The sequence below is a fragment of the Streptomyces albus subsp. albus genome (assembly GCF_000719865.1).
Classification (GTDB): Bacteria; Actinomycetota; Actinomycetes; order Streptomycetales; family Streptomycetaceae; genus Streptomyces; species Streptomyces albus_E.
Genome location: NZ_JOID01000018.1, coordinates 1 through 55,257, shown reverse-complemented (window position 1 = coordinate 55,257; position 55,257 = coordinate 1). Strand labels below are relative to the sequence as shown.

Below are 55,257 nucleotides of genomic sequence, written 5' to 3'. Positions count from 1 at the left end.
GTCGACTCCGGGCTCCGCGCGCCCGACGACCTGCTGCCGCTGCTGCTGCCCGACCCGCGCGCCGCCCGCATGACGGGCCAGGTGGACTTCCTGTGGATACGGCTGCTGGACATCCCGCGCGCCCTGGAGGCCCGCACCTACGCGGACTCCGGCACGCTCGTCCTCGATGTGCGCGACGAGACGGGGATCGCGGCGGAGACCGGCCTCACCGGCGGCCGCTTCCGGCTGGACGCCGCGCCGGACGGCGCCTCCTGCGCCCCCACCACGGCGGAACCGGACCTCACCCTCTCCGTGGCGGACCTGGCCGCGCTGTACCTCGGCGACGAGTCGGCGGTCCGGCTGACGGCGCTGGGCCGGGCCGAGGAGGCCCGGGAGGGTGCCGCGGCCCTGACGGACCGCCTGCTGCGCACCTCCCGCAGGCCCTGGTGCCCGGACATCTTCTAGAAGCAACGCCGTTCAGGGCGTGGTAGATCGAGCCGGGCTTGGCGTTGGACCACTCGTGCGCGCCCCAGAACTCCAGATCGTTGCGCACCTGGTAACCACGGGCCCGCCCGTGCTGGCGGACCGCGCCGAGCACCAGGAGACCGATCGCTGACATGGGGCCGGCGTAGAACCGGGGAGGTCAGCCCCAGCTGCCGCCCTGTTCTTTCGCCACCAGTTCGAAGGCGGTCGCACCGTCCAGCGACTCGCGGACGATGTCGGCGTGGCCCGCGTGCCGGGCCGTCTCGCGGATCAGGTGCGGACAGCCAGCGCATCGAGAGCTGCTCGTCCTTCGGGTTCCAGGGCGTCTTCGGCAACAGGAAGGTGTCGTCGAGGCTGGGCACCGAGCGGATGAACGCCTCCGTGTCGGCGGCCACCTTCTCGTAGTACGCCAGGCACGAGTCCACGGTCTCGTCGCCGACCAGCCGGAAGCACTCGTGCCAGTTCGACTCGTCCCGGTGGACGGCCGGCGGCTCGCCCTTGGCGCGTGCGATCCAGCCCTGCTCGACCTCGGCGACGTGCTTGAGCAGCCCGGCGAGCGACAGCTCACTGGCGCTCGGAGTGCTCACGGCCTGCTCGTCCGTCAGCCCGAGCAGGGCCCGGCGGATGCCGCCGCGCTGCTCGGCGAGGAAGGAGAGCAGTGCTCCGCGCTCGTCGCCGTGTGCCTCCGCGGGAACGTGCTTGACCATGACCGCCGCCTTTCGCCCACTCGGCCCCCGCGTCGGGGGCCCTGCTGTCTGACACCGACCACGCTACGGACCCTCGCGGACAGTTTCTGTCCGCAAGGGTTCTGCGCAACGGGCCTGTGGCGACGGCCTGGGCGGGACTCCTCTACCGGTCGAGGTACAGACTCAGGTGCTGACCGGTGTGCGAGTGGACGGCCAGTGCCAGTTCGGCCGGGGTCCCCGTGAAGACGATCTCGCCGCCGGTGTTGCCGCCCTCGGGCCCGAGGTCGATGACCCAGTCGGCCTGGGAGATCACGGCCAGGTCATGCTCGATGACGATGACGGTGTTGCCCCGGTCGACGATCCGGTTCAGCAGGCCGACGAGGTTGTCGATGTCGGACAGGTGGAGGCCGGTGGTCGGCTCGTCGAGGATGTAGACCGTCCCCGAGCCGGAGAGCCGGTCCGCGAGCTTGAGCCGCTGCCGTTCACCGCCGGACAGGGTGGCCAGCGACTGGCCGAGTCCGAGGTAGCCGATGCCGGTCTCGATCAGGGCGTTGGCCTTGGCGCGCAGCGGCCCCGAGAGGAAGAAGTCCCCCGCCTCCTCGGCGGACATCGCCAGGACGTCCGCGATGTTCTTGCCGCGCACCCGGTGCTGGAGCACCGACTCCTTGAAGCGGCGGCCCTCGCAGACCTCGCAGTGCGTGGTGACCGGGTCCATGTAGGCGACCTCGGTGATGAGCAGGCCGCGGCCTTCGCACTCCTCGCAGGCGCCCTTGGAGTTGAAGCTGAAGAGACTGGCGTCCTCGCCACTGGCCTTGGCGAAGAGCTTGCGGATCGGGTCCATCAGCTTGAGGTAGCTCGCCGGGGTGGACCGCGAGGACCGCGGGATGGGCGACTGGTCGACGAAGACGGACCCCGGGTACTGGGCGCGGAAGGCCTGGGCGATCAGGGAGCTCTTGCCCGCGCCGGCCACGCCGGTGACGGCCGTGAGGACCCCGGTCGGAATCTCGGTGGAGACGTCCTTCAGGTTGTTCACCGTCGCGTTCCGGATCGGGAGGGTCCGGCCCCACGCACGGGGTGTCTCCTTGATCCCGCCGGTGCGCCGCAGCCCCTGTCCGGTCAGCGTGTCGGTGACGCGGAGCTCCTCGTAGGCACCCTCGAAGACGATGGTCCCGCCGTGCACGCCGGCCCGCGGCCCGATCTCCACGACGTGGTCGGCGACCGCCATGACGTCGGGATCGTGCTCCACGACGAGGACCGTGTTGCCCTTGTCGCGCAGTGCGCGCAGCAGGTTGTTGAGCCGGCTGACGTCCCGGGGGTGCAGGCCGACGCTGGGCTCGTCGAAGATATAGGTCAGGCCGGTCAGTTCGCTGCCGAGGTGGTTGACGAGCTTGAGCCGCTGGCCCTCGCCGCCCGAGAGCGTGGAGGTGGCCCGGTCGAGCGTGAGGTAGCCGAGGCCGATGGCCTGGATCTGCTCCAGGGTCTCGATGATGGTGGTGACGAGCGGCGTGTCGAGCCGCTCCCGGAGCGCGGCGACCACCCCGATGAGGTCGCTGACCTGCATCTGGCACCAGTCGGCGATGTTGTGGCCGTCGATACGGGTAGCGAGCGCCTTCTGGTTGAGCCGGGCGCCCTCGCACGTGGGGCAGACGCCCTCGGTGAAGAACTCGGCCACCTTGTCGCGGGCGGCCTTGCTCATGCCCCCCGTGTCCCGCTTGAGGTGGCGGCGGACAAAACTGTCCACCAGGCCCTCGTAGCGCAGGGCCAGCACGTTGCCGTTGGGGTAGGTCACCTCGACCGTGCCGCTGCTGCCGTGCAGCAGGGTGTGCATCTCCTCGTCCGTGTAGTCGGCCAGCTTCTTGTCGACGTCGAGGCGCTCATAGTTGGCGTAGAACTGCCAGTTCGCGCTGCCGACGGTGTAACCGGGGAGGAGGATGGCGCCCTCGGCGATCGACTTGCCGAGGTCGGTCATGAGTTCCGGATTGGGGCGCCGGGCGCGGCCGAGGCCCTCGCACTCCGGGCACATGCCCTTGGGGTCGTTGAAGGAGTAGAGCCAGGTCTGGCCGAGGCCGTCGTTGCCGTGGTTGGCGAACAGCACACGCATCACGGTGTAGACGTCGGTGACGGTGCCGACGGTGGAACGGGCGTTGCCGCCCAGGGGCCGCTGGTCGACGACCACCGGGGTGGTCAGCCTGGTGACCGCGTCCACGTGCGGGCGTTCGAACTTGGGCAGGTCGTGCCGGATGTTCCAGGGGAAGGTGGCATTGAGCTGCCGCTGGGCCTCCACGGCGACGGTGTCGAAGACCAGGGAGGACTTTCCGGAGCCGGAGACGCCGACGAAGACTGTGATCCGGTTCTTGGGGATGACGAGGGAGACATCCTTCAGGTTGTTCTCTCGGGCACCGACGACCTGAATGCCCTTGTCGGTTGTGGTAACCGGCGTCTGGTTCACAAATCATCCTCTCTGCATCGTGTGAGTCGTCGAGGAGCTGAGACTCGACAGACTCAGTGCAACTGCGCGCGTACGGCGCGCAGGAGTTCGGGGTCCTGCGGGTCGACCGTGGGGCCGAAGCGCCCCACGCATGCGCCGGCGGACGAGACGAGGAACTTCTCGAAGTTCCAGCGCACGTCTCCGGTGTGGCCCTCCGCGTCGGCGAAGGAGGTCAGGGCTGCGTAGAGGGGGTGCCGGTCCGCTCCGTTGACGTCGGTCTTCTCGGTGAGCGGGAACGAGATCTGCTGGACGGAGCAGAAGTCGGCGATCTCCTCCGGGGTGCCCGGCTCCTGCTCGCCGAACTGGTTGCAGGGCACTCCGATGACGCTCAGCCCGTCCTCGCGGTGACGGCGGGCGAGCGTCTCCAGTCCGGCGTACTGGCCGGCCAGGGCGCAGCGGGAGGCGACGTTGACGATGACCAGGGTTCGGCCGCGGTGCCGGGACAACAGGTCGGCCGGGCCGTTCAGTTCCGCGATGTCGATGTCGAAGAGGGTCATGCGATGCACGCTAGGTTCGGCCGCTCCGGACGTGGTCGACATCGCTTCGCGGGAACCTCGCGCGCCGCTCGACGAGTCGCCCGCCGGGTGGCGGGCGGGCTGGGGGGTGTGAGCCGGCCCGGGGGATGTAACCGGCTCACACCCCGGCACGGGGCCGTCCCTACCGGCTCAGGGCGCGGTACTTGCGGACGGCCAGCGGGAAGAACACCAGGAAGATCGCGAGCGGCCAGACGAACGACATGAACATCGCGTGTTCGGCGATCCACGAGGTGCCCCCCACACCCGGGTTGCCGAACAACTCACGGGTGGCGTGGGCGGTCGACGACAGCGGGTTCCACTCGGCGATCGTCGCCAGCCAGCCCGGCATCATCTCCGGGGAGGCGAAGGTGTTGGCGACGATGCCGAGCGGGAAGAGCAGGGTGTAGACGGCGGAGGCCGCCTCCGGGGTGCTGATGATCAGCCCGAGGTAGATGCCGACCCACAGCAGGGCGAACCGGAGCAGCAGCAGCAGCGCGAAGGCGCCCAGCGCCTGCCCGATCCCGTCGTTCCAGCCCCACCCGGCGATGACCCCGCAGCCCATGAGGATCATCAGGACCACGGTGCTGTACAGCATGTTGACGATGCTCTGCCCGATGACCACCGATGCGGCGGACATGGGCATGGAGCGGAACCGGTCGGTGACGCCCTTGGAGGCGTCGGCGGTGACGCCGGCCATGGTCTCGCCGATACCGAAGGCCATCGACATGACGAACATGCCGGGCATCAGGAACTCCATGTAGTCCCCGCCGCCCTCGACCTGCATGCCGCTGCCGAAGATGCCGCCGAACAGCAGCACCATCAGGATCGGGAACGCGAGGCCGGCCAGGATCTGGGTGGGGTTGCGGGCCCAGTGGGACAGTCCGCGGAGGGTGAGCGTCCAGGAGTCCGCGAGGACCCAGCCCAGTTTGGCCAGTGGGTTCCTGGGCGGTTCGGGCGCGATGATCGCGGTCATGACTGGGCGACCTCCTTGAGGCTCGGCTCGGCGGACGTGGCCGCCCCGTTTCCGGTCAGGTTCAGGAACACCTCGTCGAGTGTCGGCCTGCGCAGGGCGATGTCCTCGGCCTCGATGCCGGCGTCGTCAAGCTCGCGGGTCACGGCGGTGAGGGCGGCGACCCGGTTGGCGACGACGACGCTGACGCGCCGGTTGTCGGCGTCCGTCTCGGGCTCGGAGCGCAGCAGGGCGCCGATCACGCGGGCGGCGCGCTCGATGTCGTGGGACCGGCGGAGCACGACATCGATCCGGTCGCCGCCGATCTTGTTCTTGAGCTGGTCGGGAGTGCCGGACTCGACGACCCTGCCGTTGTCGATGAGGGCGATCCGGTCGGCCAGTTGGTCGGCCTCCTCGAGGTACTGGGTGGTCAGCAGGACGGTGCGGCCCTCGGCGACCAGGCCGCGGACGGACTCCCAGACATCGTTGCGGCCCCGCGGGTCGAGCCCGGTGGTGGGCTCGTCGAGGAACAGCACGGACGGGGCCAGGATGAGGCTGGCGGCGAGGTCGAGCCGCCGCCGCATACCGCCGGAGTACTGCTTGGCCGGCTTGCCGGCGGCGTCGGCCAGGCCGAAGCGCTCCAGCAGCTCGTCGGCCCGGCTCTGCGCGTTGCGCTTGCCGATATGGTATAAGCGCCCGAACATCACAAGGTTCTGACGTCCACTCAGATCCTCGTCCACCGCCGCGTGCTGACCGAGGAGTCCGATGCTGTAGCGGACCTGGGCCGACTGGGTGGCGACGTCGTAGCCTGCGACCCGGGCCATTCCCTCGTCGCACTTCAGCAGGGTGGAGAGGATGCGGACCGCGGTTGTCTTTCCGGCGCCGTTCGGGCCGAGAAGCCCGTAGACGACGCCTCGGGGTACCTCCAGGTCGAGTCCCGCGAGGGCCTCCTTGTCGCCGTATTTCTTCTTCAGAGCTTCGGTCTGGATCACCAGGTCGGCGCCGCCCATGCCCACCCCTTCTTTCGGGTGCTCAAATTTGGGTACCCGGCGAGCATAGTGAGGGGGGGCCGGATATTCAAGTTTTAGCACCCCCGTCGGCATCCTCCCCTCGGGCGTCCCAGTGGGCACGGTGAGCGGCGTACCACTCGACCGTCTCGCGCAGCCCGTCCGCCAGCGACCAGCGCGGCTCGTAACCCAGTTCGCGGCGGATCTTCGTGTCGTCCACGGCGTACCGGAAGTCGTGTCCCTTGCGGTCCTGGACCCGCTGCACGAGGTCCCAGTCGCGACCGCACAGCGCGAGGAGGCGGCCGGTCATCTCCTTGTTGGTCAGGTGGGTGCCGCCGCCGATGTTGTAGACCTCCCCCGGCCGGCCCCCGTCCAGCACCAGTCGCACCGCACGGCAGTGGTCGTCGACGTGCAGCCACTCCCGCAGGTTCGAGCCGTCCCCGTACAGCGGGACCGGCCGTCCGTCGAGGAGCCGGGTGACGAACAGCGGGACCAGTTTCTCGGGGTGCTGGCCGGGGCCGTAGTTGTTGGCACAGCGGGTGATGCGCACGTCGAGACCGTGGGTGCGCCAGTACGACCGGGCGATCAGGTCGGCCGCCGCCTTCGACGCCGCGTACGGCGAGTTGGGGAGCAGCGGCTCGTCCTCCGTCCAGCGCCCCTCGGCGATGGAGCCGTACGTCTCGTCCGTGGAGATGTGGACGAAAACGCCTGTTCCGTGCCGCAGCGCCGCTTCGAGCAGGGTCTGCGTGCCGAGCACGTTCGTGCGGATAAAGGCTTCGGCCCCCTCCACCGAACGGTCCACATGCGACTCGGCGGCGAAGTGCACCACCGCGTCGTGGCCCGGGAACACCTTGTCCAGCAGTGTGGTGTCGCAGATGTCGCCGTGCGCGAAGTTCAGCCGCGGGTGGTGCGAGGGCAGGTTGTTCAGCGTTCCCGCGTAGGTGAGCTTGTCCACGACGGTCACCCGGTCCCCCTCGCGACCGGGGTATCCGCCGCCGAGCAGTGTTCTGACGAAGTGCGAGCCGATGAAGCCGGCCGCGCCGGTCACCAGGATGTTCACGCTTCTCCCGTCCTCGTCACGTCAGCGCGCCGCGGCCGGCAATCGATGACGTGCCGTCAGTTTTTCCAGAGTGGGCACCACTTCGTTGGGACTCGGCGCCGACAGCATGGCCAGACGCAACCGCCGCGCCCCTGCCGTGAACGAGGGGTCGTCGAGCACCCGCATGAGCTTGTCGCGCAGGATGTCGACGGTCAGGCCCTCGGAGTGCAGGTGCAGCCCCGCGCCCAGCTCCTCCACCCGCTGGGCCCGGTAGATCGCGTCCCACATCCAGCCGAGCGCCACCTGCGGCACCCCGTGCGCGGCGGCGGTCGCCCAGGTGCCCGCGCCGCCGTGGTGCACGATCGCCGAGCAGGTGGGCAACAGGGCCAGCAGAGCCACGTGGTCCACTACCCGGGTGTTGTCCGGCACCCGCGACACTTGGGCGAGTTCCTGCTCGCTCAGCGTCGCCACCACCTCGACGTCCAGGTCGGCCAGCGAGGCGAAGACGTCGTTGACGTCGACGGCGTTGGGGAACTCCGTGTCCCGGATGGTGAGCCCGAGAGTGAGGCAGACGCGGCGGCGCTCCGGCGGCCGGCGCAGCCAGTCCGGTACGACGGCCGGGCCCGGCCCGTTGTACGGCACGTAGCGCGTGGGCACCGTCGGCAGACCGAGCTCCATCCGCACACCGGGGGGCATCTGGTCGACCGACCACTGTCCCGTGATCACGTCGGGATCGAACGTCGCGCCGTGCCGGTCGAGGGTGTACGCCAGCCATTCCTCCAACGGGTCGTCGCGAAGCTCCCCGGGCAGTTCCGCCTGACGGCGGCGCAGCGTCAGATAGGTGTGGGCGAAGAGGTCGGGGAACGCCAGCAGCCGGGCGTGGGCGGCTCCCGTCGCCTTGGCGGCGACGGCCCCGGCGAAGGTGAAAGGTTCCCAGAGCACCAGGTCCGGCTGCCAGAACCGGGCGTAGTCGACGAGCGCGTCGATCATCGTGTCGTTGTTGATCTGCGCGTAGAAGGTCGCCGTCAGTATCGCGTTCGACACCCGCAGGTAGTCGAGGCTCAGCCGCTCCGGACGGTTCTCGAGGTAGTCGCGGTCCATGTGGTGCATGAGCATCCCGGGACCGACGGTGGGGATGACGGCGTCCATCCGGTGGTTCTCGCCCACCGGAACGGCCGTCAGACCGGCCCGGGTGATGCTCTCGACCGCGGCCGGCTGGCTGGCCACCCGGACCTCGTGCCCGGCGGTCCGCAGCGCCCAGGCGAGCGGGACGATGCCGTTGAGATGGGCGTCCTGTGCGAAGGCTGTCAGCAGTACACGCACCGAGGTGCTCCTCCCCTGGTGATGTTCGGTCCGGTCATGCGACCGGGAAGCGCAGGACACCGCGCAGCACCGCCGAGCGCATGCGGTGCAACACCTCGGCACCCGTGCGCAGGCCGGGCCGGAGCTCGGCGAGAACGCGGACCGCTGCTTCCGTCTGGACCCGGACCAGCGCCTCGGTGACCGGCGCCGCGGGACCGCCGAGGAGAGTGAGTGAACGGTCCCCGTCGGCGCGGTCGGGGACAAAGGCGTCCGGGTCGGCGAAGGACTCCGGGTCGCGGTTGGCCGCGTCGACAAGCACCACCACGCGCCGGCCCTCTTCGACGGTCTTGCCGTCGAACTCGATCCGCTCGCGCGCGATACGGCTCTCGAACCTGAGCGGCGGAGCCAGTCGCAGGGCCTCCCGGACCGCAGCCCCGGCCAGTTCCGGGCTCTGCCCGATCCGCTCCCACTGCCCGGGGTGGTCCAGGAGGACTTGCACCGCGTTGCACACGGCGGTGGCGGTGACCTCGACGCCCACCACCACGGCGAGCGCCCCGATCGCGACCGCGTCCTGCGGCGAGGCGCCGGAGAGAGCGGCGAGGCCGGTGGCGCGGCCGGCGTCGACCAGGCCGGTCAGCTCGGCGGACAGGTCCGTCACGGCTGTGAGCAGCGCCCGGGCGGTCGCCAGCTGCTGCGGGCAGTGCCCGGCGTCCAGGGCGGTGGCGAGGCCGGCGTGCAGGTCGGCGAGGCGCTCGCGGGTTTCCTCGGGCAGGCCGAGCACGTCGGCCACCGCACGCAGGGCGGCGGGGACGGCGAAGTCCCGGTACAGGTCGAACCGTTCGCCCCTCGCGGCCAGCGTCTCGCGGTAGACCGCCTCGATCTCCGGCAGCCGGGCCTCGAGCGCCTCGGCCGACAGCAGCGGAGCCGCCGCCTCGGCCAGCTTCCGGTATGCGGACGGGTCGAGGTTGAGGTGGGCGTCATCGAGGGGGACGACGTGGCACAGCAGCGGGTTCTCCCAGACGTCGACGCCCGGGTGGTGCTGGGACCCCTCCTCGGCATGGCGCGGGGAGAACCGCGCATCGCCGAGGATGCGAGCACCGAGTTCGCGGCCGCCGGTGACCCACGCGCCGATGCTGCTCTCGTGCAGGCCGAGTTCACGGGCACGCGCCCCGTGGCCGAGCGGCTCGTCGTCACCGGCGCGAAGGATCATGGCGAAGGGATCGCCCTGGGCGCCGAAGATGAACTGGACGCCTCGGATGGTCAGCAGATGCCGGCCCAACTCGCTGTTGGTCTGCTCAGTCAGCATGACACCGTCCTCGGGAGAAGAATCCTGACAGGTGAGAAGAGGTCCGCCGGTTCGGACGAGAGGTCCGCGGATCCGACGGACGGAAGAAGGGGCAAAGCGCCAGGGGCGACGCTAGGCCGCGTGCCTACAAAGGCACTCGACACGCGCTACACCGCCCGTGCGGCCGGTAGCGGAGCGAGCTGCCGCAATGCCTCGGCGGCGGCGCGCACCGCGGCCACGTCGTCCTCGGCCGTTCCCGGCCGGGCGGGCAGCAGCGGGACGATGGCCGAGCCGCCGGACCGCACGGCCGGGTGGCGGCGGGCCAGCTGGGACAGCCCCTGCCCCGGACCGGCCTCGACCAGCACCAGGTCACCCTTCGCGAGGAGCGCGTCGAGGGCGGGCCAGAAGAGCACCGGCGCGACCGGCTGACGGGACCAGAAGGCCGGGTCCTTCGCCTCGGCGGGCGTCAGGAACCGTGCCGTGTACCCGGACATGACCGGGATGCGGGGCTCACCGACGGGGAGGGTGGCGATCCGCTCTCCGGCGCCGCTCATGGCCGGGGCCAGGGCCGGACTGTGGAACGCCGTGGAGGCCGGTACGCGCTGGAGCACGAACCCGGCTTCGGCCAGTGCCGCCGTGACGGTGCCCAGCGGGTCGTCGAGTCCGGCGAGGACCGTCTGGCGTGCCGCGTTGACGGCGCCGACGACCACGCCGTCCGTGAGGAAGGGCTCCGTCTCCTCCGGGGTGGCGGCGACGGCGACCATCCCGCCGGGCGGCGCGTCCGCCAGCCGCGAGACGCGGTCGTGCACCATGGCCGCGGCGTCCCGCAGCGTGAAGACGCCGGAGAGGACCGCGGCCGCCACCTCGCCGATGCTGTGGCCGAGCAGAGCGACGGGCCTCACGCCCCAACTGAGCACGAGCCGCCCGAGGGCGTAGTCCACCGCGAACAGCAGCGGCTGGGACCGGGTGACGTGGTCCATCACCGTGGGGTCGTCGGTCCCCAGCCAGTCCTCGCGCAGGCCGGTGCCGGCCTCGCCCGGCCCGCCGAGGCCCGTCAGCGCGGTCAGCGCCTCGTCCATCGCCCCGGCGAAGACGGGCTCGGCGGCTACGAGTCCCGCGGCCATGCGCAGGTGCTGGGACCCCTGGCCGGGCAGCAGCAGGGCGACCGGGCGGGCCGCGGCCTCGTCCTTCCCGTCCGCGGTCGGACGCACGCCGTTCATCGGTTCCTCCAGGAAGGTGCTTTCAGGATCTCGACCACGGCGCAGGACCAGCTGAAGCCGGCGCCGACGCCGAAGAGCAGGCACGTGTCACCGGGTCCGAGCGACCCGCTGGTGACCAGGTGGTCGAGTCCGGCGAAGGGGTCTCCGGCGCCCAAGTGCCCGATCGTCCGGCTCCAGGACCAGGTGCTGCGCGCGGGGTCGATCCCGAACTTGGCGAAGTAGGCGACGTGGAGCCTGCGGTGGCCCAGGTGCGGCAGGACGAACCGGTCGATGTCCGCGAGGCCGATCCCCGCGTCGGCGAGCGCCTGCTTGACGACGGCCTCCTGCGCGGCGGCGACCCGGGCGACGGTCGGGGTCACGCCGTGGTGGGCCAGGAAGTCCCGCTTGTGCGCCTCGAGATCGACGACCTCGCGGTGGCTGAACGGGGCGGGCCCGAACGGGTCGTCGCCGCGGTGCATGCCCTCCAGGTCGGGCGCGGAGACGGTCGCGATGCTGCGGACCCGGGCGAAACCGGAGTGCCGTGAGACCACGAGGGCGGTGCCGCCGTCGCCGTAGACGGTTCCCGGGTCACTGCGCCATCGGTCGAACCCGGGCAGGCAGAACCGGTCCCCGGTGGTCAGCAGGGCCGCCACCCGGGCCGGGTCGGCGGCCAGGTAGGCCCAGGCCAGGTCGAGTGCCGCCATGCCGCCGTTGGAGACCTGCCGGATCTCCATCGCGGGGCACTGGTTGCCGACGGCGGTGCGCTGAACGTACGAGGCGGGAGCCCACAGGTCGAAGCCCTGGTAGTAGAAGCTGGCGTGCAGCACCAGGTCGATGTCGCCCGGTTCGGCGGCGGCCCGCTCCAGTGCGGTCCGGGCGGCCCGGGCCGCCATCTCGGGGGCCGGATCGTCCGCGGAGACGGTCACCGACTCCATCCGGGTGGAGCGGGCGACGACCGCGTCGCAGCGGCCGTCCGCGACCGCGTCCGCGACCTGCTCGACGGGAGGCAGCCACGTCCCGGTCGCTCTGATGTACAGCTCGCCGCCGTTCACGCCGCCGCCCTCCCCCCGGACCGGGCAGCGACCGCGTCGGCGGGCGCGGGGGCCCGTACGACCATGGCGCTGTTGAAGCCGTGGTGGCCGCGGGCCAGGACCAGTGCCGCGGTGCCGGAGACGGGCCGGGGCCTGCCGACGACGAGGTCGAGACCGTAGACGTCGGGAACCCGCGTGACGTTGACCGTCGGCGGGGCGAGCTGTTCGCGCAGGGTCATCAGGGCGGCGACCACGTCGAGCGGACCGGCACCGGAGTAGAGCCGGCCGGTGGCTGTCTTGGGCACGGTGACCGGGACTCCTCCCGCGCCGAAGACCTCGGTCAGCGCGGTGGCCTCGGCCGCGTCGAGTTCGGGCACACCCGCACCGTCGGCGAAGACGACGGCGATCTCCTCCGGCCCCGTTCCGGCGTCGGCGAGCGCCTGCTCGACGGCCCGGCGCAGAGCCGAGGGCCGCCCGGATCCGGGGCGGGGGTCGAAGGTGGCGCCGAACCCGGCGATCTCGCCGTAGTGACCGCGTCCCCGCTCACGGGCCCGATCGCCGCTCTCCAGGGTCAGGAGAGCGCCGCCCTCGCCGGGCAGATGACCGGAGGCCCGGTCGTCGAAGGGCCGGTAGGTGTCGGCGGTGAGCCGTCCACCGGCCAGTTGGGCGGCCATGCCGTACGGGCACAGCGAGCAGTCCATACCGCCGGAGATCATCAGCTGCGCACCGGCCCGGATCTGGCGTCGGGCGTGGGCGAGGGCGTCCAGACCGCCGGCCTGCTCACCGACGAAGACGCCGGTCGGCCCGTTCATGCCGTGCCGGATGGAGATCTGGCCGGTGTTGACGGCGTAGAACCAGGCGAACGACATGTAGGCGCTGACCTTCTTGGGGGACTCGCCCCACAGGTGCTGGAGCTCGCGCTGGCCGAAGCCGAAGCCCCCGGAGGCGCCGGCCGTGATGACCCCGCGATCCAGTGACGGCACGGAGTCGAGGTCGATGCCGGCGTCGGCGACGGCCCAGTCGGCCGCGGCCAGGGCGAACTGAGTCATGCGGTCGGTCTGCGGGATCAGCCGGCCGGGCAGGTGGTCACCCGCCTCGAACCCGGTCACCTCACCCGCCCGGCGCGTCGGATAGCGGCTGGGGTCGAACGCCTGGAGGCGTCGGATGCCGTCCTCGCCGCGCAGCGTCGCCGCCCAGTAGGCGTCCAGTCCGATACCGGTGGGGGCGACGACACCGATGCCCGTGACCACGACGGGGGTCATGCGGCCCACCCCTCGGGCCGGCGCAGCACCATGGCGCTCTGGAAGCCACCGAAGCCGCTGCCCAGGGTGAGCGCGGCCGACATGTGCTGCTCTCTGGCGTGCAGGGGGACGTAGTCCAGGTCGAGCTCGGGGTCGGGGTCGGTCAGGTTGGCGGTGGGCGGGATGACGCCGTGTTCGAGGGCCAGCGCGGTCGCGGCGATCTCGATGGAGCCGATGGCGCCCAGCGAGTGCCCGATCATCGACTTGATGGAGCTGACCGGGACCCGGTGGGCATCGGCTCCGAGACTGCGTTTGATGGCCGCGGTCTCGTGCACGTCGTTCTGCTTGGTGGCGGTGCCGTGGGCGTTGACGTAGCCGAGCGCGTCGGGCCCGAGCCGGGCCTCGTCGAGGGCGGCGTCGACGGCGGCGGCCAGCTCGCGTCCGTCGGTGCGCAGTCCGGTCATGTGGTACGCGTTGCCCCGGGAGGCGTAGCCGGCGATCTCGGCGTACACATGGGCGCCCCGGCGCCGGGCCGCTCCGAGCTCCTCGAGGACCAGGACGGCGGCACCCTCGCCGAGGACGAAGCCGTTGCGGGTGCCGTCGAAGGGACGCAGCGCGGTCGCCGGGTCGTCGTTGCGCGGCGAGGTGGCCCGGATGGCGTCGAAGCAGGCCACGGTGATCGGGGAAATGGGGGCATCGGTGGCTCCGGCGATCATCACGTCGGCAGTGCCCTCGCGGATGAGGGCCGCCGCGTGCCCGACCGAGTCGAGGCCGGAGGTACAGCCGGCCGAGACGACGGTGCAGGGGCCTTCGGCGCCGGCCTCCCAGGCGAGTTCGGCGGCCATGGAGCTCGGGACGAAATGGTCGTACAGGTGCACGCCGGCGGCGGTGTGGTCGACCAGCCACTCCCGTCCGCCGTCGCTCAGCGCCACGTACTCCTCTTCGAGCTTCTGGGTACAGCCGACCGCGCTGCCGAGACTGACGCCGGTGCGGTGGGCGGTGTCGGGGTCGGGTTCGAGACCGCTGTCGGCGACGGCCTCGCGCAGCGCGACCAGGGCGAACTGTGCCGCCCGGTCGAGCCGTCCGACGTCCTCGGGGCTCAGACCGTGCTCCGCGGCCTCGAAGTCGCACTCGGCCGCGATCCGGGAGCGGAAGGGCGCCGGGTCGAAGAGGCTGATGGTCCGGGTCGCGGTACGGCCGCCGGTGATGGTCTCCCAGAACTGCTTGGTGCCGATGCCGCCGGGGGCCACCACTCCGATGCCGGTGATCGCGACCCGCCGGGTCATCGTGCCTCCCCGGTGGCGCTGTGGCGCTCGAGGTACAGATTCGAGCTGCTGCTGCTGATCGCCCGCAACGCCTCGGCGTGCGGCCGGAAATCGGCCTGGCCGACGGCGGCGCGGAAGGAGCCGACGTCGGCCCAGCGGGCGATGTTGACGTAGGCCTGCGGCTGTTCCAGGTGGCGTACGAGGCTGTAGCCGAGGAAACCGGGCTGGCGCTCCATGAAGCGTGCCGTACGGGCGAAGACGTCCTCGAACTCCTCCGGGGTGGTGCGGAGGGTGAAGCTGTTGACGAAGGTGGCCGGGCCGCCGGAGGCGGGGCCGGGCTGCTCAGCTGACATGGGATCGGTGCTCCTCATCGTCCGGGCGTCCGGCGACGCGTACGCCGAGGTCGGACTGAAACCCTCGGTGGCGTGCCTCGCGACGGCCTAGAAGACGGCTGGATACCGCTCCCCGGGTCAGGGGCCGACGCGCCCCAGCCGCACCGGGATGCCGACGTCGCGCTGCCAGGCGTGGCCGAGTCCGGCGGCGGCGGCGATGGCGCTCCAGCCGGCCAGCTCACCGCCCCGGTAGTGGACGACGTCGGAGCCGTACCGCCGAGGCAGGGCCCGGCCCGCGACGATCTCGGCGAGCAGCAGGGGCTCGTGCCGGGGACCCGCGGAGCGGTCCCCGGGGGGAGCGAGGCTGATGTGCCGGACGTGGGGTTTGGAGGTGGCGGGCGTGGCCGTGGCGGTCTGGTCGATCAGGAGGGCCCCGGCCGCGAGCCATTCGGCCCGGACGGATGGATGGCCGCCGGTGACGGCGACGACATCGGCGCCACCCGCGGTGGTGCGGGCGTCGTCGCAGACGCGCACCCGCAGGCCGGTGCGCAGGGCGGCCGCATCGGCGAAGTCCCGGGCCCGGCGCGGCTCCCGGTCGACGACGTGCACCTCCGAGAGCGACGGCAGCGCGCGATGCAGGACGAGGAGGCAGGACCAGGCCGGTTCGCCGGTGCCCAGGAGGGCGAGCAGGGAGGGCACCGGCGGGGCCAGGTACCGCGCGGCGAGCCCGGACGGGATGGCGCTGCGCCATCCGTCCAGGGCACCCGCGTCGACCAGGCCGAGGAGGGACCCGTCATCGGCGAGCAGCAGTTCCACGCGCGGGGCGGACGAGTCGGCGCCGGGGTCGAGACGGACGGCCAAGCAGCCGCCGAAGGGGCCGGGCGCGTGCGGTCCCACGGTCATCCGGCAGCGTGTGGCGGGGAGCAGGAGCAGGGTCTCGGGGCCGAGCGCCGGCCCGCGGCCGAGGAGCAGTCGCTGGACGTCGGAGAACCGCTCCTCCACGAAGTCCTCGTCGTCGAAGGCGTCGTCCACGTCCTCCGAGGTCAGCATGATCGGCACAGCGGACGTCCTCTCGGGACGGGCGTGATGGGTATGCAAACTTGAGTATCACGGGACGTGTGCCGTCATCCACCAAGTGCCGTCAACGGCCGGGAGGGCGCCATGTCAGGCGCCCTCCTCCTCCCCGGCCATGACGTAGGCGCCCGCCTCCAGACGCTCGATCAGGGCTCCGGTCCAGGCGGCCTGGCTCGCGGCGCCGTGTTCCCAGAGGCCGAGGAGCTCACGGATGTGGGCCCGCTGCGGCCGCTCCCCCGCCGTCTCGTCGACCTTGGCGATCAGCTCCCCCTGCTCGGCCGAGAGCGACGCGATGCGCTCGCGCAGCAGGCGGATCGCCTCCTCGCGGCTGAGCGCGGGCAGCAGGACCAATGCCGCCCCGAGCATGTCCGGCCGGTTGTTTCCCTGGCGCAGCGCGTCGCGGAGCAGCCGGAAGAACTCCTCCTCACCGGGGGGCGCGATCTCGTAGTCGACCCGGCCCGGCCAGTCGGGGATGTCGGTCGACTTCAGCAGCCCGTTCTTGGCCAGCTGCCTGAGCGCGTGGTAGATCGAGCCGAACTTGATGTGCGCCCATTCGTCGGCACCCCAGGAAAGCAGCTCGGAGCGGACCAGATAGCCGTGTGCCCGGCCGTGCATCCGCACGACTCCCAGAACGAGCAATCGCGTGGCGGACATCGTCTCCCTGCTGAATCTCCCTCACGGCCCGGCCTGCAACCGGTGCTCCGCGCATCGACCGGGCCTCGCCGGCTGGTCCCACGGTAGTACATGACCTGCTGTTCTCCGCGGGCGCGGGAGGGACGGAACGCGCAGCGCCCCCCTGGTGGAACGGCACGATGACGCGTCCCCCCTCACGGCACGGCCCCCTGCCGTCCGCGCGCGGGACCCGGCGAACCGGGCCCCCGACCGACACGCACTCCCCCGAGCATCGCCGTAGCCGCCTCCTCACCGGAGGCGCCGGGCACCCGTCATCCTCGTGCGGGCCCCTGTGGCTCCAGCACGACGACGGGGATCTTCCGGCCGGTCTTCTTCTGATAGCTCTTGTACTGCGGAAAGATCACGGTCATCGCCTCCCACAGGCGCGCCCGCTCCCCCTCTTCCGCCTCCCTGGCGACCGCCTCGAACGTCTCCGCCGCCACCTGAACCGACACCCGCGGCTCCGCCAGCAGGTTCAGGTACCAGTGGGGGTGGTGGTCGGATCCGCCGTTGGACCCGACGACGACGTAATTCCCCTGGTCCTCCCCGTAGATCAGCCCGGTACGCCGCAGCGCCCCGGACTTGCGTCCCCGTGTGGTCAGCACCAGTGTCGGCTTCCCGTACCAGATGTGCCCGCTCGCGCCCTCGCTGGATACGTACCGGCGCACATGCGTGGCGACCCAGCCGGTCGGGCTGTCGAGCACCTCGTTCTGTTCGTCCATGCACTCACTCCGTCCGTCGGGAGGCACACCGTACCACCGGACACTTAAATTTGAGTATCGCGCACCGCTTCCCCTGAAACCACTTTGTTACAGCGGAAGTTGAGCTGCCCGACGGTTTCCGGTGGGCGTGACGGACGCGCTTAGAGCATGTGCGACGGCCCCGCCGCACACAACGAGTTCCGGACACCGGCCACATGCCTTCGAGTGCTTTTCGAGTGGCCCACGACCGGCCCTCATGGCCTCACGGCCATGCCGCTAGCCAGAAGGCCGGGCGGAGCGGCCGGGCGACGACGCCCTGCGGAACCCGCGACGGGGCGGACACGCCCCGGCCGCTCACTGGGTGAGCAGCAGGGCCAGCATCACGGCCCCGACACAACTGCACGTGACGTTGCGGGCCTTGATTCCGATGGACAGCAGCAGCATGCCGGCCACCCCGACCGCTCCGAAGCGCGACTCGACGAGCTGCTCGGAGCAGACGACAACGACCGCGACGAATAACGCGAACACAGGCATGGAGTCCTCCCCCGTTGGATGACGTGAACTGTCGCGCCCTGCGCCCTCGCGCCCGCCGTCGATGCGGTGGGTGGGCCGTGACGCCGGATTCATGACCAACTTCGCCTTACCCCGTCGTAGATGCGAAAGTTGGCAACCATCTCAAGGATGTTGTGCCCAAGTTAGAACATCACTAAAACGACTTCACACAACTCCCGCATCTCCGCGCCAAGTTGTACGGTGGCATCGTGAACGCCGAGAGCACCCCGGCGACCGCGGCCAAGAAGCGGTCCCATCTCCAGATCGCCGACGAGCTGCGCCAGCAGATCCACTCCGGCGCCCTGGCCCCCGGGGAGCGCATGCCGACCCAGGCCGAACTGGCGGACCGTTTCGGCGTCCCCCGGGGGACGGTCCGGCAGGCGCTGCGCATCCTCCAGGACGAGGGGCTGCTCACCAACGCCGGCAAGGGCAGCCCGGCCACGGTCGCCGACCCCCGCGCCGTCCGCGACGCCCCGGAAGGGCTCGAACGGGGCGTCGTCGCCCTCGCGCCCCGCGTGGCCGCCGCCTTCACCGCCCCCCGGGTCCGTATCGACGCCCTCTGCCTCACCGCCGAGACGCTCACCCTGGCCATCGCCGAGTCGATCCACCTCGTCCACGCGGGCACCGCGCGGCCGGAGCGGATCGAGCTGCGCCTGCTGATGCCCGGCCGCAACATCGACCTGGCCTTCCCGACGGCCACGGAGGGCACGGACGACGACCGGGTGCACGAGCGCTGGCTGCGGCAGCGCAACGCCCAGGGGATGGCCCTCACCACGTTCCTCGGCTCGCTCCGCAGGCCGCCCTACTCCGTGGACGTCTCCGTGCGCTTCCGGGCCCTGCCCTTCACCCCGTCGGTGAAGCTCTACCTGCTCAACGGCGAGGAGGCGCTGTTCGGCTACTACCTCGTCAGGCAGCGGGAGGCGGAGATCGAGGGCGAGTCCGTGGAGCTGATCGACACCCTGGGGATGCAGTCGATGCTCTTCCCCTTCCTCACCCGGGCCGAGAACCGCCGGAACCGGGCCTTCGTCGAGCAGTCCCAGCTCTGGTTCGACTCCCTCTGGGAGACGGTCTCCTCACCGCTGGAACTCGGCGCCGGGTTCTCCGACATCTGAGACCGGGACGCCCGCTGAGCCGTGTGAGCCATCTGAACCACCTGAACCATCTGAGCCACCTGAGACGAGCGCTGATGCGGATGCCGCCTTTCCCCACCGGCCCGGCCGGTGCCGCCCGGCTTCCCGGGGCTGTCCGCGTTACCGGTGCCGTCCGCGCTGCCCGCCTTGCCGGTCGTTCCCTCCGGCCCGCAGTAGCGTTTCCCGCCGTGACCTCCGCGTTCCTGCCCGACTCCCGCCCGCGGACCCGCCGTGGCTGAGGCGCGGCCGCGGCCCGGCAGCAACCGCCCCGACCCGGCCGTGCTCGGCGCGCTTCTGGCCTCCGTCAAGTGCGTGCTGTTCGACTTCGACGGCCCGGTTTGCGATCTCTTCGCCCGGCGTCCCGCCCCCGGTGTGGCGGACGTGATGCGCGCCCGGCTGCGGAAGCTGCACCCCGTGCCCGTCGCGCCGGGCGGATCCGGCCGGATCGACGTGCCGGCCACCCGCGATCCGCACGCGCTGCTCCGCGCCCTGGCTCTCGGCGCCGGAGTCCCCGGCTCGGACGGGCCCGGCGCGGACCGGTCGGGCCCGGACGGCCCGGGCGCGCACCCGGCCGCCCCCTCCGGCACCGTCGCCGAGCTGGAGCGGCTGCTGGCCGCCGAGGAGGTCCGCGCGGCCGCCTGCGCCGAGCCGGCCCCGTACGCCGACGAGCTCGTCCAGCGGCTGCACGCCACCGGCCACGCCCTCGCCGTCACCACCAACAACGCGGCCGAGGCGGCCGAGACGTATCTGGAGCGGCGCGGGCTGGCGGAGCTGTTCCGGCCGCACGTCCACGGCCGCGTCGCCGAGCCCTGGCTCCTCAAGCCCGACCCGGACTGTCTGCACCGGGCCCTGCGGTCCACGGGCCACGACGCCGCGATGGCGCTGATGATCGGCGACAGCACCGCCGATCTGCTCGCCGCGCGCGCCGCGGGCGTCCGCTTCCTCGGCTACGCCCGCGACGAGGCCCACCGGCGGAGACTGCTGGACGCGGGCGCCGAACTCGTCGTCACCTCGTACCGGGACGTACTCGCGGCGCTCCCGGCGCGGCGGGAACCGGTGGGCTGACCCGGACGCCGTGCGGGCCGGAGCCCTGCCCGTGCCCCGGGGATCGGCACCACGCAGCCGGAACACGGGACGGTCGTGTCGGCGGCGGCATGCTCACGGGGCGCGCAGGCCCCGGTCGGCGAAGGCGATCAGCCACTCGAAGCTCTCGTCGATGTCGGCGCTCCACTGGAAGCCGCCCGCCGCCTGCAGGGTGGCGAAGCCGTGGAAGAGGCTGCGGAGCATGCGCAGGGCGTGGTCCACATCGGCCTCCGCGATCTCGTAACCGTGCAGGACCGCCATGAACGCGCCGTGCAGCCGCCGGCCCGCGACGGCCAGCGGATCGTCCGGGCCGGACGGTTCCTGACCGATCGTCGCGGCGTACCGGCCGGGGTGCTCCAGGACGAAGGCGCGGAAGGCACGCGCGGCGGCGGCCAGGGCGTCGCGGCCCGCGTATCCCTGGACCGCGCCGCCGACGGCGTCGGCGGCCTCGCTCAACGCCAGGGCGGCGATGCGCCGGCCGAGGTCTTCCTGGCCGCCCACGTGCTTGTACAGGGACGGAGTCCGCACGCCCACCCGCTCGGCGAGCAGCCCCATCGTCAGATGGGCGAGTCCCACCTCGTCGGCGAGGGCGGCACCGGCCGCGACCACGGCCGCCGGGTCGAGGCCGGCCCTAGGCACGGGCGGAGTCCGCTCGGACGAAGGCGAGCACGAGCGAGACCACCTGGTCGGGGAACTGGTCGTGCGCGTAGTGCCCGGCGCCCTCGATCATCTCCAGGCGGCCGAGGCCGGCCGGCAGGGCGTCGACGACCGCCGAACCCTCGGCGTGCGGGTCGGCCCAGTCGGGGTCGAGCGTGCCCATCACGACCAGGACCGGGCAGCGGACGTTGCCGAGTTGCGCGTCGGCGTCGGCCGGGGTGCTGCGGCCCATGCCCCGCAGGGCCTTCATCCGGCCCGGCTCGCGCAGCAGGGAGTCGATGCGCCCGAGCCGCTCGGCCCAGTGGCTCGGTTTCACGCCGGGGTAGGCCACGTCGAGGTACGAGCGCCAGAGCCGCGGGCTGCCGGACACGCCCACACCGAGCAGCCGCAGCATGCCGCGCCGGAAGCGCTTCACCCGCAGGTCGCCGAGACGGACGGACTGCTTGCGCGTGAACGGCGCCAACTCGACGACCGCGGTGACCAGCGAGGGTTCCCGCGCCGCGGCGATGGTGGCGGCGCCGCCGGAGAACGAATGGCCGACCAGGACGGCCGGGCCGCCCAGGTGACGGATCACGGCGAGCAAGTCGCCGGCGACGGCGGTGCGGCTCCAGTCGGACCAGTCGGTGCCGGACTCGCCGCAGCCGCGCAGATCGACCGCGGCGACCCGAAAGCCCGCCGCCACCAGCTGCGGGATCACGGCACGGTACGCGACGCGGCTGTCCCCCATGCCGTGCGCGAGAACGATCAGCGGGCCGGACCCGGTCACCTCGTAAGCGATCGTGCCGCCGTCGACGGCAAGGTACTCGGTCATGACATCCCCCGTTTGCTAATGAAGTTAGCCAAAAACTAATCTCATTAGCCAAGCCTGTCAATGCCCCTCCCCGGCGCGGAGGGGAGATGAGGCCCGAGCGCCGCGTTCTCCCCGGAACCGTCCGCCGCTCCCGGGGCGAACGCCATCAGCCCTCCGTGCGCCGGCGGAAGAGGAACCCCGACGCCGCGACGGTCTAGCGCCAGGCCACGGCGGCCGGCCCCGGTACACCGTTCATCGCTTCACTCCTCCGTCGTCGGAACCGCGTACACCCGCACCCGCCGCCCGCTGGACGGCACGACCGTCTCCCGCTCCAGTGACATACCCAGCTTGTGGACGACCCGCTCCGAGGCCCGGTTGCCGGTCTGCACGACGCTGACGATCCGGGGCAGCCCCGGGCGCGCGCGACCGAAACGCAGTGCGCCGCGTGCCGCCTCGGTGGCCAGACCGCGTCCCCAGAAGGGGCGCCCCAGCCGCCAGCCGATCTCCACGGCGGGCAGCACCTCGGGCAGGAAGCGCGGCACGGACAGGCCCGTGAATCCGGCCAGCTCCCCCGTCTCACGCAGTTCGACGGCGAAGAGGCCGTGCCCCTCCGCCTCCCACTCCCGCTCCCAGGCCGCGATGGCCTCGGCGGTCTGCCGCTCCGTACGGACGGAGCCGTCACCGATCCAGCGCATCACCTCCGGATCGGAGTTGACGGCTGCCATGGGCGCGAGGTCCTCCGCGCGCCACCGCCGCAGCACCAGCCGCTCCGTCTCGATCCGCGTCATCCGGCTCCTCCTTCTCCTCGGCGACCGCTCGGCCCCACGGCCTGCCCCGGCGGAACCCTCCCCGTTCTCCGTGCGTCCTCAACTGTCCGACGCATCACCGCGTTTACGACCACCCGAAGGGCACGCTCGCGATGAACCGCCACCTGGAGTGGGACGGCTGCTTCAACGTCCGCGACCTCGGCGGCATACCGGCCGCCGGCGGGCACGTCGTCCGGCGCGGGGCCGTGGTCCGGTCGGACGCTGTCGACAAGCTCACCGCCGGCGGCTGGGCGGCCCTGCACGCGCACGGCGTCCGTACCGTCATCGATCTGCGGAACGACGACGAGGTCAAGGCCGACGCCGCGCCCCGCCCGCCCGGCCTCACCACCGTCCGTCTCCCGCTGGACGGCATCGAGGACACCGGCTTCTGGAACGTCTGGGGCAACGGGCCGGACGGGACCCCGCTCTACTACCGGCCGTTCCTGGACCACTTCCCGGACCGCGCCGCCCGCGCCGTGCGGGCCGTCGCGCACGCCCGGCCCGGCGGCGTCCTCGTGCACTGCGCGGCCGGACGGGACCGCACCGGACTGGTCACCCTGCTCCTGCTCGCCCTGGCGGGGGCCGACCCGGCGGACATCGCCGCCGACTACCTGCTGAGCAGCGAGCGCCTCGACACCCGCTTCTTCACCGCGCTCGGCATCCCCGACCACCGTCAGGACATCGCCGACTACCTGGCCCGGAAGGGCACCACGGCCGAACGGGCGCTGCTGGCGGCCCTGGACGGCTTCGACACCGCCGCCCACCTCGGCCCCGCCGGCCTGACCCCGGACGACGTGTCGGCTCTGCGCACCCGCCTGCTGGAGCCCGCCACCGCGCACCCGGTCGGCGACTGACGTCTGCGGGCGGGAAACGGGTGCCGGGCCGGACTCCAAGGGCGCCGCCCACGCCGGTGGACCGGGCGGGGACTGCCGCAAACCACCGGTCCCAGCGCGACGCCGGCCCGCGCCCACGGCAAGGCTCCGCGGTCAACGCGCCGGAGGCGAAGCAGCGGCCGGGGCGACGGGGGGCCGGCCACGCCCCGGACCTCAGCCGTGCAGGCCCGCGAGCCCGCCCTCCCGGACGGCGCCCACGAACGCCGACCAGGCCCCGCCCGGAAACACCAGTACGGGACCGTGCGGGACCTTGCTGTCGCGGACCGGGACCAGGCCGGGGACGGCGTCGGCGACCTCAACGCACGCCCCTTCGTTCTCACCGCTGTAGCTGCTCTTGCGCCATGCGAAGCCGGTCAGTTCTGTTGCGTGGTCCATGGGGTCAGTTCCTCCATGACTGCCGCGATCAGGTCTGCCGAGGCGTCCGGGGGCAACGCCTGGGCCCTGAGCAGATCATAGGCCTGACCGGCCGCCTCGACGACCTTTGGTTCGGCCCGCAACTGCCCTTCGTGGAAGCCCTCAAGGTAGACCACCTCCGGGCCCTGTTCGAACGTGAAGTGCCAGAACGCGCCAGTGAGAGCGGGGTGCACCGCCACGTCGGAGGGGAGCACCTGCAACACGATCCGCGGCCGCTCCATGGCGTCGAGCAGCCGGGCGAGCTGGGCCCGCATGACAGCCGGACCGCCGACCCTCCGCCGGATCGCCGATTCCTCCAGGACCGCCCAGAACCGGGGCGGCTCCTCCCGCTCGAACAGACGCTGCCGGTGCATCCGCGCCATCAGCGCTCTCTCCAAGCGGAGTTGGTCGGGGCGGCGCCCGGCGAGCACCGCCCGCGCGTAGTCCTGCGTCTGGAGCAGGCCGGGCACGAGCTGGGTCTCGAAAGCCCGGATCGCCGTGGCCTGTTGCTCCAGTTCGACGAACGGCCGGAACCAGGGCTGATAGGCGTTGCGCACGATGACCGGCCACAGCCGCGCGAACAGCCCGTCCGTGCCGAGTACTTCGTCGCACCGCTCGGCGAAGTCCTCCTGCGGCACGCGGGCGGTCGACTCGATCTTGCAGATCAGCGAGGGCGCGCAGTGCAGGGCCCGGGCCAGCTCCGTCTGCGTCATCCCCGCCGCCTTCCGGCGCAGCCGCAGCTCCGCGCCGAAGAATGCGAGCGTCGAGGCGCGCGGGTCGGCCCCGGGAGGTGCTGGTGCCATCTCGTCCATGAACTACTCCTCGCGGGCGGGCGGTTACGGCTTCCGGACGGAGCGTAGGAACGCCCCGGCGAGCGGCGCCCCGCACACGGTGACGGTTCACCCGAACCAGCGGATTCCGGGCCGTTCCACTCCCGGGCCGCGCAAGCCCGCACCCACGCCACGTAAACCCACCGCGCGCCACCCGTTCGGGTGGATCGCGTCCACAGTCTGTGGATCAGCGGCACCCCGACGGGCAGGAATTCAGCCGCGTCGGACCGGGTGCCGGGCGCGGCAGTCGCCCCTCAACCGCCGGGGTCACGGCGCCTCGGGGGCCGTTCGCCCGAGGAATGCCGCGGTCGTCGCCACGAACCGGCCTGGATCGTCGAGCCACGGGAAGTGCCCGGCGCCCGGCTGGACGACGAGTTCGGCATTTGGGAACAGCCCGGCGAACTCGGCCATCGTGACCGGCGGGGCGCCCGGATCGACCTCCCCGGCCAGCAGGAGCACCGGCTGCGCGAACCGGGCGAGCGCGGCGCGGGTGGCGTCCGGGTCGAAGGCGCCTTCGGCGCCGAAGGCCGCCACGACCTCCCCGTTCATCCGCTCGTCCCCGGCGGCTTGATGGGCCCGGGCCGCCTCGTCCCAGCGGCCGTAGGAGAACGGTGCGATGGCCTTCCAGTGGTCGGCGGTAGCCTTCCCCGCCCCGATCGCCTCCAGAGCCGCGAAGGCCGCCGGGAACCACGGCTCGTCCCGGCGGGGCTGCACGGTCTCGCGCCGCAGTTCCCCCGTGATCGCGAGGCCGACGGCCCGTACGCTCGGTGCGATCAGCGCGAGGCTGCGGACGCGTTCCGGGTGGCGGCCCGCGTACAGCACGGCGAGGTTCGCGCCTGCGCTGTGCGCGAGCAGATCCATCCGGTCCAGGCCCAGGTGCTCGCGCAGGGCCTCCACGTCGCCGACGAGCCGGTCGCAGCGGCAGGAGGCCATGTCCCGGGGGATCTCCGACCGGCCGGTTCCCCGGAGATCCGGCGTGATCACCTGCCGGTGCGCGGGGAGGCCGCCGAGGTCGCCGAGGTACGCGGAGTCCTGCGGGCCTCCGGGCAGGCAGACCACGGGAGGGCCGTCCCCGGGCCCGTGGTCGTGGTAGGCGAGCAGGGTGCCGTCGGGTGCGGAGTAGGTGGGCATGGCCAGGACCCTGTCAGCCCCGTACGGGGGGAACAACCGGATAGCCGGCACTGCCGGAGCCCCTCCGCCCGTCCGACATCGTCACGTCACGAGCGGCCGGTCCGGCAGGCAGCCGCATCGGTGCCTTCGGCGGACGGACGGCGGGTACGCGGTCGCGGGCGCCCGAGCGGGGCGGAGCGGCCCGCGCCCACTGACCGTCCTCCGCGGCGGAAGCATGGGGGTGAGCCGGCGAAGCGCGGTGGGCCGGGGCCCGTGTCGGTGCAGCCCAGGTGGCACAGGTGAGACACGATGATGCCAGACGGCGCCACGTCATGGCGCGGACTGACGCCACAAGGCGCCACCCGGCGCCATTCCCGGCCACTCATAGGTGCCCGAGCCTGCGAGCGGACTCCGCAACACGCATGATTTTCCTGCCATTCAAGCAGGTCAGAGCCCCATTTCCACACCCCACCCCCCACGAGTGGCCATACGGGCTTGCGTGCGGTGCCACTGTGATGCCATAGTGGCACCCATGGACCTCACCCCGTATGTCGACACCCTCCGCCGCGAACTCGCGGTGGCCGCCGAGGCCGGCGGTGGCGAAGCCCGCGAGCTGGCCGAGCGGCTCACCGCTCCCCTGGAGTCGGCGGCCCGGCTGACCATGCTGAACGTGCTCTCCGCCGCGATGGACGAGATCACCCGCGAACTCGCCCCCGGCTCGGTCGACGTACGGCTGCGCGGGCTCGACCCGGACTTCGTCGTGACGCCGCCGCCCCCCGGCAGTGACGCCCCCGCGGAGCCGGCCGCGCCCACCGAGCCGCTCGGTCCCCCGGCACCGGCCGACGGCGACGAGGGCGGCACCGCCCGCGTCAACCTGCGCCTGCCGGCGCACCTCAAGGCCCGCGCCGAGGAGGCCGCGAGCCGCGAGGGCCTGTCGGTCAACGCGTGGCTGGTGCGCGCCGTGTCGGCCGCGGTCGACGGCGGTGGCCGGCCCCGTGCGCCCGAGCGGACCCAGACCATCGGACAGAGCTACACGGGCTGGGTGCGCTAGCCGCACCCGTATCCACGCCGCTCCAGAACCGTACCCACGCCAACGCCCGCACCCACCAAACCACTTCACCCAGGTCACGTCCCACCAGCGAGGACGCCCTGAAGACCCAAGAGGACGGGACAGCCATGCCTTCTTTCGACACACCCCAGCCGATCTCGGTCACGGCCCACGTGGAAGCCGGTTCCATCCGGTTCGGCGCGGGCGACCGCCCCGACACCGTGGTCGAGGTGCGGCCGCGCGACCCGAAGCGGGAGCAGGACGTCCGGGCGGCCGACCAGACCGAGGTCGCCTGCGCGGGCGGCGAACTGACCGTCAGGACGCCCAAGCAGCGCTATCTCGTCGGGCGCACCGGCACCGTCGACGTGACGGTCGAACTGCCCACCGGCTCGAGCGTGGGCATGACCGGGGCCTGGGCCCAGGTGCTCGGCGAGGGCCGGCTGGGCGAGGTCCGGGTGAAGACCTCGTCCGGTGACGTCCGGCTCGACACGACCGGGCCGCTGCACCTGACCGCCTCCCACGGCTCGATCACCGTCGAACGGGTCGAGGGCAGCGCCGAGATCACCACCAGCTCCGGCAGTCTGCGCGCAGGCGTCCTCGACGGCCCCGCCGTCCTGAAGAACTCGCACGGCACCACGACCGTCGGCGCCGCGACCGGCGATCTGCGGGTGAGCGGCGCCAACGGTGACATCGACATCGCGCGCGCCGAGGCGTCGGTCGTCGCCAAGACCGCTCACGGCACCGTGCGCGTCGCCGACGTCGCCCGTGGGGCAGTTCAGTTGGAGACCTCTTACGGCGCCATCGAGATCGGCGTGCGGGAGGGCACCGCGGCCTGGCTCGACGTCAGCTCCGCGCACGGGCAGGTGCGCAACACCCTGGCCGCCTCCGACAGCCCGGGGGAGAGCGAGGACACCGTCGAGGTCCGCGCCCGCTCCCGCCACGGCAACATCGACGTGCGCCGCGCCCGCGCCTGACCGCCGGCTCGCCCACCCCTCACCCTGTCACTTCCGCTTTCACACAGGAGAGCCCCATGGGTTTATCTGTCATGTCCACATCCATCGCCACAGGGCAGCCGCCCGCCGCCGTCTCCGCCACCGGCCTGCGCAAGTCGTACGGCGACAAGACCGTGCTCGACGGCATCGATCTGCACGTCCCGGCCGGATCCGTCTTCGCGCTGCTCGGGCCCAACGGCGCCGGCAAGACCACCGCCGTCAACATCCTCTCCACCCTCATCACCGCCGACGCCGGCGAGCTGCGCGTCGGCGGTCACGACCCGGCCGGCGACCCGCAGGCCGTGCGCGCCGCGATCGGCGTGACCGGCCAGTTCTCCGCCGTCGACGGCCTGATCACCGGCGAGGAGAACATGCTCCTCATGGCGGACCTGCACCATCTCTCCCGCCGCGAGGGCCGCCGGACAGCCGCCGAACTGCTGGCACGCTTCAACCTCACCGACGCCGCGAAAAAGCCCGCCTCCACCTACTCCGGCGGCATGAAGCGCCGTCTCGACATCGCCATGACGCTCGTCGGCAACCCGCGGATCATCTTCCTCGACGAGCCGACGACCGGCCTCGACCCCCGCTCCCGGCACGCCATGTGGCAGGTCGTCCGCGCGTTGGTCTCCGACGGCGTCACCGTCTTCCTCACCACCCAGTACCTGGAGGAGGCCGACCAGCTCGCCGACCGCATCGCCGTGCTCCACAACGGCGGGATCGCCGCCGAGGGCACCGCCGAGGAGCTCAAGCGGCTGATCCCCGGCGGGCATGTCCGGCTCCGCTTCACCGACCCGGCCGCGTACCGGTCCGCCGCCATCGCGTTGGGCGACGCCGCCGAGGACACCCCGAGCCCGACTCCCGGCTCCGCCCGGACGGAGGGCCCGTCCGTCGACGAGGGCCTCGCCCTCCGGATCCCCAGCGACGGCTCCCAGCGCGAGCTGCGCTCCATCCTCGACCGGCTGGACGCGGCCGGCATCGAGGCGGACGAACTGACCGTGCACACCCCCGACCTCGACGACGTGTTCTTCGCCCTGACCGGCGGCACGGACAACACCAGCGGCACCGGCCACCAGCCCTCCGAGGAGACCGTCCGATGAGCTCCCTCTCCCTCGCCCTGCGCGACTCGTCCACGATGCTGCGCCGCAACCTCCTGCACGCGCGGCGCTACCCGTCCCTCACCCTGAACCTGCTGCTCACCCCGGTGATGCTGCTGCTGCTCTTCGTCTACGTCTTCGGCGACGTGATGAGCGCGGGCATCGGCGGCGGCGCGGACCGCTCCGCGTACGTCGCCTACCTCGTGCCCGGCCTCCTGCTCATGACGATCGCGAGCACCACGGTCGGCACCGCGGTGTCCGTCTCCAACGACATGACCGAGGGCATCATCGCCCGCTTCCGCACGATGGCGATCCACCGCGGCTCCGTGATCACCGGGCACGTCATCGGCAGCGTGTTGCAGTCCCTCATCAGCGTGGTCCTCGTGGGCGCCGTCGGCCTGGCCATCGGCTTCCGCTCCACGGACGCCACGGCCCTGGAGTGGCTCGCGGCCCTCGGCCTGCTCGCGCTGTTCGCCCTGGCGCTCACCTGGATCGCCGTCGGGATGGGCCTGGTCAGCCCGAACGCGGAGGCGGCGAGCAACAACGCGTTGCCGCTGATCTTCCTCCCGCTCATCTCCAGCACCTTCGTCCCGGTCGACGCGATGCCGGGCTGGTTCCAGCCGGTCGCCGAGTACCAGCCGTTCACCCCGGCCATCGAGACCCTGCGCGGCCTGCTGCTGGGCAGCGAGATCGGCCACAACGGCTGGCTCGCCGTCGCCTGGTGCCTTGGCCTCACCGCGCTCGGCCGCCTCTGGTCGAAGACGGTCTACAACCGCGACCCGAAGTAACCGGGGCGGCGGCCGCGCGGACCGCTACCCCCCGGCTCACCCCCACCGGGGGAGGGCGGCGCACTCCGACACCACGTCGGCGTACGCCGCCCCGTCGCGTTCCCCCCGAGGCCGGGACGGTCGAGGGACGTGACGGACTGCTCGGAAGCCCGGTGCCCGCCCGCCAGGGTGCGCCAATACGTCCGCGAGCCACGCCCATGTGCCGCCACAGGTCATCCCTTCCGCGGTGCCGCCGCTCCGGAACGCTGCCTGCGGTGCAGCAGAGCCGCGGTGATCGCGGAGGCCGCAGCGAGCGCCAGGAGAGCCGCCATGGACGGGTTGATGTAGTCCGGTATGACGACGGGGTAGCTGCGGCCGTCCGGCAGCCGGCATGCGAGCCGCAGGGGGACGAAGCCGGCGGTGATCCCGTCGATGTCCGCCGGGCCCCCGGGGTGCGCCTTCACGCACTCCACATACCGTTCCCCTCTTCCGAGGACGAAGAGGTGGAGAGATCCCCACTGGTAGAGGGCGAGCGACATGGCGACGGCCGCCAGGGAGACGTCCCGGCACAGCGCGGCGGGCGTGCGGCGCTCCCTGACCTCTCGTGTGAACCGGGAGCACAGGTACGCGGTCAGGCTCAACAGGGTCACCGCGCCGGCAAAGATGACGACCATGAGGACCCCGGGGTTGTGCTCCTGCCATGGCCCGGACGCCGTCATCACCATGCTTCAAGCCTCTCGGAGATCGCCGTTCCCCACGGTTCGGCGATGTGGAAAGCCCCGAACCCGCCCTCGCCGCCTCGGATCTGCACGTGGTGATGTGCTGTGCGATGTGCACTGTCACCTGTACGCGGTGCTGAGCTGCGCTGTCATCAGGGGAGTCGAACCCCCGCGTTGCTCTTCACGCGCCAGGAGTGGGCCGGAAAACCGCCGACCCTCGGTGTGTGCACGCTTCCGAAGCCGCTACCTGCTCCACATCGTCCCGGCTTGCCGGACTGCTCAGTCCAGCAGATCGACCTCCCAGTTCGTCCGCTGGATCCGCACATCGACCTCGCGGATCTCCCGGGCGAGCGCATCCGCCTGACCGCGCAGCTCTGCGACCGGAAGCGCGGACAGCATCATCAGCTCGGACCGCAGCTGCCGGCCGTATCCCCGCTCGCCCTGACCCGCCGCCGCGTCCGCCGCCGCGGTGACCACAGAGTGACGCAGCCGCAGGACATCCCGGCGTGCGAGGGCATCGGTGAGCGTGCCGTCCGGACCCATCTCCACGGTGGCATTGGTGCGATTGATCCGCCGGATCAGCCCCTCCAGAGCATCCAGCACCTCGCCGGCCTCAGCCAGCAGCTGGGCTGCGTCCTCGGCGGGCGTCTCCCCTTCCTGGTGCCGCGCACTGCTGACGACACGCGCTCGCAGTTGTTCCACACGGCGCGTCGCCGCCGCACGTTCTGCCAGCGCCTCGGCAAGCTTCACTGTTCCGCCTCCCCCTCCATGAAGTCGCACGAGTATACGAGTGCGAACCAGCCCATACCCACCCGGATTTTGATTCACCGGTGCCCTGATCGGCCACTGGGTGAGACACCTCACGCCGCACGTCACGCCACGCTGCGGCCACACCTCTGCATGCCACTTGCAAGCAGGTCGCTTGCAATAGTTAGCATTCGGGTGCACGATGGGGCCATGGCTTCACTCAAGGTCGGCAATCTCGGGGAGTTCCTGCGGGAGCAGCGGCGCAGTGCGCGGTTGTCGCTGCGGCAGCTCTCCGAGGCCGCCGGGGTGTCGAACCCGTACCTCAGCCAGATCGAGCGCGGGCTGCGCAAGCCGAGCGCGGAGATCCTGCAGCAGCTCGCGAAGGCGCTGCGGATCTCCGCGGAGACGCTGTACGTCCAGGCCGGAATCCTCGACGAGCGGGACCGGGACGAGGTCGAGGTCAAGAGCGCGATCATGACCGACCCGTCGATCAACGAGCGCCAGAAGCAGGTGCTCATCCAGATCTACGAGTCCTTCCGCAGGGAGAACGGGCACGCCACGGACGCCGGTGACACAGCCGGCCACCCCGACGGCGCCCCCGCCGCGCCGCCGTCCGCCCCGTCGTCCGGCTCCGGCTCCCCGGCCGGTGCCGGGGACGACGGCGACAGCGGCGAAGCCAAGCCATCAAGCTGACCGACCGATCCGGAGGGATCCCGCCATGGCCACCACCGACGAACTCCGCAGGACCATCCAGGAGTCGACCCCCTTCTACGCCGCCGTCGGCACGGCGGACCTCGCCGCCGAGAAGCTCCGGGAGTTCCCCGCGCTGATCGAGAAGCTGCGCGCCGAGGCCCCGGAGCGGTTCGCCGCCGTCCGGACCGCCGACCCGAAGGCCGTCCAGGAGAAGGTGAGCCGGCAGGCCAAGGAGGCCCAGGCCACCGTGCAGAGCAAGCTGACCGAGGTGTTCGGCACGCTCGACACCGACATCAGGAAGCTGCGGGACAACGCCCAGCACCTGGCGCTCCAGGGTGTCGGCCGCGCCGCCGAGTACGCGGTCAAGGCCCGCGAGACGTACGACGAGCTGGCCGACCGCGGCCGCGGCGCCGTGCAGACCTGGCGCGGTGAGGCCGCCGAACAGATGACCGACATCGCCATCGCCGTCGAGCCGGAGCCTGCCCCGAAGCCGGCCGCGGCCACGGCGAAGAAGGCCCCGGAGGCGAAGGCTCCCGAGGCGAAGGCGCCGGAGCAGAAGGCGGCGCCCGCCGCCGAGGCCAAGCCCGCCGCGGCGAAGAAGCCGGCCGCCGCTCGCAAGGCCCCGGCCAAGAAGACGACGCCGAAGTCCGCCGAGTGACATCCGCGCACCGCGGGTGACGGCCACGGCGCCGGACGGACAACCGGGACAACGGGCCGGGCACAAGCGACGTGCCCGGCCCGTTGTCCCTATACGGTCTGTACGGTGGCCGCGATACCGCCGGCTGCCGGGACCGGCCGCCGGACCGGCGGCACCGACGGACGATACGACGCAGACGTGACCGACGCGCGCGACAGGGCGCGCGATAGGACTGGGTGGTGGACGGCGTGCTGGTGCAGGGCTTTCACAACATTCTGAGCTTTCTCTATCTGGCCATTCTCCTCTTCACGGTGTTCGCCTTCATCGACGCCGTGATCCGGCGCGAGGACGCCTTCCGCGCCGCCGACAAGCAGACCAAGCCGTTCTGGCTGATCATCCTGGGCATCGCGGTGGTGGTGAACGTGCTGCCGCTGGGGCTGTTCTTCCTCACGATCATCGGGCTGATCGCCGCGATCGTGTACGTCGTGGACGTACGGCCCGCCGTGCGGGCTCTCTCGGGTGGCGGCGGCGGTGGCCGCGGCCGGCGCGGCAGCAGCTCCGACGGCCCGTACGGCCCGTACAACGGCGGCCGCTGAGCCGTCCGGCGGGCGCCGTAGCCAACTCGCCTCCGCAGCACCGCAGCACCGCAGCACCGCAAGGCACCCCGCTGCCGGCCGGCCGTCCACCGGCCGCGCAGCTCCGGGCCCCCGTCGTCGCCCTCAGGGCGGGCGGGGGTCCGCTGCGTGCGGCGGAGGGCAAGCCGGAGCTCGGACGGGGCGTGAGCGGAACGGGAGGGCCAACGGCGGAAACGGACGGCAAGCCGGAGCGGCGGACCGGCTCGAACCCTCGCCCGGGTGTCCCGGCAGCGGTCGCCCGGGGCAACCAGAGCGCCCGCGCTGCCGGCCCGCAGTCCCCCGGGTCAGGCCCCGGGCCGGGCCCGGCCCTCGTCGCGGCCGCCGCGGCCCCGGCCGTGCTCCCGGTCGCGGTCCAGCAGCAGCACCGCCACGTCGTCCGTCAGTTCGCCGCCGTTGAGCTCCCGCACCTCGGCCATCGCCGCGTCCAGCAGTTCCTCGCCGTCCAGCCCCCGGTCCCGCAGGCCGCTGATCACCTCGACGATGCCCTCCTGGCCCAGCCGCTGCGTGCCCCGCCCGACCCGGCCCTCGATCAGCCCGTCGGTGTACATCACCAGGCTCCAGGTGCCGCCAAGCTCCACCTGCCGGCGCGGCCAGCGGGCGCGCGGCAGGACGCCCAGCGCGGGCCCGCCGTCGTCGTAGTGCAGCAGCTTCACCCGCCGCCCCTCGCGCGCGACCATCGGCGCCGGGTGCCCGGCGAGGCAGAGCCCGGCCCGGCGGCCGTCGGGCGCGATGTCGAGGGTGCAGAGGGTCGCGAAGATCTCGTCGTTGGGACGCTCGTTCTCCAGCACCTTCTGCAGCGTGCCGAGGAGTTCGTCGCCGCACAGCCCGGCCAGGGTCAGGGACCGCCAGGCGATCCGCAGCAGCACGCCGAGCGCCGCCTCGTCCGGGCCGTGCCCGCACACGTCGCCGATCATGGCGTGCACGGTGCCGTCGGGGGTGCGGACGGTGTCGTAGAAGTCGCCGCCGAGCAGGGCGCGGCTGCGGCCGGGCCGGTAGCGGGCGGCGAAGCGCAGGTCGGAGCCCTCCAGCAGGGGCTTGGGCAGCAGCCCGCGCTCCAGCCGCCGGTTCTCCTGGCCGCGCAGCCGCGACTCGGTGAGCTGGCGCTGCGCGGCGTCGGCCCGCTTGCGCTCGACGGCGTAGCGGATGGCCCGGCCGAGGGCGCGGCCGTCCAGCTCGTCGCGGAAGAGGTAGTCCTGCGCTCCGACGCGTACGGCCTCGGCGCCGCGCTCCGCGTCCGCCTCGGCGGTGAGGACAAGGACGGCGTGGCCGGGCGCGAGCCGCAGCACCTGGCGCAGCGTGTCCAGCTCCTCGCCGGCCTGCCGCACGTCCAGCGCCAGGTCGAGGAGGATGCAGTCCACGTCGTCGGTCAGCAGCCGCTCGGCCTCGGTGAGGTTGCGGGCGGTGCGCAGGCGGACCCGGCGGCCTCCGGTGTCGAGCTGGTCCGGCACCGAGAAGGCCACCGACGGATCGTCCTCGATCACCAGCAGGGTGAGGGGCGGAGCCTGAGCGGTTCCGGGGGCCGGCGGGGGAGCCGGCACGGGGACCGCCGCCCGGAACTCCGCGGCGGAGCGCGGTGAGGGGGCAGCCGGAGCACCTCCCGCGGCCAGGGTTTCCCCCTGCCGAGGCGCGGGTACGGGCATCGCTTAAGATCCTTCCCTCCCCCCGAGGGCAAGACGGCCACCGGATCGGTACGCCGCCAGGGCCCGGTCCGCCGGACGGGTCGGCGGTCACACTGTGCCGGGCACTGAGAGGCGACCATAGCGGCAGGTCCAGCAGTAACGGAATGCCGGGCAACCACTCTGTGATGTCATATGCCAAGCCGCAGGGGCGTTTTAGCCCTGGCTGGGCGAATGGGGTGATGATGAACATCACGCGCTGCGGTTACCGACCGGGAGCACGGCCGGAGCCCGCCCGGAGACGGTGGAATGGCACCGGGTGCCGCCGGCCCCGCCCCCAGGACGTTCCCCGGCCTGCCGGCCCACCGCTCCTCGCCTCGCCGGGTTATCGTTCCCCGGCCCGGTCGCCCGCCCGCTCGTCGGGCCGTACGACGCCCAGGATCCGCATCGAGCCGGCCCCCGTCACGGTGATCTGCCGCCCCGGACGCGGCGCGTGCACGATGTCGCCGCCCCCGATGTACATCCCGACGTGGCTCGCGTCCGAGTGGTAGATGATCAGGTCGCCCGGCCGCATGTCCCGGATGGCGATCCTGGGGAGCCGCTTCCACTGCTCCTGCGAGGTCCGCGGGATGGTCCGGCCGGCCGCCGCCCAGGCCTGCGAGGTCAGCCCGGAGCAGTCGTAGGTGTCCGGGCCCTCGGCGCCCCACTCGTAGTCCTTGCCGAGCTGCCCGGTGGCGTAGGCGATCGCCTTCTTCCCCTCCTCGGAGGCCCGGGCGTCGATCTCGTCCAGCACCCCGGAGTCCAGCCACTCGGCCTGGGCCTCCCGCGCGGCCTCGTCCTCCAGCTCGCGCAGCCGCTCCAGTTCCTCGGCCTGCAGCCGCGACTCGAGTTCCTCGGCGGCCTCGATCCTCGACTCGACCGCCTTCTTGGCGACGGCCTTCTTCTTCTGCTGCGCGCGGAGGCGGCGGTACTCCTCGTCCGCTGTCTCGGCGTAGGTGTCCAGCCGCTCGCGGGTGTTCTCCAGGCTCGCGATGAGCCCCGCCTGCGCCTGCCGGCCCTTGCGGGCGGTGTCGGCGTCGTGCAGGAAGTCCTTGGAGCCGCCCTCCAGCAGCAGCTGCAGGGTGTCGGGCATGCCGCTGCCCCGGTAGTGGGAGCGGACCATCGCGCCGGCCTGCCCCCGGAGCAGCTTCATCCGCTCCTTGGCGGCGGCGGTCTTCTTCTCGATCCGGTCCAGCTTGCGCGACTGCTCGCGTGTCTTCTCCCGCGCCGCGTTGTACGCCTCGGTGGCGGCCTCCGCCTTGTGGTAGAGGGTCTCGATCTCCTTGCGGATCTCCTCCAGGCGGGAGACGGGCACGGGATCAGGCTCGGCCGGAGCGGCGTACGCGGTGCCCGGCGCCAGCAGGCCCCCCACCGCGCACACCAGTGCTGTCGCCGTCACGATCGCCCGCTGCCGCCCCACCGGCCACCTCCGCCTCGTCCACGCGTCGTCCACCGCGTCGTCAAACTCGTCAACCGCATCGTCAACTGCCTTGCTGACGTGATGTCTCTCAACCGCGGATGGTTGCACGACTGAGCGGAATACGACAGAGGGGGGCGAGTTCGCGCCATTGCGCAAGAGCTCTTCCTGTGCGGGGGAGGCATCACGCGGGCAGAACCTTCACCCCATCCGTCACATCCGTCACTCGGCGTGCCGAACGCCGGAGCGGGTCGCCGCACTGATAGGCGAGGTTCACCCCGTGTTCACCCTCCCCCGTCGATCGATTCACCTGATCTGCCTAATTTCAGCCTTACCGGTCGGCGGGCAGCCGGCGGGTGAACGCAGATCCAGCAGAACCACCGACCTTGCTTCGCCGTCGCCGGCGGGCCCCAGGAAGGAACACACCAAGGTGAAGCTTCAGCGTAGGAACGTCCGCGGTCTGCGGGCCCTCACCGTCGGCGCGGCCGCTGTTTCGACGGCACTGCTTCTCACCGCATGCGGTTCGGACGACAACACGAAGCAGGGCGGCGAGGACGCCACCAAGGCCGCCGGGAACATCAAGTGCGGCGGCGAGGGCAAGCTCCTCGCCTCCGGGTCCTCGGCGCAGAAGAACGCCATGGACCTCTGGATCAAGAACTACATGGCCGCCTGCCCCGACGTGCAGATCAACTACAACCCGATCGGCTCGGGCGGCGGCATCACCCAGTTCAACCAGGGCACCACCGCCTTCGCCGGCTCCGACTCCGCCCTCAAGGAGGACGAGGTCGCGGCGTCGAAGAAGATCTGCAAGAACGGCCAGGGCATCAACCTGCCGATGGTCGGCGGCCCCGTCGCCATCAGCTACAACCTCTCCGGTGTGGACAACCTGGTCCTGGACGCCCCCACCATCGCCAAGATCTTCGACTCGAAGATCAAGAAGTGGGACGACGCCGCGATCAAGAAGCTCAACCCGGACGCCGAGCTGCCGTCCACCGACATCCAGGCCTTCCACCGCTCCGACGAGTCCGGCACCACCCAGAACCTGGGCAAGTACCTGGGTGAGGCGGCCCCGGACGCATGGAAGTACGAGGCCGAGAAGTCCTGGCCCGCCAAGGGCGGCCAGTCCGCCAGCGGCTCCTCCGGTGTCGCCGCGCAGGTCAAGCAGGTCGAGGGCGCCATCGGCTACTTCGAGCTCTCCTACGCCACCAGCAACAACCTCAACTCGGTGAAGATCGACACCGGCGCCCCCGAGCCCGTCGAGGCCACCTCCGAGAACGCCTCCAAGGCCATCGCCGCCGCGAAGGTCGTCGGCAAGGGTGACGACCTCGCCCTGGAACTCGACTACGCGACCAAGGCCGAGGGCGCCTACCCGGTCATCCTCGTCACCTACGAGATCGCCTGCGACAAGGGCAACAAGGCCGAGTCCCTGGAGGCCATGAAGTCCTTCCTGACCTACACGGCCAGCGAGGACGGCCAGAAGATCCTCTCCGAGGAGGGCTACGCGCCGATCCCGGCCGAGATCGCCTCCAAGGTCCGCGAGATCATCCCGACCCTCTCCTGACCCGAGCCGGCAGGCCCCGCGGACCCTCCGCGGGGCCTGCCGGACATCCCATCCGGTGCACCGCCGCCAGGGGTTCTCCCCACCCAGACCGGAGCCATCATGACTACCGCACCCACCGCGTCGGCGCCCCCGCCGGCGCCCCTCACACCAGAGCCGGCCGCGAAGGGCAAGGCCACCCGCCCCGGGGACAAGATCTTCATCGGGCTCTCCCGGGGCTCGGGCATCTTCCTGCTGGTCGTCATGGCCGCCATCGCGGCCTTCCTGACCTACCGCGCGTACATCGCGATCTCCGAGAACGAGGCCAACTTCCTCACGGCCTTCGAGTGGAACCCGCAGGGTGACCCTCCGCAGTTCGGCATCGCGATCCTCGTCTACGGCACCATCGTCAGCTCGATCATCGCCATGATCATCGCGGTGCCGATATCCGTGGGCATCGCGCTCTTCGTCTCCCACTACGCCTCCCGCCGGCTGGCCGGCCCGCTGGGGTACCTGATCGACCTGCTCGCCGCCGTCCCCAGCATCGTCTACGGTCTGTGGGGCGCGCTCGTGCTGGTGCCGTACCTCGACGGCATGAACCTCTGGCTCGACCAGTACTTCGGCTGGACCTACATCTTCGAGAAGTCCGGCAGCGGCCCCGCGCGGAACCTCTTCACCGTCGGCATCCTGCTCGCCGTGATGATCCTGCCGGTGATCACCAACGTCACCCGCGAGGTCTTCCTCCAGGTGCCGAAGATGCACGAGGAGGCCGCGCTCGCGCTCGGCGCCACGCGCTGGGAGGTCATCCGCATGTCGGTGCTGCCCTTCGGCCGCTCCGGCATCATCAGCGCCTCCATGCTCGGCCTCGGCCGCGCGCTCGGCGAGACGATGGCCGTCGCCACCGTCCTCTCCCCCAGCTTCCTCTTCTCCGGCCATCTCCTGGACCCGGGCGGCGGCACCTTCGCGCAGAACATCGCCGCCAAGTTCAACGAGGCCAACGAGTTCGGGCGGGACGCGCTCATCGCCTCCGGCCTCGTCCTCTTCGTCATGACGCTGCTGGTGAACGGCGCGGCCCGGCTGATCATCGCCCGCCGCAAGGAGTACTCGGGGGCCAACGCATGAGCCACACCGTGATCGACCGCAAGCCGAGCACCGGCGAGGCGCCCCCCGCCCGCAGCCTGGCCCACCGCAGGATGCCCCGCTGGGCCCCCGCGGGCATCGCCCTCGCCTCCGTCGCGCTGGCCTCCGCCATCGGCATGGCCGCCGGCTGGGAGAGCCGCGTGCAGTGGGGCATGATCGCCGCCGTCTTCTTCGTCACCGGCACCTACGTGATCACCACCGCCGTCGAGGGCTCCCGGCAGGCCAAGGACCGGATCGCCACCAGCGTCGTCTGGGTCTGCTTCGTCCTCGCGATCGTGCCGCTGGCCTCCCTGGCCTGGACGACCGTGGAGCGCGGCTCCCGCATCCTCGACGGATACTTCCTGTCGCACTCCATGGCCGGGCTGAACCAGAACACCCCCGGCGGCGGCATCTACCACGCGATCATCGGCACCCTGGAGCAGGTGGCCATCGCCACCCTGATCGCCGTGCCGATCGGCCTGCTCACCGCGATCTACCTGGTCGAGTACGGCCGGGGCTCGCTGGCGAAGGCCGTGACCTTCTTCGTGGACGTCATGACCGGCATCCCGTCGATCGTGGCCGGTCTGTTCATCCTCTCCACCTGGGTGCTGACCTTCGACATGGGCCCCTCCGGCTTCGCCGGCGCGCTGGCCCTCACGATCCTGATGATGCCGGTGGTCGTCCGCTCCACCGAGGAGATGCTCAAGCTCGTTCCCAACGAGCTGCGCGAGGCCTCGCTCGCCCTCGGTGTACCGAAGTGGCGGACTATCCTGAAGGTGGTCCTGCCCACCGCCATCGGCGGTATCACCACCGGCGTCATGCTGGCGGTCGCCCGTATCGCCGGTGAGACGGCCCCGGTCCTGCTGCTGGTCCTGGGCAGTTCCTTCATCAACAACGACCCGTTCGACGGCACGCAGGCGTCGCTCCCGCTGTACGTGTACCAGGAGTACATGCTCGGCACCCCGCACTCGTACGACAGGGCCTGGGGAGCGGCACTCGTCCTGATCATCTTCGTGATGGTCCTCAACCTGGTCGCCCGCGGCATCGCCCGCTGGAAGGCACCCAAGACCGGCCGCTAAGGCACCGATATGCGGCTCCGTGCCCGGGGCCATCCCACACGATTGCGAGCAACACCATGGCCAAGCGCATCGACGTCAGCGGCCTCAGTGCCTACTACGGCGGCCACAAGGCGATCGAAGACATCTCCATGACCGTCGAGCCGCGGTCCGTGACGGCCTTCATCGGCCCGTCCGGCTGCGGCAAGTCCACCTTCCTCCGCACCCTCAACCGGATGCACGAGGTCACCCCCGGCGGCCGCGTCGAGGGCAAGGTGATGCTGGACGACGAGGACCTCTACGGCTCCCACGTCGACCCCGTCGCCGTACGCCGTACGGTCGGCATGGTCTTCCAGCGCCCCAACCCCTTCCCGACCATGTCGATCTACGACAACGTCGCGGCCGGGCTGCGCCTCAACGGCTCGTACAAGAAGCGCGAGCTGGACACGATCGTCGAGAAGTCCCTCAAGGGCGCCAACCTCTGGAACGAGGTCAAGGACCGGCTCAACAAGCCCGGCTCCGGCCTCTCCGGCGGCCAGCAGCAGCGGCTCTGCATCGCCCGCGCCATCGCGGTCGAGCCGCAGGTGCTGCTGATGGACGAGCCCTGCTCCGCCCTGGACCCCATCTCGACCCTCGCCATCGAGGACCTGATCTGCGAGCTCAAGGAGCGCTTCACGATCGTCATCGTGACGCACAACATGCAGCAGGCGGCGCGCGTCTCGGACCGTACGGCCTTCTTCAATCTGTCGGCCGTCGGCCAGCCCGGCAAGCTCGTCGAGATCGACGAGACGGAGCGGATCTTCTCCAACCCCTCCGTCCAGGCGACCGAGGACTACATCTCCGGCCGCTTCGGATAGCCCGTCTCGCGGTGCTGCATGGCGGTGCCACCGCAAGACGTAGGGCCCGCTCCCGGCTTCCCGGGGGCGGGCCCTGTTCCTTTGGCCCTGCTTCTCGGCGCCGGGCCCCGGCGCGGGATCAGCCGAAGACGAGGCTCACGGCCCAGAAGGAGACCGCCGCGACCAGCGCCGCGGCCGGCATGGTGATGAACCAGCCCATCACGATGTTCTTGGCCACGCCCCAGCGGACCGCCTTGATCCGCCGGGTCGAGCCCACACCCATGATCGCCGAGGTGATGACGTGGGTGGTGGAGATCGGCGCGTGGAACATGAACGAGGCGGTGTACATCACCGAGGCGGCCGTGGTCTCCGCGGCGAAGCCCTGCGGCGGGTCGAGCTCGATGATCCGCCGGCCCAGGGTCCGCATGATCCGCCAGCCGCCCGCGTAGGTGCCGAGCGAGAGCATGAGGGCGCAGGAGACCTTCACCCAGACCGGGATCTGGTCGCCGTAGTCCTCGACGTCGGCGATGACCAGCGCCATCACCACGATGCCCATGGTCTTCTGCGCGTCCTGGAGGCCGTGGCCCAGGGCCATGCCGGCCGCGGAGACCGTCTGCGCGATCCGGAAGTGCCGTTTGGCCTTGTGCGGGTTGGCCCGGCGGAAGATCCACATGATGGCGGTCATGGCCAGATAGCCCAGGGCCAGCCCGACCAGCGGCGACAGGAACATCGGGATGACGACCTTCTCGACGACCCCCATCCAGTAGACGGCGATGGAGCCGGCCAGGGCTGCCCCCACCATGCCGCCGAAGAGCGCGTGGCTCGAACTCGACGGCAGCCCGAAGTACCAGGTGATCATGTTCCAGACGACGGCGCCCACCAGGGCCGCGAAGAGGATCGCCATCCCGCGCGAGCCGCTCGGCGTCTCGATCAGGCCCTGGCTGACGGTCTTGGCGACCCCGCTGCCCAGGAAGGCACCGGCCAGGTTCATGACGGCGGCCATCAGCAGCGCCGCCCGGGGGGTCAGCGCGCGCGTCGAGACGGAGGTCGCGATGGCGTTGGCGGAGTCGTGGAAACCGTTGGTGTACGTGAAGCCGAGCGCGACCCCGATGGTGACGATGAGTGCGAAGGTGTCCACCGGGGGTCAGGACTCCTTGACCGCGATGGTCTCGACGGTGTTGGCCACATGTTCGAAGGCGTCCGCGGCCTCCTCCAGCACGTCCACGATCTGCTTGAGCTTCAGCACGTCCATGGCGTCGTACTTGCCGTTGAAGAGCTGGGCCAGCAGCTTGCGGTGGATCTGGTCGGCCTGGTTCTCCAGACGGTTGACCTCGATCCAGTACTCGGTGAGGTTCGTCATGGTGCGGAGGTTGGGCATCGCCTCGGCCGTCAGCTCCGCGGCCCGCGCCAGCACCTCGATCTGCTGGTCGACCCCCTTCGGCAGCGTCTCGATCTGGTACAGGACGACCAGGTCGACGGCCTCCTCCATGAAGTCCATGATGTCGTCGAGCGAGGAGGCCAGGGAGTAGATGTCCTCGCGGTCGAACGGGGTGATGAAGGAGGAGTTCAGCTGGTGGAAGATGGCATGGGTGGCATCGTCCCCGGCGTGCTCCGCGGCACGCATCCGGTCGGCGATCTCACTCCGTCCGGCGGGCTCCGCGCCGAGCAGTTCCATCAGGAGCTTCGAGCCGGTGACGATGTTGTCCGCGGAGGCGGCGAACATGTCGTAGAAGCTCGTCTCCCGGGGGGTCAGACGAAAGCGCACGTCGGGTTCCTTGGGGTGCATGCATCGGATGTCGGCCGGAGCCGATGCTAAGCGCCTCGATCCGGCCACGGGTAGCCGGTCGTCCTCGGTCCGGCCATCGGACAGCGTACCCACCCGGGAGTCCGGGAATCCGGCGGCAAATCCGGTACCCTATACCGGGCAGGGGTATATATGCCGGTTGCGCCGGTTCCGCGGCACCTTGCCCGGTTCCACCACCGATGAGGCCATGAGCGCCTCGCGCCACCACGGGAGGACGCCATGACGGTCACGGAGACCGGCCCGCACGGCTACAGCGAGCAGAAGGACCAGCACCTCAAGCGGCTCCGCCGGATCGAGGGCCAGGTCCGCGGCCTCCAGCGGATGGTCGAGGAGGACGTCTACTGCATCGACATACTCACCCAGGTCTCCGCCGGCACCAAGGCGCTCCAGTCCTTCGCGCTCCAGTTGCTCGAAGAGCACCTGCGGCACTGCGTCGCCGCGGCCGCCGCCGAGGGCGGCCCGGAGATCGACGCCAAGGTCGCCGAGGCCACCGCGGCCATCGCCCGCCTGCTGCGCACCTGAGAGACGCGGCGGAACGGCGGGCGCGGGACGGCGCCCACGCGGGCGTGCACGAGGGCGCAGGCGGGGCGGAACGCCGGGGAGCACCCGGGGCGGCGCATGGGAAGCCTTCCGGGCCCGGAGGGTGCCCGCGGCGCCGCACCGGGGGCCACGGGTGCGCCCGTGGCGAACCCACCCGGGGGCGCGCCCGGGGGCGTGCCGGGGAACGTGCTGGGGAACGTGCCGGGGACGGGGATCAGTCGCCCCGCGGCGCGATGCGCCGGCCCCGCCGGCCCGGCGGCTTCCCGCCCACCTTCAGCACCTCGTCGATACGGTCCGGGCTGAGCCGTTCCTCCACCGACGCCGAGGCCGCGATCATCAGCTCCCCGCACAGCTCGATCTCGGCGAGGGCCAGATGGTCCTGAACCCTCCGGGTGATATGGCAGGACATCGACACCCGTGTCACCTCCTCCTCCACGAGCTCCGACCGCTCGTCCTCGCGCACAGCCCAGCGTAGGGAGCCGGACACACAGCGCGCATGGCACGGACGGACCATTTACCCCCGCCCCGCCGGGTACCCCCGCCCGTGCGCCGGGCGCACCCCCGGCGCATCCGGGACCGCGGGAGGACCCTCAGGCACCGGTCACGGCGACCGCACCCGAGTAGATGTCCCGCTCCGGCGGCAGCTCCACGTCCACCCGGGCCCCGAAACCGTAGAGCACGGTCGTGGAGACGATCCGCAGCTCGGCGCCGCCCCCCGGGGCCTGACGCGAGAAGGTGAAGTGGTGCCGGACCTTCCGCAGCCTTCCCCGCTCGTCCAGGAAGACGTCGAACGGCACCGTACGGGTGCGGAAACCGCGCGCCGCCGCGAGAAGGGCCCCGCGCACGTGGGCCGCCTTCTCCGCGGCCCGGCGGATGTCCGCCGTGCCGCGGTAGTGGCGGACGAGCGCGCCGTCCCGCTCCGCCCGGGCCTCACCGACGTACCGCACCTCGCGGGCGCCGCGCAGGAGTTCGGCCGCGGCCAGCGGGTTCGTCGCGCCGCCCGTCACCAGATTCCCGTCGGCCAGCGCGGCGGTGTGGATCCGCACCCACTTGTCGGCGGGCACCCCGGCGCCGCGGTTCTTCAGATACAGCTCGCCGGGGGCGAGGAGTTCGGTGACCGGCCGGTGCTCCGTCTCACCCGCCGCGTCCGCCGGCAGGACGACCTTCAGCCGGCCGAGCCGGGCGCCGTAGTCGAAACCGCCCGTGCCGCGGATGGTCACCCGGGTACCGCCGTTGGCCGTCTCCAGGGACGTGCGGGCCCGGGAACTCCCGGACCGCACCAGCACATCCGCGGTGCGCTGCACCTGGGCGAGATGGCGGGCGGCGGACCGCTCGTCGGCGGCCACCGTCCCCGGACCGGAACAGCCCGCCGTCAGGCCGGCCGCCAGACCGAGAGCGACGGCTCCGGCTCCGGCCCCGCGCCCGCGCCACTGCACCACCATCGGCTGCGCACCCCCAGAAAACCCGCGGTGACTCGGTGATTTTCCAACGACCGCGCCCGGCCCGCCGTTACGGCGGTACCGTGGCCGGGTGCGCCGGCAAGCTCCTGAGGACCGCCCCTGGCGGGATGAGGACCATCTGACCGAGACCACCGAACGCGGGGCGTTCACCCTGGCCCGCTGCTCCTGCGGCTGGGCCGGTCCCGCGAGACGGGCCCGCGCCACGGCGCGGGCGGACGCCGAGGCGCATCCCGGGGCCGCCGCGCGGGATGTGCCCGGGCCGGCGGCCTGACAGCCGGATGTCCGTGCCCGTCCCGTGCCCGCCCCGCGCCCGTCCCGGGTCCGGCGGCGGGATGCCGGGGCCGTACGCGCCGGTTCCGTACGGCCGCAGCGGTTTCGTACGGCCGCAGCCGGTCCCGTACCGCTGAGGGGCCGGGCCGCCGGGGCTCAGGCCGCGAGGTTGCTCCGGTGGTCCTCCGCCGGGCGCGAGCCCGGCGAGCCGTCCCGCCCGCTCGCGCGAGCGGCCCGGCTCTGGACGAGCCAGCCGGCCCGGGAGCCCGCCACCGTACGGGCCAGCGGGGTGAGCAGGGCCATGGCGAGCGGCGCGAGCAGCAGGGTGACCGCCGTGCCGAGCGCGAAGCCGCCGATCACGTCGGTCGGGTAGTGCACGCCCATGTAGATCCGGCAGAAGCCGGCCAGCACCGCGAGGAAGATGGCGGCCAGCCCGAATCTGCGGTGGACGACGAAGACGCCGACCGCCATCGCCATCGCCATCGTGGAGTGGTCGCTCACGAAGGAGTAGTCGGTCTTCCCGTCCACGAGGACCTTGAGGCCCTCGTGGTCGAGGAAGGGTCTGGGGCGTTCGACGAAGTTGCGGATCGGAATGTTGATCAGCAGCGCCACGCCGGTGGCCAGCGGCGCCCAGACCAGGCCGGCCACGGCGAGCGGCGCGTCCGCCCGCTTCCTGACGGACCACCAGCACCAGAGGACCAGCAGCAGCAGCGCGAACACGGTGCCGTACTCGCCGGTCCACTCCATGACCCGGTCGAACCAGTGCGGGGTGCCGGCCGTGAGGCCGTTGATGTCGTAGAGCAGGTCCACGTCGGGGCCCGGCTCTCCCGTGGTCTCCGACACCGGTGACCCCGCCTCCAGTCCAGCCATGTGCCACGGCCCCTTGTCTCTAGCGCTTGCTCATGTCCGTATCGCTCCGCCGCCCCCGCCAGAAAGAGGAGTCGCCTCCCGCTGCCCCGGCCGGAGAACGGCGGGGACCGGCCGGGTGTTCCGCTCTCCACCCAACGGCCATCAGGCTGTTATCGAAGGGTGATCCGTCGTCGCGGCTCGGCGACGCGGCACCGCGGGCAGTCCGGGAGCGCGGCATCGTCCGTCACTCTACGGGCCGTCAGCGGCGGTCCGGAGAGCAGCCGCCGGACGACACCGGCGCGCCCTCCCACCGCCGCGTTCGCCGCTATGCGGAACCCCGCCGGGGCAGGGCCCTCGCGCCGTCCTCGGTCACTCTCGTGGCACCGAAGTAGTCCGGGCTGTCGATCTTGTCGTAGCGGATCTCGGCGCCGGTGTAGGGCGCATTGATCATATAGCCGCCGCCGACGTAGATCCCCACGTGCCGGATCGCCCGGGAGTCCGTCAGATCGTCGGAGAAGAAGACCAGATCGCCCGGGAGCAGCTGGTCCCGCGAGGGGTGCGGCCCGGCGTTGTACTGGTCGTTGGCCACCCGCGGCAGCTCGATCCCGACGCTCGCGTAGGCCGCCTTCGTCAGCCCCGAGCAGTCGAACCGCCCGCCGTCCTCGGCCGTGCCGTCACCGCCCCAGAGATACGGGGTCCCCAGCTTGTCCTTGGCGTAGTAGATCGCCCCGGCCGCCTGCCCGGATGCCGGCACCGTCTCCGCCGGCGCCTCGAAGCTCTTGGCGAGGGTGGTGATCCGCTTCACGTAGTTCTGCGTCTCCTGGTACGGCGGCACTCCGCCGTACTTGAGGACCGCGTACGGGCCCGCGTTGTACGCCGCCAGCATGTTCGCGGTCTGGTCGCCCGGTGCGTCCTTGACGTAACCGGCCAGCTTGCAGTCGTACAGGGCCGCCGACGGAATGGCGTCCTCCGGGTCCCAGACATTGGCCCGGCCGTCACCGTTGGCGTCCACGCCGTGCGCCGACCACGTCCCCGGGATGAACTGCGCGATGCCCTGAGCCGCCGCCGGGCTCTGCGCCTTCGGGTTCCAGCCGCTCTCCTGGTACAGCTGCGCCGCCAGCAGGGACGGGCTGATTGCCGGGCAGCGCCGGCCCCACTGGTCCACCAGCGCCCGGTACGCCGCCGGGACGGCGTTCTCGGCCAGCCCGCGCACGCTCCCGCCGCCGACGAGGTTCGACGCCGCGGTGTAGACCCCGACAACCAGCAGCCCGAGGAAGCACGAGATCAGCGCGAAACCGACGCCGACACCCAGCCAGACCTTCCGCATGCCTCCACCATTCCCCAAAAGCCGGGATTCCAGCGGCTGTTCGACGCTGAACGGTACAGCCGGGCCCCCGGTGTCCGCGACGGCGCACCGGGGGTCACGCTCGAACACCCGGGCGCATGGCCGGGGTCACGGAGGCAGACCCACGGGTCGCCCTTGACCTGGGACCGGCGGCGCGGTCCCATGCCAGGGAGACCGGGACCGGCGACCGGAGTTCGCCGGGCCGGGCCGATGGCACGTCAAGGAAGGACATCATGCCGGAACTCGCCTGGCAGCGGCCGAGCTTCGTGGAGGACGGGCAGGAGGAGTACCTCGAGGTGGCCGTTGGGCCGGACGGGATGGTCCACATCAGACAGAGCACGCGCCCCGAGGAGATCGTGACCACCACCCCCGCCAAGTGGGATGCCTGGGTGAAGGGCGTCAAGGCAGGTGAGTTCGACCACTTCGTGGAGTGATCGCCGGTCGAAGGCCGTTGCCGGACGTCACGCACCGTGATACACAGAGTGACGAAAGGTGGCCCGGCCGGCACTGCGGGTGACCTCCGGCGGTCCAACTCCCGCAGATCCGCGCGGGATCCGCCAACAAATGCCACCAAGGCGACGCCCACCGGCGGAATCGTCGGCGAAGATAGAGAACGGACCCGTGCCATCCGGCAGGGGCGCACAACTACCCACTGGGGCGGTGACTTTCACCATGTTCCTGGCAGCCGAAAAGGGCGACATCACCACCATCATCGGCGGCATCGCTCCCGACTGGGGGCCGTTCGGGAGTCTGGGCAACGAGGCCCGCATCATGATCGAGGTCGTGATGGCGATCGCCATCCTGCTCTGCCTGGGCATCGCGATCTGGGGCGCGGCGAAGCAGCGCATCGGAGCCACGGCACTGCGCGACACCTTCAGCGCGGAACAGGGCAAGGGACTGATCGTCGCCGGGCTCACCGGCGTATTCATCATCGGCTCCCTCGGCACCCTGTTCACCATCGTCTACGGCATGGCCGTGTAGCGGCGCCCCGGCCCGCCCGCGCGTCCGGGACCCCGGCGCCCGCTCCCCCGGCCCCTCGACGGGAGCGGCGCGTCCCGGTGCCCCTTCCCACCTGTCCGTCGTGCCCACCGGCAGAGGTTGCGTTGTTCTGATGTCCACTCACCACACCCCGCCCCGGCGGAAAACCCCCGGGCCGGTGCCGCACCACCACTCTTCCGGCCTTGCCCGCGGCACGTGCCCCCGGGCCGCGTCCGAGAGGTCGTATCCCGCATGAGCCTCGGCGACGGCGGATACCGCGGCGACCCGGGCGGCGGACCCGGCGGCCATCAGACGCGCACCCGGCTGCCCGACGAGCCGGGGGCCGCCGGCACCTACGGCGGCGGACGGCGCACCTCCCGCTCCCCGCGCGGCCTCGTCGGCGTCGTCGGAGTGGTCGTGCTGCTGATCGCCGCCATCGCCTTCGCCAACCGCGGCGACGGCGGCGGGGAGAGCTCCGGAGAGCGCGGCAAGGGCGGCCCGGCCGCCCGGGCGACGGCCCCCACCGGCGAACGCCCGGTGAAAGGCTCCGAGGCCGGCGTCGCCACGGGCTTCCCCCGCACCGAACAGGGCGCGGAGTCGGCGGCGGCCAACTACGCGGTGGCGCTGAGCGGGGACGGGATGTTCAACGCGGAGACCCGCCGGGAGATCGTGGAAGCGGTCTACAGCCCGCGCGTGGCGAGTGCGCGCCTGGCCGAACTCGACAAGGCGTACTCGCGCGAGAAGTTCCTTGCCGGCATCGGCTTGGAGCCCGACGGCAGCGCTCCCGAGGGCATGACGTTCGTCGCCCGCGCCAACCCGGTCGGCACGAAGACGGAGAAATTCGGGAACGACTCCGCCACCGTGGCCGTCTGGTACTCCCAGCTGTTCGGCCTGGCCGGTGAGGGGTCCAAGAACCCGGTGACCGAAGGCTGGTACACCAACATTCTCGAACTCCAGTGGGTCGACGACGACTGGAAGGTGACCGGCTTCGAGGAGAAGGACGGTCCGGCACCCGTCGGCCGTGACCAGGTCGCGTCGTCGGCCGAAGAGATGGCCGAGGCCGTCGAAGGGTTCGGAGGATTCACCTATGCCCGGTAATCCCCGCCGCGTACTCACCTTCGCGGCCGCAGTCACAGGTGCGCAGGCCCTCTTCGCCCTCACGGCAACCCGGGCGTTCGCCGAGCCGTCACCCGGCCCCACGGAGGACGGTGACGCCTGTACGGGGCTGCGCGGCGGAGCGGCGGAGTTCTGTGAGCGGGAAGACGGATCGGGGGGCGGCCGCACGCCCGGCGAAAATCTCTCCAACCCCCTCGACCCCCTCTCCTCCCTCGCCAAGGGCTGCGCCGACGCCGCCGCCTTCGTCGTCGACAAGCTCTCCGAGGCGGTGGAGAAGACCACCGAAGTCGACTTCACCAACGCCGAGTTCCTCAAGCAGTACGCGGTCGTCTTCGCCGTCTCCGCCGTGCTCACCCTCCTCCTCTGGCTGTTCGCGGTCGCCAAGCGCGCCATCCGCGGAGTGCCGTTCACCGAGGCGGTCACCGAGGCCGTCGGCTTCCTCTGGCTGACCGTCCTGGCCTCCGCCTTCACCCCGCTCATCCTCTACACGGTGGTCTCCGCGACCGACGGCCTCACCGAGGTGATCGCCTCCGGCACCTCCGACGACACGAACACCTTCTTCGGCTCCTTCGCCGAGGCGCTGAAGAAGGGCGAGGACATCGGCGGCGGACCGATCATGCTGATCATCGTCAGCCTGGTCTCCGTGCTCGCCGCGGGCATCCTCTACCTCGAACTCGTCATCCGGGCCGCGCTCCTGTACGCCGGCGCCCTGCTCGGCGTCGTCGTCTACGCCGGGCTGGTCGACAAGAACATGTGGGGCCACGTCCGGCGCTGGGCGGGCATCATGATCGCCGTCATCCTCGTCAAGCCGGTCATCGTCATCGTGCTCGGACTGGCCGGCGCCCTCAGCGCCAGCGAGGACGGCCCCAACGCCTTCTCCGCCGTCGTCTCCGGCCTCGCCATCATCCTACTGGCCATCTTCGCCAGCGCGATGATCTACCGCTTCGTCCCCGGTTTCGGCGACGACATCGTCTCCGCCCGCACCAACCGCAAGGCGGCCACCGACGGCTCCCAGGCCGCCGCCCTGATCTCCTCCCCGGCCGCCCTGGTCAAGCAGGGGATCAAGACCCACAGCACCCGCGGCGGCGGTGGCGGCGACGCTCCCGCCCCGTCCCGGCCCGAACCCCGGCCTGCCTCCGCGGTCTCCGGCGGCGTCGCCGCCCACAGCTCCCGCGGCGGCTCGTCCGGTGGAGCGGGCAGCAGCACACCGGCCGCGGCCGTGCCCCGTGCGCGCGACCGGGCCACCGGCAATTCCCCAGGAGGTGAGCGGGCGTGACGACCCAGTCCCATCCGATCGCGCCGCGGCGCACGTATCTGATCGGCAGGGCCCGCCCGAACGCGATCATCGGCAAGAACCGGGAGACCGGTGAGATCGCGCTCATCATCGCCGGCGCGTTCCTCGGCATGATGTGCGGCCTGCTGGTCCCCGTGCTGTCCCTGCGCATCACGCTGCTCACCGGCTTCCCGGCGCTGGCCCTGGCCGCCGTCTACGTTCCGTACAAGCACCGGACCTTCTACAAGTGGTTCGAGATCCGGCGCTCCTACAAACGGCAGGTGAAGCGCGGGGCCACCTACCGCTCCGCCGCCGCCGAGGCCGGCGTACGGCTCGACGGACGCGAGGTCGAGATCGGCCCGCCCCCCGGCATCGGCCGCATCAACTGGCTCTCCGCGCCCTTCGGTCCGGACGAGATCGCCGTCCTGCTGCACGCCGACCGCCGTACCGTGACCGCCGCCATCGAGATCGAGGGCCCGGGCGTCGGACTGCGCGACAGCGAGGACCAGGAGGCGCTGGTCGACCGTTTCGGCACGCTCCTCAAGCACGTCGCCAACGGCGACGGCTTCGTGACGCGCATCCAGATGCTCGCCCGCACCCTCCCCGCCGACCCCGACGCGCACGCCAAGGACGTCGAGCGGCGCGGCGACCGCAGGGCCCCGGCCTGGCTCCAGGACTCGTACGACCAGCTCCAGTCCATGGTCTCCACCTCCTCCGAGCAGCACCGGGCCTACCTCGTCGCCTGCATGCACTACAACCGCGAACTGGCCGCCGAGGCCCACGCCATGGCCCGCGCCGCCCGCGCGGCGGGCGGCAGGCGCCGGCTCGACAAGGACGCCGGGCTGGCCGTCGTCATGGCCCGCGAGCTCACCGACATCTGCGCCCGCCTCGCCGAGGCCGACATCCGCGTCCGGCAGCCGCTGGGCCAGGCGCGGCTCTCCTCCCTGGTCCACTCCATGTACGACCCGGACCATCCGATCGACCACATCCAGGCGATGACCAAACGCAACGCCTGGCCGGCCGAACTGGACGCCACCGAGCCGACGTACCTCCAGGCCAAGACCCGCGAGTCGGCCACCCGCGCCCCCTGGTGCCACGCCACGGCCTGGGTGAAGGAGTGGCCGATGACCCCGGTCGGCGTCAATTTCCTGGCCCCGCTGCTCGTCCACACCCCCGATGTGATCCGCACGGTCGCCGTCTGCATGGACCTGGAACCCACCGAGGTCGCCATCGAACGGATGCTGACGGAGAAGACGAACGACGAGGCCGAGGCCAGCCGCGCGGCCAAGATGAACCGCACCGTGGACCCGCGCGACATCGCCGCCCACGGCCGCCTCGACCAGCGGGGCGAAGACCTGGCCAGCGGCGCGGCCGGCGTCAACCTCGTCGGCTACATCACGGTCTCCTCCCGCTCCCCGGAAGCGCTCGCGCGCGACAAGCGCACCATCCGCGCCTCGGCCGGCAAGTCCTATCTCAAGCTGGAGTGGTGCGACCGGGAACACCACCGGGCCTTCGTGAACACGTTGCCCTTCGCGACCGGCATCCGACGTTAAGGGGCCCTGCCGTGTTCGATCCGCTGTCCGCCGTGACCGAGGCCTTCACCAGCTTCCTCTTCGGGAAGGTGGAGACCACGCGCCTGCCCGTGCGCACCTCCACGGGCCAGGCCCAGGCCGTGTATCTGCCGACCGCCGCCCCCGGCCTCGGCGACTCCGGAGTGATCATCGGACGCGAGGTGTACTCCGGAAAGGGCTACATCTACGACCCCTTCCAGCTCTACGGCCAGCAGCTCCCCGCCCCGCACTGGCTGGTGCTCGGCGAGTCCGGCAACGGCAAGTCGGCCCTGGAGAAGACCTACGTCCTGCGCCAGCTCCGCTTCCGGGACCGGCAGGTGGTCGTCCTGGACGCCCAGGGCGAGGACGGCGTCGGCGAGTGGAACCTCATCGCCGAGCAACTGGGGATCACCCCCATCCGGCTCGACCCCACCTCGGCGATCAACGACGGCATACGGCTCAACCCGCTCGACCCCTCGATCACCGCGACGGGCCAGCTGGCCCTGCTCCGTACGATCATCGAGGTCGCGATGGGGCGTGCGCTGGACGAACGCTCCGGCTTCGCGCTCAAGGTGGCCCACGGATTCGTCAGCCGGACGATCACCGACCGCCAGCCCGTCCTCACCGACATCGTCGAGCAGCTCCGGCATCCCAAGCCGGAGTCCGCCGAGGCCATGAACGTCGCCCTCGACGACGTCCGCGCCTGGGGCCTGGACGTCGCCCTGGTCATCGACCGGCTCGTCGACGGCGACCTGCGCGGCATGTTCGACGGGCCGACGACCGTCGGCATCGACCTGGACGCCCCGCTGATCGTCTTCGACCTCTCGCACATCGACCGCAACTCCATCGCCATGCCGATCCTGATGGCCATCGTCGGCGTCTGGCTGGAGCACACCTGGATCCGCCCCGACCGGGTCAAGCGCATCTTCCTGGTAGAAGAGGCCTGGCACATCATCAACTCGCCTTTCGTGGCACAGCTGTTCCAGCGACTGCTGAAGTTCGGCCGCCGGCTCGGCCTCTCCTTCGTCGCCGTCGTCCACCACCTCTCCGACGTCGTCGACGGCGCGGCCGCGCGCGAGGCCGCGGCCATCCTCAAGATGGCCTCCACCCGCACCATCTACGCCCAGAAGACGGACGAGGCGCGGGCCACCGGCCGGGTACTCGGCCTGCCCCGATGGGCCGTCGAGATCATCCCGACCCTCACCCCCGGTATCGCCGTCTGGGACGTCAACGGCAATGTGCAGGTCGTCAAGCACCTGATCACCGAGTCCGAACGCCCCCTCGTCTACACCGACCGCGCGATGACGGAGTCGTCGCTGAGCGACGAGGCACTGGCCCTGGAGCAGGCCGCCGAGGCGGAGGCCGAGGAGCGTGCGGCACGGGCCGTGGAGCAGCATCTCGAGGACGAGGTGGTCGGCTCCTCCGAGTCCACGGTGGCCTGACCATGGCGGGAGGGAACAACGGCGCCGAGCGCCGGGCCCGGCACGACGGGAGCAGCGGCAGCGGCGGGAGCCCCGGGACCGGCGGCATCCCCGACGGCCTGCTCGTCGGCCTGCTCGGCTTCCTCGTCGCCCTCACCGTGCTGGTCTGGGCGGCCGCGGGCATCTCCGGCCTGCTCGCCCACGGTTCCTGGCCCTCGGGCGCCGGCTTCGCGGAGACTCCCCTCGCCCTGCGGCGCCTGCTGACGGAGCCGGGCGATCTGGCCGGCGCCTGGCCCGGGGCCGCGGGAGAGCTGTCCGGCCCCGGCCTCTTCTGGGGCATCCTCATCGGCGAGGTCATGGTGCTCACGGTGCTGGCGGTCTTCGCCATCGGCACCGTCGCCCGATGGCGCGCCACGCGCCGCAAGCCCCACACGGTTCGCACCGACCGTACGGACCCGACGGAGGGGGCGCACGCTACGGACGGCCCCAAGGACCGCGCCGGCGACGCAGCCCTCCGTGACCTCACCGCCGGCCCTCCCCACCCCGCCGCAGAGCACCCGAACGCCTTCCCCGGGGCAGCGCCCCCACCGGACAGACCCCCGGCCGGCCCCAACCCGCCGGCCCACCCGGAAGACACCCCCACCGGCGCCGCCATGCCACCGGCCGGCCCCGGCATCCCGAGCCATCACGCCCCGGACGCCGCCGGCCTCACCGGCACGGGTACTCCGTACGACACAACAGCAGCCCACGCGGGTCACGAAGCACCCGCTACCGCCCGGAGAGCGGCCCTGCCCGGCCCAACGCCCCCGGGCCCCCCGTACGACCAGCAGAACGCCGCACCGGCCTACACCGGAGCCCCGGGTCTTCCAGGCAGCCCGGAGCTCCCGGACCCCGGCACCACGACGGCCGTTGGCGTCTCTTCCGCCGGAGTGGCGCCGCCGCCCGGCACCCCTGTCTCCGCGACTCGTACTCCCGGCCTTCCCGCCCCGGCCCCGACCCCAGCGGTCGAGCCGCTCACCCGGGCCCCCCGCGGCCTCCACTTCCTCGGCCTCGACGGCGCCGATGACCGCCGCCGGCTCGCCCTTCGTGCCATCGCCGACGCCGAAGGCCCTCTCCTGGTCGTCAGCTCGGAACCGGCGCTCTGGACGGAAACCAAGGACGCCCGCGGGAAACTCGGCCCCACGCACGTCTACGACCCCGGACAGCAGCTCGACACGCCCGTCCGACTCCGCTGGTCACCCGTCAGCGGCTGCGAGGCCCGCGAGACGGCCGCGCTGCGCGCGACCGCGCTGCTCGCCCCGGTACGGCCGCAGCACGCTCTCGACTCCGCCACCGCGGACGCCGCGGAGACCCTGCTGCGCTGCTGGCTGCACGCCGCGGCCGTCGACGGCCGTGCCATCCGCCAGGTACACCGTTGGGCCTCCGGCACCTCCGCCCACGAACCGGTCCGCATCCTGCGCACGAATCGCGGCGCCGCCGCCGGCTCGGCCGGCGAACTGGAGGCCACGCTCACCGCGCACCCCGAACGCCGGGACATGGCCCTTCAGCTGACGGCCCGTGCCCTGTCGGCGCTCTCCTCCGTCCACATCCGCAACGCGTGTAACCCGACTCGGGCTGAATCGCTCGCACTGGAGTCATTCATCGCCGAAGGGGGAACGCTTTACGTCATGGGTGAAGCGATCGAAGATCCGCGAACCCATCCGGGTGCGATGCCGTTCCTCACCGCACTCGCCTCGAGCGTGGTCGAGCACGGCCGGAGCATGGCCGAACGGTCATCCGCCGGTCGGCTCGACCCACCACTTACCGTCGTCCTCGACGATGTCGCACGGGTCGCTCCCCTGCCGCAGCTCCCCGGGCTGCTGGGTACGGGCAGCGAGCAGGGGATGCCCACCCTGGCCCTGCTCCGCTCCCAGGAGCAGGCCCGAGCCCGCTGGCCACAGCACTTCCCGGCCGGCTGAGGACACCCGGGCACCGGCGCCGCCCTCCGCAGCCCGTGCCCCATCGCCTCCCCCAAACCTGGGGCCGCCGCCGTCCAACCGCTGTTCACTCGCCCCCATAAACGCGAGAAAGCCCTGCCGGGAACCGAAGTTCCCGACAGGGCTTTCACTCAAAAATTGTTCGGCGGCGTCCTACTCTCCCACAGGGTCCCCCCTGCAGTACCATCGGCGCTGAAAGGCTTAGCTTCCGGGTTCGGAATGTAACCGGGCG

Annotated in this window: 56 protein-coding genes, 1 rRNA gene and 2 pseudogenes (1 of these 59 only partly in view); 24 read left to right on the top strand and 35 right to left on the bottom strand. The window is 71.7% G+C overall.

The features are described 5' to 3' along the window. Nucleotides 1-444, top strand: the final stretch of a protein-coding gene (locus IF83_RS0119840) for a GNAT family N-acetyltransferase (protein ID WP_030545983.1). The gene continues 819 nt to the left of window position 1, outside the view; only the last 444 of its 1,263 coding nucleotides appear in the window; its start codon lies off the left edge, out of view; it ends in the stop codon at nt 442-444. Here IF83_RS0119840 and IF83_RS34885 read toward each other — a convergent pair. The 18 genes and pseudogenes from IF83_RS34885 to IF83_RS0119755 form a co-directional block, all read right to left on the bottom strand. Beyond that, nucleotides 392-598, bottom strand: a pseudogene (locus tag IF83_RS34885) (PadR family transcriptional regulator); the annotation flags it as partial. The gene IF83_RS0119840 and the pseudogene IF83_RS34885 sit on opposite strands and share 53 nt — an antisense overlap. 24 nt (nt 599-622) lie before the next feature. Continuing rightward, nucleotides 623-1,169: pseudogene (locus tag IF83_RS32310) on the bottom strand (DinB family protein). A gap of 142 nt (nt 1,170-1,311) precedes the next feature. After that, nucleotides 1,312-3,597 carry an ATP-binding cassette domain-containing protein gene (locus tag IF83_RS0119835; protein WP_030545981.1) on the bottom strand — a complete coding sequence of 762 codons (2,286 nt, stop codon included), beginning with the start codon at nt 3,595-3,597 and terminating at the stop codon, nt 1,312-1,314. A 53-nt stretch (nt 3,598-3,650) separates the two neighbouring features. Beyond that, nucleotides 3,651-4,133 (bottom strand): glutathione peroxidase, encoded by a 483-nt coding sequence (locus IF83_RS0119830; protein ID WP_030545979.1) that lies wholly within the window; start codon nt 4,131-4,133, stop codon nt 3,651-3,653. Nucleotides 4,134-4,293: 160 nt separating this feature from the next. Further along, nucleotides 4,294-5,124: an ABC transporter permease gene (locus IF83_RS0119825; RefSeq protein ID WP_030545978.1), complete on the bottom strand. Its 831-nt coding sequence runs from the start codon at nt 5,122-5,124 to the stop codon at nt 4,294-4,296. Beyond that, nucleotides 5,121-6,110 carry a daunorubicin resistance protein DrrA family ABC transporter ATP-binding protein gene (locus IF83_RS0119820; protein WP_030545976.1) on the bottom strand — a complete coding sequence of 330 codons (990 nt, stop codon included), beginning with the start codon at nt 6,108-6,110 and terminating at the stop codon, nt 5,121-5,123. Before IF83_RS0119820 ends, IF83_RS0119825 begins: the two co-directional genes overlap by 4 nt. 67 nt (nt 6,111-6,177) lie before the next feature. Continuing rightward, nucleotides 6,178-7,167 carry a dTDP-glucose 4,6-dehydratase gene (gene rfbB, locus IF83_RS0119815; RefSeq protein WP_030545974.1) on the bottom strand — a complete coding sequence of 330 codons (990 nt, stop codon included), beginning with the start codon at nt 7,165-7,167 and terminating at the stop codon, nt 6,178-6,180. A 21-nt stretch (nt 7,168-7,188) separates the two neighbouring features. Beyond that, nucleotides 7,189-8,469 carry an activator-dependent family glycosyltransferase gene (locus IF83_RS0119810; RefSeq protein WP_030545971.1) on the bottom strand — a complete coding sequence of 427 codons (1,281 nt, stop codon included), beginning with the start codon at nt 8,467-8,469 and terminating at the stop codon, nt 7,189-7,191. 34 nt (nt 8,470-8,503) lie between these two features. Continuing rightward, a complete protein-coding gene (locus IF83_RS0119805; protein WP_030545969.1) occupies nt 8,504-9,754 on the bottom strand; it encodes a cytochrome P450 family protein in 1,251 nt (416 codons plus the stop codon). Between the two features lie 146 nt (nt 9,755-9,900). Further along, nucleotides 9,901-10,953, bottom strand: coding sequence for an acyltransferase domain-containing protein (locus IF83_RS0119800; RefSeq protein WP_030545967.1), 1,053 nt, complete (start codon nt 10,951-10,953; stop codon nt 9,901-9,903). Further along, on the bottom strand, nt 10,950-11,984 hold the full coding sequence (locus IF83_RS0119795; protein WP_030545964.1) for a ketoacyl-ACP synthase III family protein: 1,035 nt from the start codon (nt 11,982-11,984) through the stop codon (nt 10,950-10,952). The genes IF83_RS0119800 and IF83_RS0119795 overlap by 4 nt, the downstream gene beginning before the upstream one ends. Then, complete coding sequence (locus tag IF83_RS0119790) at nt 11,981-13,225, bottom strand: ketosynthase chain-length factor (protein WP_030545962.1); 1,245 nt, start codon at nt 13,223-13,225, stop codon at nt 11,981-11,983. Before IF83_RS0119790 ends, IF83_RS0119795 begins: the two co-directional genes overlap by 4 nt. Further along, a complete protein-coding gene (locus IF83_RS0119785; protein WP_030545955.1) occupies nt 13,222-14,490 on the bottom strand; it encodes a beta-ketoacyl-[acyl-carrier-protein] synthase family protein in 1,269 nt (422 codons plus the stop codon). The genes IF83_RS0119790 and IF83_RS0119785 overlap by 4 nt, the downstream gene beginning before the upstream one ends. Further along, nucleotides 14,487-14,822, bottom strand: coding sequence for an antibiotic biosynthesis monooxygenase family protein (locus IF83_RS0119780; RefSeq protein WP_030545954.1), 336 nt, complete (start codon nt 14,820-14,822; stop codon nt 14,487-14,489). Before IF83_RS0119780 ends, IF83_RS0119785 begins: the two co-directional genes overlap by 4 nt. A 117-nt stretch (nt 14,823-14,939) precedes the next feature. Next, nucleotides 14,940-15,851, bottom strand: a complete 912-nt coding sequence (locus IF83_RS0119770; protein WP_244177140.1) for a hypothetical protein — start codon at nt 15,849-15,851, stop codon at nt 14,940-14,942. Nucleotides 15,852-15,965: 114 nt separating this feature from the next. Continuing rightward, the gene (locus tag IF83_RS0119765) at nt 15,966-16,529 is read right to left on the bottom strand and encodes a PadR family transcriptional regulator (protein WP_030545952.1); all 564 of its coding nucleotides are present in this window, start codon (nt 16,527-16,529) and stop codon (nt 15,966-15,968) included. Between the two features lie 290 nt (nt 16,530-16,819). Continuing rightward, entirely contained in the window at nt 16,820-17,269 is a 450-nt protein-coding gene (locus tag IF83_RS0119760; protein WP_030545951.1) for a nitroreductase family deazaflavin-dependent oxidoreductase, read from the bottom strand. A gap of 333 nt (nt 17,270-17,602) precedes the next feature. Continuing rightward, the gene (locus tag IF83_RS0119755) at nt 17,603-17,782 is read right to left on the bottom strand and encodes a hypothetical protein (protein ID WP_030545950.1); all 180 of its coding nucleotides are present in this window, start codon (nt 17,780-17,782) and stop codon (nt 17,603-17,605) included. A 227-nt stretch (nt 17,783-18,009) separates the two neighbouring features. Between IF83_RS0119755 and IF83_RS0119750 the strand changes: the two genes are divergently transcribed. Continuing rightward, nucleotides 18,010-18,912 (top strand): GntR family transcriptional regulator, encoded by a 903-nt coding sequence (locus IF83_RS0119750; protein ID WP_030545948.1) that lies wholly within the window; start codon nt 18,010-18,012, stop codon nt 18,910-18,912. A gap of 249 nt (nt 18,913-19,161) precedes the next feature. After that, nucleotides 19,162-19,995, top strand: coding sequence for an HAD family hydrolase (locus tag IF83_RS0119745; protein WP_051722988.1), 834 nt, complete (start codon nt 19,162-19,164; stop codon nt 19,993-19,995). A 93-nt stretch (nt 19,996-20,088) separates the two neighbouring features. Here IF83_RS0119745 and IF83_RS0119740 read toward each other — a convergent pair whose 3' ends face one another. The 3 genes from IF83_RS0119740 to IF83_RS0119730 form a co-directional block, all read right to left on the bottom strand. Beyond that, the gene (locus IF83_RS0119740; protein ID WP_030545944.1) at nt 20,089-20,622 is read right to left on the bottom strand and encodes a TetR/AcrR family transcriptional regulator; all 534 of its coding nucleotides are present in this window, start codon (nt 20,620-20,622) and stop codon (nt 20,089-20,091) included. Nucleotides 20,623-20,644: 22 nt separating this feature from the next. Next, nucleotides 20,645-21,481 carry an alpha/beta fold hydrolase gene (locus IF83_RS0119735; RefSeq protein WP_030545942.1) on the bottom strand — a complete coding sequence of 279 codons (837 nt, stop codon included), beginning with the start codon at nt 21,479-21,481 and terminating at the stop codon, nt 20,645-20,647. A gap of 239 nt (nt 21,482-21,720) precedes the next feature. After that, complete coding sequence (locus IF83_RS0119730; protein ID WP_030545940.1) at nt 21,721-22,248, bottom strand: GNAT family N-acetyltransferase; 528 nt, start codon at nt 22,246-22,248, stop codon at nt 21,721-21,723. Nucleotides 22,249-22,379: 131 nt separating this feature from the next. On the opposite strand from IF83_RS0119730, the gene IF83_RS30460 reads away from it, so the two are divergent. Continuing rightward, nucleotides 22,380-23,120, top strand: coding sequence for a tyrosine-protein phosphatase (locus IF83_RS30460; protein WP_037680576.1), 741 nt, complete (start codon nt 22,380-22,382; stop codon nt 23,118-23,120). 192 nt (nt 23,121-23,312) lie between these two features. Here the strand turns inward: IF83_RS30460 and IF83_RS0119720 are convergent, their stop codons facing one another. The 3 genes from IF83_RS0119720 to IF83_RS0119710 form a co-directional block, all read right to left on the bottom strand. After that, nucleotides 23,313-23,534 (bottom strand): DUF397 domain-containing protein, encoded by a 222-nt coding sequence (locus IF83_RS0119720; protein ID WP_030545938.1) that lies wholly within the window; start codon nt 23,532-23,534, stop codon nt 23,313-23,315. Further along, complete coding sequence (locus IF83_RS0119715; protein ID WP_030545936.1) at nt 23,513-24,364, bottom strand: helix-turn-helix domain-containing protein; 852 nt, start codon at nt 24,362-24,364, stop codon at nt 23,513-23,515. Before IF83_RS0119715 ends, IF83_RS0119720 begins: the two co-directional genes overlap by 22 nt. Before the next feature lie 285 nt (nt 24,365-24,649). Beyond that, nucleotides 24,650-25,513, bottom strand: coding sequence for an alpha/beta fold hydrolase (locus IF83_RS0119710; protein ID WP_030545934.1), 864 nt, complete (start codon nt 25,511-25,513; stop codon nt 24,650-24,652). Between the two features lie 511 nt (nt 25,514-26,024). Between IF83_RS0119710 and IF83_RS0119705 the strand changes: the two genes are divergently transcribed. The 4 genes from IF83_RS0119705 (at nt 26,025) to IF83_RS0119690 (ending at nt 29,414) form a co-directional block, all read left to right on the top strand. Further along, nucleotides 26,025-26,543 carry a toxin-antitoxin system HicB family antitoxin gene (locus tag IF83_RS0119705; protein ID WP_030545932.1) on the top strand — a complete coding sequence of 173 codons (519 nt, stop codon included), beginning with the start codon at nt 26,025-26,027 and terminating at the stop codon, nt 26,541-26,543. 125 nt (nt 26,544-26,668) lie between these two features. Then, a complete protein-coding gene (locus IF83_RS0119700) occupies nt 26,669-27,514 on the top strand; it encodes a DUF4097 family beta strand repeat-containing protein (protein WP_030545930.1) in 846 nt (281 codons plus the stop codon). A gap of 56 nt (nt 27,515-27,570) precedes the next feature. After that, nucleotides 27,571-28,629, top strand: a complete 1,059-nt coding sequence (locus tag IF83_RS0119695; RefSeq protein WP_107046822.1) for an ATP-binding cassette domain-containing protein — start codon at nt 27,571-27,573, stop codon at nt 28,627-28,629. Beyond that, nucleotides 28,626-29,414: an ABC transporter permease gene (locus IF83_RS0119690; RefSeq protein WP_030545925.1), complete on the top strand. Its 789-nt coding sequence runs from the start codon at nt 28,626-28,628 to the stop codon at nt 29,412-29,414. Before IF83_RS0119695 ends, IF83_RS0119690 begins: the two co-directional genes overlap by 4 nt. 212 nt (nt 29,415-29,626) lie before the next feature. Here IF83_RS0119690 and IF83_RS0119685 read toward each other — a convergent pair whose 3' ends face one another. Beyond that, nucleotides 29,627-30,118, bottom strand: coding sequence for a hypothetical protein (locus IF83_RS0119685; RefSeq protein WP_030545923.1), 492 nt, complete (start codon nt 30,116-30,118; stop codon nt 29,627-29,629). A 273-nt stretch (nt 30,119-30,391) separates the two neighbouring features. Further along, nucleotides 30,392-30,862, bottom strand: coding sequence for a DIP1984 family protein (locus IF83_RS0119680; protein ID WP_030545921.1), 471 nt, complete (start codon nt 30,860-30,862; stop codon nt 30,392-30,394). A 207-nt stretch (nt 30,863-31,069) separates the two neighbouring features. On the opposite strand from IF83_RS0119680, the gene IF83_RS0119675 reads away from it, so the two are divergent. The 3 genes from IF83_RS0119675 to IF83_RS0119665 all read left to right on the top strand — a co-directional run bounded on the left by IF83_RS0119675 (nt 31,070) and on the right by IF83_RS0119665 (nt 32,785). Continuing rightward, nucleotides 31,070-31,552, top strand: coding sequence for a helix-turn-helix domain-containing protein (locus tag IF83_RS0119675; protein ID WP_030545919.1), 483 nt, complete (start codon nt 31,070-31,072; stop codon nt 31,550-31,552). A gap of 25 nt (nt 31,553-31,577) precedes the next feature. After that, the gene (locus tag IF83_RS0119670) at nt 31,578-32,210 is read left to right on the top strand and encodes a hypothetical protein (RefSeq protein ID WP_030545917.1); all 633 of its coding nucleotides are present in this window, start codon (nt 31,578-31,580) and stop codon (nt 32,208-32,210) included. Between the two features lie 215 nt (nt 32,211-32,425). Continuing rightward, nucleotides 32,426-32,785 (top strand): DUF2516 family protein, encoded by a 360-nt coding sequence (locus IF83_RS0119665; RefSeq protein WP_030545914.1) that lies wholly within the window; start codon nt 32,426-32,428, stop codon nt 32,783-32,785. Between the two features lie 323 nt (nt 32,786-33,108). Here IF83_RS0119665 and IF83_RS0119660 read toward each other — a convergent pair whose 3' ends face one another. Next, complete coding sequence (locus IF83_RS0119660; RefSeq protein ID WP_051722983.1) at nt 33,109-34,464, bottom strand: PP2C family protein-serine/threonine phosphatase; 1,356 nt, start codon at nt 34,462-34,464, stop codon at nt 33,109-33,111. Nucleotides 34,465-34,825: 361 nt separating this feature from the next. Beyond that, the gene (locus tag IF83_RS0119655; protein ID WP_244177134.1) at nt 34,826-35,878 is read right to left on the bottom strand and encodes a C40 family peptidase; all 1,053 of its coding nucleotides are present in this window, start codon (nt 35,876-35,878) and stop codon (nt 34,826-34,828) included. Nucleotides 35,879-36,326: 448 nt separating this feature from the next. Here IF83_RS0119655 and pstS point away from each other — a divergent pair, with 448 nt between their 5' ends. From pstS to pstB, 4 genes are all read left to right on the top strand, one after another. Then, on the top strand, nt 36,327-37,457 hold the full coding sequence (gene pstS / locus IF83_RS0119650) for a phosphate ABC transporter substrate-binding protein PstS (RefSeq protein WP_030545908.1): 1,131 nt from the start codon (nt 36,327-36,329) through the stop codon (nt 37,455-37,457). 99 nt (nt 37,458-37,556) lie between these two features. Continuing rightward, nucleotides 37,557-38,555: a phosphate ABC transporter permease subunit PstC gene (gene pstC, locus IF83_RS0119645; RefSeq protein ID WP_030545906.1), complete on the top strand. Its 999-nt coding sequence runs from the start codon at nt 37,557-37,559 to the stop codon at nt 38,553-38,555. Beyond that, nucleotides 38,552-39,631, top strand: coding sequence for a phosphate ABC transporter permease PstA (gene pstA / locus IF83_RS0119640; RefSeq protein WP_030545904.1), 1,080 nt, complete (start codon nt 38,552-38,554; stop codon nt 39,629-39,631). Before pstC ends, pstA begins: the two co-directional genes overlap by 4 nt. A gap of 56 nt (nt 39,632-39,687) precedes the next feature. After that, nucleotides 39,688-40,464, top strand: a complete 777-nt coding sequence (gene pstB, locus IF83_RS0119635) for a phosphate ABC transporter ATP-binding protein PstB (protein ID WP_030545902.1) — start codon at nt 39,688-39,690, stop codon at nt 40,462-40,464. 118 nt (nt 40,465-40,582) lie between these two features. Here pstB and IF83_RS0119630 read toward each other — a convergent pair whose 3' ends face one another. Then, entirely contained in the window at nt 40,583-41,581 is a 999-nt protein-coding gene (locus tag IF83_RS0119630; RefSeq protein ID WP_030545900.1) for an inorganic phosphate transporter, read from the bottom strand. A 6-nt stretch (nt 41,582-41,587) separates the two neighbouring features. Next, nucleotides 41,588-42,208: a DUF47 domain-containing protein gene (locus IF83_RS0119625; RefSeq protein ID WP_030545898.1), complete on the bottom strand. Its 621-nt coding sequence runs from the start codon at nt 42,206-42,208 to the stop codon at nt 41,588-41,590. A 258-nt stretch (nt 42,209-42,466) separates the two neighbouring features. Between IF83_RS0119625 and IF83_RS0119620 the strand changes: the two genes are divergently transcribed. After that, complete coding sequence (locus IF83_RS0119620; protein ID WP_030545895.1) at nt 42,467-42,769, top strand: metal-sensitive transcriptional regulator; 303 nt, start codon at nt 42,467-42,469, stop codon at nt 42,767-42,769. Nucleotides 42,770-43,001: 232 nt separating this feature from the next. Here IF83_RS0119620 and IF83_RS0119615 read toward each other — a convergent pair whose 3' ends face one another. Beyond that, nucleotides 43,002-43,196: a hypothetical protein gene (locus IF83_RS0119615; protein WP_030545893.1), complete on the bottom strand. Its 195-nt coding sequence runs from the start codon at nt 43,194-43,196 to the stop codon at nt 43,002-43,004. 181 nt (nt 43,197-43,377) lie between these two features. Beyond that, nucleotides 43,378-44,229: an SCO4651 family lipoprotein gene (locus tag IF83_RS0119610; protein WP_030545892.1), complete on the bottom strand. Its 852-nt coding sequence runs from the start codon at nt 44,227-44,229 to the stop codon at nt 43,378-43,380. 88 nt (nt 44,230-44,317) lie between these two features. Between IF83_RS0119610 and IF83_RS30450 the strand changes: the two genes are divergently transcribed. Beyond that, nucleotides 44,318-44,518, top strand: coding sequence for a hypothetical protein (locus tag IF83_RS30450; RefSeq protein WP_037680571.1), 201 nt, complete (start codon nt 44,318-44,320; stop codon nt 44,516-44,518). Between the two features lie 155 nt (nt 44,519-44,673). Here the strand turns inward: IF83_RS30450 and IF83_RS0119600 are convergent, their stop codons facing one another. Beyond that, nucleotides 44,674-45,387, bottom strand: coding sequence for a phosphatase PAP2 family protein (locus IF83_RS0119600; RefSeq protein ID WP_030545889.1), 714 nt, complete (start codon nt 45,385-45,387; stop codon nt 44,674-44,676). A 304-nt stretch (nt 45,388-45,691) separates the two neighbouring features. Next, complete coding sequence (locus IF83_RS0119595) at nt 45,692-46,693, bottom strand: bifunctional lytic transglycosylase/C40 family peptidase (RefSeq protein WP_030545887.1); 1,002 nt, start codon at nt 46,691-46,693, stop codon at nt 45,692-45,694. A 251-nt stretch (nt 46,694-46,944) separates the two neighbouring features. Between IF83_RS0119595 and IF83_RS0119590 the strand changes: the two genes are divergently transcribed. From IF83_RS0119590 to IF83_RS0119560, 7 genes are all read left to right on the top strand, one after another. Continuing rightward, nucleotides 46,945-47,145, top strand: coding sequence for a DUF397 domain-containing protein (locus IF83_RS0119590; RefSeq protein WP_030545885.1), 201 nt, complete (start codon nt 46,945-46,947; stop codon nt 47,143-47,145). Nucleotides 47,146-47,383: 238 nt separating this feature from the next. Next, a complete protein-coding gene (locus IF83_RS0119585; RefSeq protein ID WP_019707132.1) occupies nt 47,384-47,692 on the top strand; it encodes a hypothetical protein in 309 nt (102 codons plus the stop codon). 249 nt (nt 47,693-47,941) lie between these two features. After that, nucleotides 47,942-48,787 carry a hypothetical protein gene (locus tag IF83_RS0119580; protein ID WP_030545882.1) on the top strand — a complete coding sequence of 282 codons (846 nt, stop codon included), beginning with the start codon at nt 47,942-47,944 and terminating at the stop codon, nt 48,785-48,787. Beyond that, a complete protein-coding gene (locus tag IF83_RS0119575; RefSeq protein ID WP_030545880.1) occupies nt 48,777-50,081 on the top strand; it encodes a hypothetical protein in 1,305 nt (434 codons plus the stop codon). Before IF83_RS0119580 ends, IF83_RS0119575 begins: the two co-directional genes overlap by 11 nt. Next, a complete protein-coding gene (locus tag IF83_RS0119570) occupies nt 50,078-51,631 on the top strand; it encodes an SCO6880 family protein (protein WP_030545878.1) in 1,554 nt (517 codons plus the stop codon). Before IF83_RS0119575 ends, IF83_RS0119570 begins: the two co-directional genes overlap by 4 nt. Before the next feature lie 11 nt (nt 51,632-51,642). Then, entirely contained in the window at nt 51,643-53,070 is a 1,428-nt protein-coding gene (locus IF83_RS0119565; RefSeq protein WP_030545877.1) for an ATP-binding protein, read from the top strand. 2 nt (nt 53,071-53,072) lie between these two features. Next, nucleotides 53,073-55,007, top strand: a complete 1,935-nt coding sequence (locus IF83_RS0119560) for a hypothetical protein (RefSeq protein ID WP_244177133.1) — start codon at nt 53,073-53,075, stop codon at nt 55,005-55,007. A gap of 158 nt (nt 55,008-55,165) precedes the next feature. On the opposite strand, the gene rrf is transcribed toward IF83_RS0119560, so the two are convergent. Then, a 5S ribosomal RNA gene (gene rrf, locus IF83_RS31290) occupies nt 55,166-55,257 on the bottom strand; the annotation flags it as partial.

What these genes read in the sequence shown, in the direction of transcription:
- IF83_RS0119830 (WP_030545979.1), bottom strand. Translation starts at nt 4,133, where the DNA reads ATGACCCTCTTCGACATCGACATCGCGGAACTGAACGGCCCGGCCGAC.
- IF83_RS0119825 (WP_030545978.1), bottom strand. Translation starts at nt 5,124, where the DNA reads ATGACCGCGATCATCGCGCCCGAACCGCCCAGGAACCCACTGGCCAAA.
- IF83_RS0119820 (WP_030545976.1), bottom strand. Translation starts at nt 6,110, where the DNA reads ATGGGCGGCGCCGACCTGGTGATCCAGACCGAAGCTCTGAAGAAGAAA.
- IF83_RS0119805 (WP_030545969.1), bottom strand. Translation starts at nt 9,754, where the DNA reads ATGCTGACTGAGCAGACCAACAGCGAGTTGGGCCGGCATCTGCTGACC.
- IF83_RS0119800 (WP_030545967.1), bottom strand. Translation starts at nt 10,953, where the DNA reads ATGAACGGCGTGCGTCCGACCGCGGACGGGAAGGACGAGGCCGCGGCC.
- IF83_RS0119790 (WP_030545962.1), bottom strand. Translation starts at nt 13,225, where the DNA reads ATGACCCCCGTCGTGGTCACGGGCATCGGTGTCGTCGCCCCCACCGGT.
- IF83_RS0119785 (WP_030545955.1), bottom strand. Translation starts at nt 14,490, where the DNA reads ATGACCCGGCGGGTCGCGATCACCGGCATCGGAGTGGTGGCCCCCGGC.
- IF83_RS0119780 (WP_030545954.1), bottom strand. Translation starts at nt 14,822, where the DNA reads ATGTCAGCTGAGCAGCCCGGCCCCGCCTCCGGCGGCCCGGCCACCTTC.
- IF83_RS0119770 (WP_244177140.1), bottom strand. Translation starts at nt 15,851, where the DNA reads ATGCTGACCTCGGAGGACGTGGACGACGCCTTCGACGACGAGGACTTC.
- IF83_RS0119765 (WP_030545952.1), bottom strand. Translation starts at nt 16,529, where the DNA reads ATGTCCGCCACGCGATTGCTCGTTCTGGGAGTCGTGCGGATGCACGGC.
- IF83_RS0119760 (WP_030545951.1), bottom strand. Translation starts at nt 17,269, where the DNA reads ATGGACGAACAGAACGAGGTGCTCGACAGCCCGACCGGCTGGGTCGCC.
- IF83_RS0119755 (WP_030545950.1), bottom strand. Translation starts at nt 17,782, where the DNA reads ATGCCTGTGTTCGCGTTATTCGTCGCGGTCGTTGTCGTCTGCTCCGAG.
- IF83_RS0119735 (WP_030545942.1), bottom strand. Translation starts at nt 21,481, where the DNA reads ATGACCGAGTACCTTGCCGTCGACGGCGGCACGATCGCTTACGAGGTG.
- IF83_RS0119730 (WP_030545940.1), bottom strand. Translation starts at nt 22,248, where the DNA reads ATGACGCGGATCGAGACGGAGCGGCTGGTGCTGCGGCGGTGGCGCGCG.
- IF83_RS30460 (WP_037680576.1), top strand. Translation starts at nt 22,380, where the DNA reads ATGAACCGCCACCTGGAGTGGGACGGCTGCTTCAACGTCCGCGACCTC.
- IF83_RS0119720 (WP_030545938.1), bottom strand. Translation starts at nt 23,534, where the DNA reads ATGGACCACGCAACAGAACTGACCGGCTTCGCATGGCGCAAGAGCAGC.
- IF83_RS0119715 (WP_030545936.1), bottom strand. Translation starts at nt 24,364, where the DNA reads ATGGACGAGATGGCACCAGCACCTCCCGGGGCCGACCCGCGCGCCTCG.
- IF83_RS0119710 (WP_030545934.1), bottom strand. Translation starts at nt 25,513, where the DNA reads ATGCCCACCTACTCCGCACCCGACGGCACCCTGCTCGCCTACCACGAC.
- IF83_RS0119705 (WP_030545932.1), top strand. Translation starts at nt 26,025, where the DNA reads ATGGACCTCACCCCGTATGTCGACACCCTCCGCCGCGAACTCGCGGTG.
- IF83_RS0119700 (WP_030545930.1), top strand. Translation starts at nt 26,669, where the DNA reads ATGCCTTCTTTCGACACACCCCAGCCGATCTCGGTCACGGCCCACGTG.
- IF83_RS0119695 (WP_107046822.1), top strand. Translation starts at nt 27,571, where the DNA reads ATGGGTTTATCTGTCATGTCCACATCCATCGCCACAGGGCAGCCGCCC.
- IF83_RS0119690 (WP_030545925.1), top strand. Translation starts at nt 28,626, where the DNA reads ATGAGCTCCCTCTCCCTCGCCCTGCGCGACTCGTCCACGATGCTGCGC.
- IF83_RS0119685 (WP_030545923.1), bottom strand. Translation starts at nt 30,118, where the DNA reads ATGGTGATGACGGCGTCCGGGCCATGGCAGGAGCACAACCCCGGGGTC.
- IF83_RS0119675 (WP_030545919.1), top strand. Translation starts at nt 31,070, where the DNA reads ATGGCTTCACTCAAGGTCGGCAATCTCGGGGAGTTCCTGCGGGAGCAG.
- IF83_RS0119670 (WP_030545917.1), top strand. Translation starts at nt 31,578, where the DNA reads ATGGCCACCACCGACGAACTCCGCAGGACCATCCAGGAGTCGACCCCC.
- IF83_RS0119660 (WP_051722983.1), bottom strand. Translation starts at nt 34,464, where the DNA reads ATGCCCGTACCCGCGCCTCGGCAGGGGGAAACCCTGGCCGCGGGAGGT.
- pstC (WP_030545906.1), top strand. Translation starts at nt 37,557, where the DNA reads ATGACTACCGCACCCACCGCGTCGGCGCCCCCGCCGGCGCCCCTCACA.
- pstA (WP_030545904.1), top strand. Translation starts at nt 38,552, where the DNA reads ATGAGCCACACCGTGATCGACCGCAAGCCGAGCACCGGCGAGGCGCCC.
- pstB (WP_030545902.1), top strand. Translation starts at nt 39,688, where the DNA reads ATGGCCAAGCGCATCGACGTCAGCGGCCTCAGTGCCTACTACGGCGGC.
- IF83_RS0119620 (WP_030545895.1), top strand. Translation starts at nt 42,467, where the DNA reads ATGACGGTCACGGAGACCGGCCCGCACGGCTACAGCGAGCAGAAGGAC.
- IF83_RS0119615 (WP_030545893.1), bottom strand. Translation starts at nt 43,196, where the DNA reads ATGTCCTGCCATATCACCCGGAGGGTTCAGGACCATCTGGCCCTCGCC.
- IF83_RS0119610 (WP_030545892.1), bottom strand. Translation starts at nt 44,229, where the DNA reads ATGGTGGTGCAGTGGCGCGGGCGCGGGGCCGGAGCCGGAGCCGTCGCT.
- IF83_RS0119600 (WP_030545889.1), bottom strand. Translation starts at nt 45,387, where the DNA reads ATGGCTGGACTGGAGGCGGGGTCACCGGTGTCGGAGACCACGGGAGAG.
- IF83_RS0119595 (WP_030545887.1), bottom strand. Translation starts at nt 46,693, where the DNA reads ATGCGGAAGGTCTGGCTGGGTGTCGGCGTCGGTTTCGCGCTGATCTCG.
- IF83_RS0119590 (WP_030545885.1), top strand. Translation starts at nt 46,945, where the DNA reads ATGCCGGAACTCGCCTGGCAGCGGCCGAGCTTCGTGGAGGACGGGCAG.
- IF83_RS0119585 (WP_019707132.1), top strand. Translation starts at nt 47,384, where the DNA reads ATGTTCCTGGCAGCCGAAAAGGGCGACATCACCACCATCATCGGCGGC.
- IF83_RS0119580 (WP_030545882.1), top strand. Translation starts at nt 47,942, where the DNA reads ATGAGCCTCGGCGACGGCGGATACCGCGGCGACCCGGGCGGCGGACCC.
- IF83_RS0119575 (WP_030545880.1), top strand. Translation starts at nt 48,777, where the DNA reads ATGCCCGGTAATCCCCGCCGCGTACTCACCTTCGCGGCCGCAGTCACA.
- IF83_RS0119560 (WP_244177133.1), top strand. Translation starts at nt 53,073, where the DNA reads ATGGCGGGAGGGAACAACGGCGCCGAGCGCCGGGCCCGGCACGACGGG.